General features: G+C 73.6%; 52 protein-coding genes and 5 tRNA genes (2 of these 57 cut by a window edge). 35 read left to right on the forward strand and 22 right to left on the reverse strand.

Annotated features, from left to right (window positions below; translation table 11 throughout):
* Nucleotides 1-834 carry the 5' portion of an adenylosuccinate synthase gene (locus ACIPSC_RS05250; protein WP_400823154.1) on the reverse strand. Its footprint begins 450 nt before the window's first position, so 834 of the gene's 1,284 nt are visible here — the first part of the coding sequence; the start codon lies at nt 832-834; its stop codon lies off the left edge, out of view.
* A gap of 126 nt (nt 835-960) precedes the next feature.
* Between ACIPSC_RS05250 and ACIPSC_RS05255 the strand changes: the two genes are divergently transcribed.
* The 3 genes from ACIPSC_RS05255 to purM all read left to right on the forward strand — a co-directional run bounded on the left by ACIPSC_RS05255 (nt 961) and on the right by purM (nt 4,931).
* Nucleotides 961-1,842 (forward strand): diacylglycerol kinase, encoded by an 882-nt coding sequence (locus ACIPSC_RS05255; protein ID WP_400823156.1) that lies wholly within the window; start codon nt 961-963, stop codon nt 1,840-1,842.
* A gap of 339 nt (nt 1,843-2,181) precedes the next feature.
* On the forward strand, nt 2,182-3,765 hold the full coding sequence (gene purF, locus ACIPSC_RS05260) for an amidophosphoribosyltransferase (protein WP_400823158.1): 1,584 nt from the start codon (nt 2,182-2,184) through the stop codon (nt 3,763-3,765).
* A gap of 80 nt (nt 3,766-3,845) precedes the next feature.
* Nucleotides 3,846-4,931: a phosphoribosylformylglycinamidine cyclo-ligase gene (gene purM, locus ACIPSC_RS05265; RefSeq protein WP_400823160.1), complete on the forward strand. Its 1,086-nt coding sequence runs from the start codon at nt 3,846-3,848 to the stop codon at nt 4,929-4,931.
* Nucleotides 4,932-5,200: 269 nt separating this feature from the next.
* On the opposite strand, the gene ACIPSC_RS05270 is transcribed toward purM, so the two are convergent.
* Together ACIPSC_RS05270 and ACIPSC_RS05275 are read right to left on the reverse strand one after the other, a co-directional pair.
* Complete coding sequence (locus ACIPSC_RS05270; protein ID WP_400823162.1) at nt 5,201-5,458, reverse strand: DUF3073 domain-containing protein; 258 nt, start codon at nt 5,456-5,458, stop codon at nt 5,201-5,203.
* 374 nt (nt 5,459-5,832) lie between these two features.
* The gene (locus ACIPSC_RS05275) at nt 5,833-6,990 is read right to left on the reverse strand and encodes a Glu/Leu/Phe/Val dehydrogenase dimerization domain-containing protein (RefSeq protein WP_400823163.1); all 1,158 of its coding nucleotides are present in this window, start codon (nt 6,988-6,990) and stop codon (nt 5,833-5,835) included.
* 198 nt (nt 6,991-7,188) lie between these two features.
* Here ACIPSC_RS05275 and ACIPSC_RS05280 point away from each other — a divergent pair, with 198 nt between their 5' ends.
* Both ACIPSC_RS05280 and bldC read left to right on the forward strand, forming a co-directional pair.
* Nucleotides 7,189-8,139 (forward strand): hypothetical protein, encoded by a 951-nt coding sequence (locus ACIPSC_RS05280; RefSeq protein WP_400823165.1) that lies wholly within the window; start codon nt 7,189-7,191, stop codon nt 8,137-8,139.
* A 554-nt stretch (nt 8,140-8,693) separates the two neighbouring features.
* The gene (gene bldC, locus ACIPSC_RS05285) at nt 8,694-8,900 is read left to right on the forward strand and encodes a developmental transcriptional regulator BldC (protein WP_014137253.1); all 207 of its coding nucleotides are present in this window, start codon (nt 8,694-8,696) and stop codon (nt 8,898-8,900) included.
* A gap of 371 nt (nt 8,901-9,271) precedes the next feature.
* Here bldC and ACIPSC_RS05290 read toward each other — a convergent pair.
* From ACIPSC_RS05290 to ACIPSC_RS05300, 3 genes are all read right to left on the reverse strand, one after another.
* A tRNA-Asp gene (locus ACIPSC_RS05290) sits at nt 9,272-9,345 on the reverse strand.
* Nucleotides 9,346-9,465: 120 nt separating this feature from the next.
* The gene (gene hrpA / locus ACIPSC_RS05295) at nt 9,466-13,485 is read right to left on the reverse strand and encodes an ATP-dependent RNA helicase HrpA (protein WP_400823166.1); all 4,020 of its coding nucleotides are present in this window, start codon (nt 13,483-13,485) and stop codon (nt 9,466-9,468) included.
* Nucleotides 13,486-13,676: 191 nt separating this feature from the next.
* Nucleotides 13,677-14,657 (reverse strand): LysR family transcriptional regulator, encoded by a 981-nt coding sequence (locus tag ACIPSC_RS05300; RefSeq protein ID WP_400823169.1) that lies wholly within the window; start codon nt 14,655-14,657, stop codon nt 13,677-13,679.
* Between the two features lie 164 nt (nt 14,658-14,821).
* On the opposite strand from ACIPSC_RS05300, the gene ACIPSC_RS05305 reads away from it, so the two are divergent.
* Both ACIPSC_RS05305 and ACIPSC_RS05310 read left to right on the forward strand, forming a co-directional pair.
* On the forward strand, nt 14,822-15,742 hold the full coding sequence (locus ACIPSC_RS05305) for a zinc-binding dehydrogenase (protein WP_400823172.1): 921 nt from the start codon (nt 14,822-14,824) through the stop codon (nt 15,740-15,742).
* Nucleotides 15,743-15,826: 84 nt separating this feature from the next.
* On the forward strand, nt 15,827-16,948 hold the full coding sequence (locus ACIPSC_RS05310) for an alpha/beta hydrolase family protein (protein ID WP_400823175.1): 1,122 nt from the start codon (nt 15,827-15,829) through the stop codon (nt 16,946-16,948).
* A 16-nt stretch (nt 16,949-16,964) separates the two neighbouring features.
* Here ACIPSC_RS05310 and ACIPSC_RS05315 read toward each other — a convergent pair whose 3' ends face one another.
* From ACIPSC_RS05315 to ACIPSC_RS05335, 5 genes are all read right to left on the reverse strand, one after another.
* Nucleotides 16,965-17,510, reverse strand: coding sequence for a Uma2 family endonuclease (locus tag ACIPSC_RS05315; protein WP_400823177.1), 546 nt, complete (start codon nt 17,508-17,510; stop codon nt 16,965-16,967).
* Nucleotides 17,511-17,609: 99 nt separating this feature from the next.
* Nucleotides 17,610-17,683 (reverse strand) — tRNA-Phe (locus tag ACIPSC_RS05320).
* A gap of 27 nt (nt 17,684-17,710) precedes the next feature.
* Nucleotides 17,711-17,784: transfer RNA gene (locus ACIPSC_RS05325), tRNA-Asp, on the reverse strand.
* Between the two features lie 64 nt (nt 17,785-17,848).
* Nucleotides 17,849-17,921: transfer RNA gene (locus tag ACIPSC_RS05330), tRNA-Glu, on the reverse strand.
* Between the two features lie 114 nt (nt 17,922-18,035).
* Nucleotides 18,036-18,377 (reverse strand): metallopeptidase family protein, encoded by a 342-nt coding sequence (locus tag ACIPSC_RS05335; RefSeq protein WP_400823353.1) that lies wholly within the window; start codon nt 18,375-18,377, stop codon nt 18,036-18,038.
* A 70-nt stretch (nt 18,378-18,447) separates the two neighbouring features.
* Between ACIPSC_RS05335 and crcB (ACIPSC_RS05340) the strand changes: the two genes are divergently transcribed.
* The 6 genes from crcB (ACIPSC_RS05340) to ACIPSC_RS05365 all read left to right on the forward strand — a co-directional run bounded on the left by crcB (ACIPSC_RS05340) (nt 18,448) and on the right by ACIPSC_RS05365 (nt 24,415).
* On the forward strand, nt 18,448-18,948 hold the full coding sequence (crcB, locus tag ACIPSC_RS05340; RefSeq protein WP_400823179.1) for a fluoride efflux transporter CrcB: 501 nt from the start codon (nt 18,448-18,450) through the stop codon (nt 18,946-18,948).
* Nucleotides 18,945-19,394 (forward strand): DUF190 domain-containing protein, encoded by a 450-nt coding sequence (locus ACIPSC_RS05345; RefSeq protein ID WP_400823182.1) that lies wholly within the window; start codon nt 18,945-18,947, stop codon nt 19,392-19,394. The genes crcB (ACIPSC_RS05340) and ACIPSC_RS05345 overlap by 4 nt, the downstream gene beginning before the upstream one ends.
* Nucleotides 19,391-19,765 (forward strand): fluoride efflux transporter CrcB, encoded by a 375-nt coding sequence (crcB, locus tag ACIPSC_RS05350; protein WP_400823184.1) that lies wholly within the window; start codon nt 19,391-19,393, stop codon nt 19,763-19,765. Before ACIPSC_RS05345 ends, crcB (ACIPSC_RS05350) begins: the two co-directional genes overlap by 4 nt.
* 278 nt (nt 19,766-20,043) lie before the next feature.
* Nucleotides 20,044-20,880, forward strand: a complete 837-nt coding sequence (locus ACIPSC_RS05355) for a hypothetical protein (RefSeq protein ID WP_400823187.1) — start codon at nt 20,044-20,046, stop codon at nt 20,878-20,880.
* A gap of 195 nt (nt 20,881-21,075) precedes the next feature.
* Nucleotides 21,076-23,370: a DEAD/DEAH box helicase gene (locus ACIPSC_RS05360; protein WP_400823189.1), complete on the forward strand. Its 2,295-nt coding sequence runs from the start codon at nt 21,076-21,078 to the stop codon at nt 23,368-23,370.
* 208 nt (nt 23,371-23,578) lie between these two features.
* Nucleotides 23,579-24,415 carry a TIGR02452 family protein gene (locus ACIPSC_RS05365; RefSeq protein ID WP_400823191.1) on the forward strand — a complete coding sequence of 279 codons (837 nt, stop codon included), beginning with the start codon at nt 23,579-23,581 and terminating at the stop codon, nt 24,413-24,415.
* Nucleotides 24,416-24,514: 99 nt separating this feature from the next.
* Here ACIPSC_RS05365 and ACIPSC_RS05370 read toward each other — a convergent pair whose 3' ends face one another.
* Both ACIPSC_RS05370 and ACIPSC_RS05375 read right to left on the reverse strand, forming a co-directional pair.
* Nucleotides 24,515-24,850, reverse strand: coding sequence for a hypothetical protein (locus ACIPSC_RS05370; RefSeq protein ID WP_395294936.1), 336 nt, complete (start codon nt 24,848-24,850; stop codon nt 24,515-24,517).
* Nucleotides 24,851-25,014: 164 nt separating this feature from the next.
* Nucleotides 25,015-26,136 carry a hypothetical protein gene (locus tag ACIPSC_RS05375; RefSeq protein WP_400823194.1) on the reverse strand — a complete coding sequence of 374 codons (1,122 nt, stop codon included), beginning with the start codon at nt 26,134-26,136 and terminating at the stop codon, nt 25,015-25,017.
* Between the two features lie 110 nt (nt 26,137-26,246).
* Here ACIPSC_RS05375 and ACIPSC_RS05380 point away from each other — a divergent pair, with 110 nt between their 5' ends.
* On the forward strand, nt 26,247-27,410 hold the full coding sequence (locus tag ACIPSC_RS05380; RefSeq protein ID WP_400823195.1) for a low temperature requirement protein A: 1,164 nt from the start codon (nt 26,247-26,249) through the stop codon (nt 27,408-27,410).
* 158 nt (nt 27,411-27,568) lie between these two features.
* Here the strand turns inward: ACIPSC_RS05380 and ACIPSC_RS05385 are convergent, their stop codons facing one another.
* The 3 genes from ACIPSC_RS05385 to ACIPSC_RS05395 form a co-directional block, all read right to left on the reverse strand.
* Nucleotides 27,569-28,297, reverse strand: coding sequence for a tyrosine-protein phosphatase (locus ACIPSC_RS05385; RefSeq protein ID WP_400823197.1), 729 nt, complete (start codon nt 28,295-28,297; stop codon nt 27,569-27,571).
* A gap of 90 nt (nt 28,298-28,387) precedes the next feature.
* Nucleotides 28,388-29,158 (reverse strand): SDR family oxidoreductase, encoded by a 771-nt coding sequence (locus ACIPSC_RS05390; protein ID WP_238860990.1) that lies wholly within the window; start codon nt 29,156-29,158, stop codon nt 28,388-28,390.
* Between the two features lie 79 nt (nt 29,159-29,237).
* Nucleotides 29,238-30,539, reverse strand: a complete 1,302-nt coding sequence (locus ACIPSC_RS05395; RefSeq protein ID WP_400823199.1) for a DNA glycosylase AlkZ-like family protein — start codon at nt 30,537-30,539, stop codon at nt 29,238-29,240.
* Nucleotides 30,540-30,691: 152 nt separating this feature from the next.
* On the opposite strand from ACIPSC_RS05395, the gene ACIPSC_RS05400 reads away from it, so the two are divergent.
* The 10 genes from ACIPSC_RS05400 (at nt 30,692) to ACIPSC_RS05445 (ending at nt 41,407) form a co-directional block, all read left to right on the forward strand.
* Entirely contained in the window at nt 30,692-31,429 is a 738-nt protein-coding gene (locus tag ACIPSC_RS05400; protein ID WP_400823201.1) for a DNA polymerase beta superfamily protein, read from the forward strand.
* A gap of 87 nt (nt 31,430-31,516) precedes the next feature.
* Nucleotides 31,517-31,589 (forward strand) — tRNA-Lys (locus tag ACIPSC_RS05405).
* 352 nt (nt 31,590-31,941) lie between these two features.
* Entirely contained in the window at nt 31,942-33,744 is a 1,803-nt protein-coding gene (locus ACIPSC_RS05410; RefSeq protein ID WP_400823203.1) for an LCP family protein, read from the forward strand.
* Between the two features lie 111 nt (nt 33,745-33,855).
* Complete coding sequence (locus ACIPSC_RS05415) at nt 33,856-34,305, forward strand: SRPBCC domain-containing protein (protein WP_400823206.1); 450 nt, start codon at nt 33,856-33,858, stop codon at nt 34,303-34,305.
* A 191-nt stretch (nt 34,306-34,496) separates the two neighbouring features.
* Complete coding sequence (locus ACIPSC_RS05420) at nt 34,497-35,294, forward strand: VOC family protein (protein WP_400823209.1); 798 nt, start codon at nt 34,497-34,499, stop codon at nt 35,292-35,294.
* A gap of 119 nt (nt 35,295-35,413) precedes the next feature.
* Nucleotides 35,414-36,163: an HAD family hydrolase gene (locus ACIPSC_RS05425; RefSeq protein ID WP_400823211.1), complete on the forward strand. Its 750-nt coding sequence runs from the start codon at nt 35,414-35,416 to the stop codon at nt 36,161-36,163.
* Nucleotides 36,160-38,568, forward strand: coding sequence for a glycoside hydrolase family 65 protein (locus tag ACIPSC_RS05430; protein ID WP_400823213.1), 2,409 nt, complete (start codon nt 36,160-36,162; stop codon nt 38,566-38,568). The genes ACIPSC_RS05425 and ACIPSC_RS05430 overlap by 4 nt, the downstream gene beginning before the upstream one ends.
* Nucleotides 38,569-38,631: 63 nt before the next feature.
* The gene (locus ACIPSC_RS05435; RefSeq protein ID WP_400823215.1) at nt 38,632-40,365 is read left to right on the forward strand and encodes a pyruvate dehydrogenase; all 1,734 of its coding nucleotides are present in this window, start codon (nt 38,632-38,634) and stop codon (nt 40,363-40,365) included.
* A 127-nt stretch (nt 40,366-40,492) separates the two neighbouring features.
* Nucleotides 40,493-41,155 (forward strand): helix-turn-helix domain-containing protein, encoded by a 663-nt coding sequence (locus ACIPSC_RS05440; protein ID WP_400823221.1) that lies wholly within the window; start codon nt 40,493-40,495, stop codon nt 41,153-41,155.
* A 33-nt stretch (nt 41,156-41,188) separates the two neighbouring features.
* Complete coding sequence (locus tag ACIPSC_RS05445; RefSeq protein ID WP_400823224.1) at nt 41,189-41,407, forward strand: DUF6126 family protein; 219 nt, start codon at nt 41,189-41,191, stop codon at nt 41,405-41,407.
* 45 nt (nt 41,408-41,452) lie between these two features.
* Here the strand turns inward: ACIPSC_RS05445 and ACIPSC_RS05450 are convergent, their stop codons facing one another.
* On the reverse strand, nt 41,453-42,979 hold the full coding sequence (locus tag ACIPSC_RS05450) for a PLP-dependent aminotransferase family protein (protein WP_400823227.1): 1,527 nt from the start codon (nt 42,977-42,979) through the stop codon (nt 41,453-41,455).
* A 306-nt stretch (nt 42,980-43,285) separates the two neighbouring features.
* Here ACIPSC_RS05450 and ACIPSC_RS05455 point away from each other — a divergent pair, with 306 nt between their 5' ends.
* The 4 genes from ACIPSC_RS05455 (at nt 43,286) to ACIPSC_RS05470 (ending at nt 46,835) form a co-directional block, all read left to right on the forward strand.
* Nucleotides 43,286-44,182 carry a sigma-70 family RNA polymerase sigma factor gene (locus ACIPSC_RS05455; RefSeq protein WP_400823229.1) on the forward strand — a complete coding sequence of 299 codons (897 nt, stop codon included), beginning with the start codon at nt 43,286-43,288 and terminating at the stop codon, nt 44,180-44,182.
* A gap of 261 nt (nt 44,183-44,443) precedes the next feature.
* Nucleotides 44,444-44,806, forward strand: a complete 363-nt coding sequence (locus ACIPSC_RS05460) for a YciI family protein (protein WP_400823231.1) — start codon at nt 44,444-44,446, stop codon at nt 44,804-44,806.
* 5 nt (nt 44,807-44,811) lie between these two features.
* Nucleotides 44,812-46,050, forward strand: a complete 1,239-nt coding sequence (locus ACIPSC_RS05465) for an RNA polymerase sigma factor (RefSeq protein WP_400823355.1) — start codon at nt 44,812-44,814, stop codon at nt 46,048-46,050.
* Nucleotides 46,047-46,835, forward strand: coding sequence for an alpha/beta fold hydrolase (locus ACIPSC_RS05470; RefSeq protein ID WP_400823234.1), 789 nt, complete (start codon nt 46,047-46,049; stop codon nt 46,833-46,835). The genes ACIPSC_RS05465 and ACIPSC_RS05470 overlap by 4 nt, the downstream gene beginning before the upstream one ends.
* A gap of 5 nt (nt 46,836-46,840) precedes the next feature.
* On the opposite strand, the gene ACIPSC_RS05475 is transcribed toward ACIPSC_RS05470, so the two are convergent.
* Together ACIPSC_RS05475 and ACIPSC_RS05480 are read right to left on the reverse strand one after the other, a co-directional pair.
* Nucleotides 46,841-47,038, reverse strand: coding sequence for a DUF397 domain-containing protein (locus tag ACIPSC_RS05475; protein WP_400823236.1), 198 nt, complete (start codon nt 47,036-47,038; stop codon nt 46,841-46,843).
* Entirely contained in the window at nt 47,025-47,867 is an 843-nt protein-coding gene (locus ACIPSC_RS05480) for a Scr1 family TA system antitoxin-like transcriptional regulator (RefSeq protein WP_400823239.1), read from the reverse strand. Before ACIPSC_RS05480 ends, ACIPSC_RS05475 begins: the two co-directional genes overlap by 14 nt.
* A 115-nt stretch (nt 47,868-47,982) precedes the next feature.
* Between ACIPSC_RS05480 and ACIPSC_RS05485 the strand changes: the two genes are divergently transcribed.
* Genes ACIPSC_RS05485 through ACIPSC_RS05500 form a run of 4 tightly spaced genes read left to right on the forward strand, consistent with a single transcriptional unit; the run spans nt 47,983 to nt 49,310 of the window.
* Entirely contained in the window at nt 47,983-48,354 is a 372-nt protein-coding gene (locus tag ACIPSC_RS05485; protein ID WP_400823241.1) for a hypothetical protein, read from the forward strand.
* Between the two features lie 33 nt (nt 48,355-48,387).
* Nucleotides 48,388-48,591, forward strand: coding sequence for a hypothetical protein (locus ACIPSC_RS05490; protein WP_400823243.1), 204 nt, complete (start codon nt 48,388-48,390; stop codon nt 48,589-48,591).
* Entirely contained in the window at nt 48,588-48,872 is a 285-nt protein-coding gene (locus ACIPSC_RS05495) for a hypothetical protein (RefSeq protein WP_400823245.1), read from the forward strand. The genes ACIPSC_RS05490 and ACIPSC_RS05495 overlap by 4 nt, the downstream gene beginning before the upstream one ends.
* 30 nt (nt 48,873-48,902) lie before the next feature.
* The gene (locus ACIPSC_RS05500; protein ID WP_400823247.1) at nt 48,903-49,310 is read left to right on the forward strand and encodes a VOC family protein; all 408 of its coding nucleotides are present in this window, start codon (nt 48,903-48,905) and stop codon (nt 49,308-49,310) included.
* Nucleotides 49,311-49,420: 110 nt separating this feature from the next.
* On the opposite strand, the gene ACIPSC_RS05505 is transcribed toward ACIPSC_RS05500, so the two are convergent.
* Nucleotides 49,421-50,050, reverse strand: a complete 630-nt coding sequence (locus ACIPSC_RS05505; RefSeq protein ID WP_400823249.1) for a dihydrofolate reductase family protein — start codon at nt 50,048-50,050, stop codon at nt 49,421-49,423.
* Between the two features lie 149 nt (nt 50,051-50,199).
* On the opposite strand from ACIPSC_RS05505, the gene ACIPSC_RS05510 reads away from it, so the two are divergent.
* Nucleotides 50,200-50,847 (forward strand): class I SAM-dependent methyltransferase, encoded by a 648-nt coding sequence (locus tag ACIPSC_RS05510; protein ID WP_400823251.1) that lies wholly within the window; start codon nt 50,200-50,202, stop codon nt 50,845-50,847.
* A gap of 62 nt (nt 50,848-50,909) precedes the next feature.
* Here ACIPSC_RS05510 and ACIPSC_RS05515 read toward each other — a convergent pair whose 3' ends face one another.
* Both ACIPSC_RS05515 and ACIPSC_RS05520 read right to left on the reverse strand, forming a co-directional pair.
* Nucleotides 50,910-51,695 (reverse strand): alpha/beta fold hydrolase, encoded by a 786-nt coding sequence (locus ACIPSC_RS05515; RefSeq protein WP_400823253.1) that lies wholly within the window; start codon nt 51,693-51,695, stop codon nt 50,910-50,912.
* A gap of 69 nt (nt 51,696-51,764) precedes the next feature.
* Nucleotides 51,765-52,565 carry an NRDE family protein gene (locus ACIPSC_RS05520; RefSeq protein WP_400823255.1) on the reverse strand — a complete coding sequence of 267 codons (801 nt, stop codon included), beginning with the start codon at nt 52,563-52,565 and terminating at the stop codon, nt 51,765-51,767.
* Between the two features lie 443 nt (nt 52,566-53,008).
* Here ACIPSC_RS05520 and ACIPSC_RS05525 point away from each other — a divergent pair, with 443 nt between their 5' ends.
* Nucleotides 53,009-53,917, forward strand: a complete 909-nt coding sequence (locus tag ACIPSC_RS05525) for a GNAT family N-acetyltransferase (RefSeq protein ID WP_400823257.1) — start codon at nt 53,009-53,011, stop codon at nt 53,915-53,917.
* Nucleotides 53,918-54,111: 194 nt separating this feature from the next.
* Nucleotides 54,112-54,233 carry the 5' portion of a carboxymuconolactone decarboxylase family protein gene (locus ACIPSC_RS05530; RefSeq protein ID WP_400823260.1) on the forward strand. 355 nt of this gene lie beyond the right edge of the window, so only the first 122 of its 477 coding nucleotides appear in the window; it begins with the start codon at nt 54,112-54,114; the stop codon falls past the right edge of the window.

Raw genomic sequence — 54,233 nt, forward strand, 5'->3', positions numbered from 1 at the left:
CGGGAACGGGCCCGAGCCGACGCGGGTGGTGTACGCCTTCAGGATGCCGATGACGCGGTCGATCTTGGTCGGGCCGATGCCGGCGCCGGTGCAGGCGCCGCCCGCGGTCGGGTTGCTGGAGGTCACGAAGGGGTACGTGCCGTGGTCGACGTCCAGCAGGGTGCCCTGGCCGCCCTCCAGCAGGACGACCTTGTTCGCCTTCAGCGCCTCGTCCAGCACCAGCGTGGTGTCGGCCAGGAACGGCTTGATCTTGTCCGCGTAGCCGAGGTACTCCTCCAGCACCAGCTCGGCCGGGATGGCGCGGCGGTTGTAGAGCTTGACCAGCAGCTGGTTCTTGTCGTGGAGCGCGGCCTCGATCTTCTGCTGCAGGATCGACTCGTCGAAGAGGTCCTGCACGCGGATGCCGACGCGGTTGATCTTGTCCGCGTAGGTCGGGCCGATGCCGCGGCCGGTGGTGCCGATCCGGCGCTTGCCGAGGAAGCGCTCGGTGACCTTGTCCAGGGTGCGGTGGTACGGCGTGATCAGGTGGGCGTTGCCCGAGATCAGCAGCTTGGAGGTGTCGATGCCGCGCTCGTTGAGACCGTTGAGCTCGGAGAGCAGCACGCCTGGGTCGATGACGACGCCGTTGCCGATCACCGGCGTCACATTCGGGCTGAGGATGCCGGAAGGCAGCAGGTGCAGTGCATACTTCTGGTCGCCGATGACCACCGTGTGACCGGCGTTGTTGCCACCCTGGTAGCGGACGACGTAGTCGACGGAGCCACCGAGGAGGTCGGTCGCCTTCCCCTTGCCCTCGTCCCCCCACTGAGCGCCAACGAGCACGAGTGCCGGCACAGGCGTACACCCCTTCCGGTTGGGGCATCCTGCGTAGGCCGCAGTCTGCCCCGAGATAGACGAAGCCCCTGGCGCAATAGCGCAAGGGGCTCTTGCACCGAGAGATTACCTGAGGAAGGACCGGTCGTGTCGTCCCTGTCCACGCCTGCAACCGGCGGCCCCGAGCCGCTCCTGCTGCTCCTCGACCCGGCGGCCCGGCAGACCGACGGCGAGTCGGTGCGGATCGCGAAGGACGTCCTCTGCGGAGGGGCGGACGTCAAGGTGGCCTATCCGGAGACCCCGTCCGAGCTCGACCGGGTCCTTTCGCACCGGGGTCGGCGGCGACCGGTCGTGATCGGTTCCGATCTCGCACTTCAGCGGGTGCTCCAAGCCCTGTACCGGCAGCGTGAGCTGGGCGCGGATCCGGTGGGCATGGTTCCGGTAGGCCGGGCGGGCGAGCTGACGGCGGCCCGCGCGCTGGGCGTGCCGGGCGCGCCGGTGGCGGCGGCGCGGGCGGTGCTCTCCGGCGTGCCGCGCAAGTTGGACCTGCTGGTGGACGACGGGGGCGGGGTGGCGCTCGGCGGCGTGCGGATCGCGGGCGGCGGAGTGCGCCGGATGGTGGGCCGCACGAGTGGCTGGCGTTCGCTATGGGCGAAACTGGCTGCGGCCGAGCAGGGGACCTCACTCACTTCCGCGGCCCGGGACGGGGAGGACCAGGACCTCGCCGGCGGGCGGGTCGACCACAGTGCCCGGCTCCGGGTCGAGGCGGACGGCAAGCTGCTCGCCGACGTCCACCGCCCGGTGCGGGTGGTCCAGGTGACCCTGCCGTCCGGCGACGGGGCCGGCGCCGGCGTGATGGAGATCGTCGTCAGGGCGCCGGGCGCCCTGGTGCGTGCCCGGGCGGCGACCGTCTCGGTGGCCGGGCGCGGGTTCGGCTACGAGGTGGACGGCCACCCGGTGGGGCCGGTGCGGGCGCGCACCTGGACGGTCCACCCGGGCGCCTGGGGTCTGCTGCTCCCGGCCGCGTAGCCGGCCGGCGGCGGGGCCTCCGGCCGACCCGGCCCCCGGCTCCGGCCGACCCGGCCCGCGGCTCCGGCCGACCCGGCCCCCGACCGAGCCCGCCCCCGCCCCGGGTGAGCAGGCTCACGTTGGCCGAACGCCCGGCGAACGCCGGGCGAAGCGTCGTCCGCACACGGAACTCCCCAACACGCGCGAACCACAAGGCCAAGCGCCCCTCCGCCGAATTCCGGTGTCCCGAAACCCGGCCGCGGTAAGGGGTTTTGTCTACGCGCGTTGCCGAGCGATCGCCCAACAAACCCGGCCGCCCGGGTTCCGGAAGCCTGTGCCAACTGCCCTAGACTCGAAGGCGTGCCACGTGGTGACGGAAGACTCAACCACGATCTTCTTCCCGGTGAGAAAGGCCCCCAGGACGCTTGCGGCGTCTTCGGTGTCTGGGCTCCCGGCGAGGAGGTCGCCAAGCTCACGTTCTTCGGCCTTTACGCCCTGCAGCACCGCGGTCAGGAATCCGCGGGCATCGCAGTGAGCAACGGCTCCCAGATTCTCGTCTTCAAGGACATGGGACTCGTCTCCCAGGTCTTCGACGAGGCCTCGCTGGGGTCGTTGCACGGGCATATCGCCGTCGGACACGCCCGCTACTCGACCACCGGTTCCTCGGTCTGGGAGAACGCCCAGCCGACCTTCCGGGCGACCGTCAACGGTTCGCTGGCCCTCGGCCACAACGGAAACCTGGTGAACACCGCCGAACTGGCGGCCATGGTCGCCGAACTCCCCGGCGAGGAGCACGTCTCCCGCTCGGGCCGGACGGCCGCGACCAACGACACCGACCTGGTGACCGCCCTGCTCGCAGGCCACCCGGACCTCTCCATCGAGGAGACGGCCAAGGTGGTCCTGCCCAAGGTCAAGGGCGCGTTCTCGCTGGTCTTCATGGACGAGCACACGCTCTACGCCGCCCGCGACCCGCAGGGCATCCGCCCGCTGGTGCTGGGCCGGCTGGAGCGCGGCTGGGTGGTCGCCTCCGAGACGGCGGCGCTGGACATCTGCGGCGCCTCGTTCATCCGTGAGGTCGAGCCCGGCGAGCTCATCGCCATCGACGAGAACGGCATGCGCACCTCCCGGTTCGCCGAGGCCAAGCCCAAGGGCTGCGTCTTCGAGTACGTCTACCTGGCCCGCCCCGACACCTCGATCGCCGGCCGCAACGTGCACCTCTCCCGCGTGGAGATGGGCCGTCGCCTGGCGAAGGAGGCCCCGGTCGAGGCCGACCTGGTGATAGCGACGCCCGAGTCCGGCACCCCCGCCGCGATCGGCTACGCCGAGGCCAGCGGCATCCCGTACGGCTCCGGCCTGGTGAAGAACGCCTACGTGGGCCGCACCTTCATCCAGCCCAGCCAGACCATCCGCCAGCTGGGCATCCGGCTCAAGCTCAACCCGCTGCGCGAGGTCATCCAGGGCAAGCGCCTGGTGGTCGTGGACGACTCGATCGTCCGCGGCAACACCCAGCGCGCGCTGGTGAAGATGCTGCGCGAGGCCGGCGCCGCCGAGGTCCACATCCGGATCTCCTCGCCGCCGGTGAAGTGGCCCTGCTTCTTCGGCATCGACTTCGCCACCCGCGCGGAGCTGATCGCCAACGGCATGACCATCGAGGAGATCGGCCGCACCCTCGGTGCGGACTCCCTCTCCTACATCTCGATCGACGGCATGATCGAGGCCACCAAGCAGCCGAAGGACCGGCTCTGCCGGGCCTGCTTCGACGGTGAGTACCCGATGGAGCTGCCGGACCCGGCGCTGCTCGGCAAGCTCCTGCTGGAGGCCGAGATCAAGGGCGGCCAGCAGCCGCCGGCGGTCCGCGGCAAGCCGACCAGCGGCAGTGACCTGGACGGCGTCCAGTCGCTGCTCGGCGGAGCGGGCGCGGCCGACGCCCTGCGCCGCCCGTAGTACCTCTCGGTGGGGTCCCGGAACCCGGGGCCCCACCGCCGTTCCAACCCCCCACCCCGACCCGAAAGGGCCGCACCGCAGTGACCACGAACCAGAACGGCGCCACCTACGCCGCCGCCGGCGTCGACATCGAGGCGGGCGACCGCGCCGTCGAGCTCATGAAGCAGTGGGTGAAGAAGGCCAACCGCCCCGAGGTGGTCGGCGGCCTCGGCGGCTTCGCCGGGCTCTTCGACGCGTCCGCCTTCAAGCGCTACGAGCGGCCGCTGCTGGCCTCGGCCACCGACGGTGTGGGGACCAAGGTCGCCATCGCCGCCGCCATGGACAAGCACGACACGATCGGCCACGACCTGGTCGGCATGGTCGTCGACGACCTGGTGGTCTGCGGTGCCGAGCCGCTGTTCATGACCGACTACATCTGCGTCGGCAAGGTCGTCCCGGAGCGGGTCGCCTCGATCGTCAAGGGCATCGCCGAGGGCTGCGCCCTGGCCGGCTGCGCCCTGGTCGGCGGCGAGACCGCCGAGCACCCGGGCCTGCTCGGGCCGGACGAGTACGACGTCGCGGGCGCCGGCACCGGCGTGGTCGAGGCGGACGCCCTGCTCGGGGCGGACCGCGTCCGCGCCGGCGACGTGGTGATCGCGATGGCCGCCTCCGGCCTGCACTCCAACGGCTACTCGCTGGTCCGCCACGTGCTGCTGAACGAGGCCGGCTGGAAGCTGGACCGCAAGGTCGAGGAGTTCGGCCGCACGCTCGGCGAGGAGCTGCTGGAGCCGACCCGGATCTACTCGCTGGACTGCCTGGCGCTGACCCGCGCCACCGAGGTCCACGCCTTCTCGCACGTCACCGGCGGCGGCCTGGCGGCCAACCTGGCCCGGGTCGTTCCGGACGGCCTGCACGCCCGCCTGGACCGCGGCACCTGGACCCCGCTGCCGGTCTTCCAGACCGTGGCCGAGGTCGGCAAGGTCGCCACCCTGGAGATCGAGAAGACGCTGAACATGGGCGTCGGCATGGTCGCGGTCGTCCCGCCGCACTCGGTGGACGCCGTGCTGTCGATCCTGGAGGACCGCGGCGTCGAGGCGTGGCTGCTGGGCGACATCGTCGAGCGCACGGACGAGCACGACGGCGGTGCGGCGCTGTACAACGCCTACGAGGGCTTCACCGCCGGCTGAGCCGACCCGACGGCCCGACCCGGCCGACCCGGCGGACTCTGCCGGGACCCGGCGGACCCCTGCCGGCCGACCCGGCCGGAGCGACGACGAAGGGCCTCCCCGCAGCCGCGGGGAGGCCCTTCCGTGTGTGCGGCGCCGTCCGCCGCGGGCCCGGGTGCTCGGCCTCCGGGCACGCCACGGAGCGTCACATCCGGGGCCCACCGCGCGCGGGAACGCCGAAAACCGGCCCGGCGCCCAAGGCGCCCGGACCGGTCAGGCCAGACTGGTGACTACGCGCGACGGCGAGCCTGGGAGGGCCCGGTGTCCGAATCCGCGTCGTCGTCCTCGTCGACGTCGGCGTAGCGAGCCGCGTACTCCGCGTAGGGGTCGTCGTCCTCGTCCTCCTCGATCGGCTCCGGCTCGATCGAGGCGGTGGAGGGCGATACGCCCAGCTCGCTGGAGAGACGATTGGCGTCGAACCCGCCGCTGTTGTACTTCAGCTCGCGGGCGACCTTCGTCTGCTTGGCCTTGGCCCGGCCGCGCCCCATGGGTCGACCCCCTCAACGATGGGGCTCACGGCCCCGAGTCTGACACGTGTTTATGATCAAGAGCGGCCTGCCCGAATGGGGAGAACCGTCCCTTGGAGCATTAACGGTACCTGTTTCCGCCGCCGGACGGTACGTCGTCGGTGTGACGTGGCGCGCACCGACAGCACCCGCGACCGGGTCTTCCCAGGTCAGGGGAGGTTTTGCGGCAGTTTGCACGCTGTCCGGAGGTATCTGAGGTCCGTCGTTCCCGGATCGATTATCCCCCCAAGGGGGACCTCGGATCACCCGATCGGGCGCAGAAGTGAGAATCCGGTTCCACATTGTGATGCGCGGGGGACGAGGGTCCCCCGCGCATCACGGCCGGGTCGGCCGGATCAGGCGCGGCGGGCGCCCGGCAGCAGCACCGAGCGGAGCGCGCTGATCTCGCGCATCCGCTTCTCGGCCAGGCGGTCGGCGGCGACGGCCGGCGGGACGCCGTCGGTGGCGGCCCGGGTGAAGATCTCCAGGGTGGTGTCGAAGATCTTCGTGGCCTTGTTCTTGGCCCGCTCGAAGTTGAAGCCCTCGATCTCGTCGGCGACCTGGATCACGCCGCCGGAGTTCACCAGGTAGTCCGGCGCGTAGAGGATGCCGCGGTCGGCGAGGTCCTTCTCGACGCCCGGGTGGGCCAGCTGGTTGTTGGCCGCACCGCAGACCACGGAGGTGCCGAACTCGCCGAGCGCGGCCACCGAGGCGTCGGTGAGGGCGCCGCCGAGGGCGCAGGGGGCGTAGACGTCCAGCTTGGCCTGGAGCAGGGCGGCGGTGTCGGCGACGACCTCCACCTCCGGGTGGGCGGCGCGCACGCGGTTGACGGCAGCCTCCGAGACGTCGGTGATGACGACGGTGGCGCCGTCCGCGACCAGGTGGCCGACCAGGTAGTGGCCGACCTTGCCGACGCCGGCCACGCCGACCCGCTTGCCGCGCAGGGTGGGCTGGCCCCAGCGGGCCTGGGCGCTGGCGCGCATGCCCTGGAAGACGCCGAAGGCGGTCAGGATGGAGGAGTCGCCGGCGCCGCCGTGCTCGGGGGAGCGGCCCGTCACGAACTGGGTCTCGCGCGCGACCACGTCCATGTCTTGGACGTAGGTGCCGACGTCGCAGGCGGTGATGTAGCGGCCGCGCAGCGACTCGACGAAGCGCCCGTAGGCGCGCAGCATCGCCTCGTTCTTGTCCTTGTTGGGGTCGCCGATGATGACGGCCTTGCCGCCGCCGAGGTCGAGCCCGGCCAGCGCGTTCTTGTAGGACATGCCGCGCGACAGGTTCAGCGCGTCCTCCAGCGCCGCCTCCTCGGAGGCGTACGGGAAGAAGCGGGTGCCGCCGAGGGCGGGGCCCAGCGCGGTGGAGTGGATGGCGATGATCGCCTTGAGCCCGGAGCTGCGGTCGTGGCAGAGCACGACCTGCTCGTGGCCGTCGCCGGGGACGCCGTCCTGCTCGGTGCGGAAGATCCTGCTGAGCACGCCGGGTGCGGGGTGCGTCGCGGAGGTCTGTACGTCGGTCACTGTGGTGACTCCAGTATTCGAGGCCCGCTGCTGTGGTGCGGGCGCCTAAGGCGAAGAGTAGTCGCGGGGGCGCCCGCGATCTGCCCCCTTGTCCGAGCTCGGGCCACTTGTCCGAGTGGTGAGACCGGGGCGTGCGGAGTGCGTCCGCGAACGGCTCGGGGCCGGAGCCCTCCCGGCGGGCGGCCGGTGCGTGCGACGATGCAGCACGTGACCGTCGTACGCACCTCCGTGCAGCCGCCCTACGCCGCCCACCTGCGGGTCTACGAGCCGCTGGCCGCGTACCCGGAGGCCGAGCGGGCGCGCTGGCAGGCCTACGCGGCCGAGCACGGCCCGGACGCGACGGAGGCCGGGCGTCCGGTCGCCGCGGCGGCGCTGGAGGAGCAGCGCACGGCGCTGGCGGAGCTGGTGGGCCGCACGCCCCGGCCGCTGCCGGAGCGGGAGAGCGAGCGGGCCTTCGTCCGGGCGGTGGACGGCGTGCTGTACGTCTGCCCGTGGGCGACCAGGCTGCGCAGCTGGCAGGCGCTGGAGGAGCTGGAGGGGGCCGCCCCGGTGGCGCTGGTGGACACGGCGCTGCCGCCGGCCTCCCGGGCGGCCGCGGAGGCGGACCGGGACCGCTGGCGGGCGGAGCACCCGGACGCGCGGCCGTGGATCCTGACCAGCCGGTGGGAGGTGCCGGTCCGCTGGTTCCTGCCGTTCGGGGAGGAGGACCGCTGCTTCGTGCCGGCCGGGGAGTCGGCCGGGGAGCCGGGCGGCGGGGAGCCGGGCGGGGCCGCGGGGTCTCCCGCAGGAGGGGAGAAGGGGGAGGGCCCGGCCCTCTTCTACCTGACGCCGATGGCGCAGGCCCGCCGGCGGGTGGCCCGGGCGTACCGGGCGCTGCGTGAGGCGGTGCCGGAGGGGGAGCTGGTGCGCGGGGCGGAGCAGGTCGGGCGGTGGCTGGAGGAGTTCCACCCGCGCTCGCTGGTGGAGCTGGACTACGGGGGGCTGGTGCACCTGCTGGGGCCGGAGCGGCTGCTGGCGGACCGTTCGGCGGGGGAGCTGGAGGACGGGCTGCGCGCGCTGCGGGCGGGGGACGCGGCAGAGGCGATGCGGGCGTACGAGGAGCTGACGGTCCGCTGGCGGCGGGTGCTGGCCCTGCGGTACGCGAACTGAGCGGCGTCCCGGGGCCCGCGGAGCGGCCTGGCAGCGGCCCTGAGCGGGCGTCACCGCGGGGCCGGTGACCTGTCGGTGGTACTTGTAAGACTGATCGGGTCCTACGGCCTGAGTGGTATGACCAAGGTCCTGGTTCGGGTCAATAGCTGTCGAACGTGACACTACTCACCGTTGACGCGAACTTACCCCTATGTGCAAAAATGGGACAACCAGCCCAACTTCACGTGAGCGTGCCCACTTTTGGGTGGTTCTGGAATCGATGCGTGCTTTGCGGGGAAACGGCGGGTCTGGTCCCCTCGTAACTAGATGTCACTATAAGGTGACTGCCCGTTATGGGGTGGTCCATCGCCATCCGTCGGCCTTGAACCCGTGAGGGGTCAATTTTGGCGGTTTGGTCGATAGGGCTGGACGGATGGTGTAGTTGTAGACACCAGGACAAGCCGTTCGTCCTATAACCGACTCGGCCCGTCTATGCCATTTCGGGCATCGCGGGCCAAGGTGCAGAATTTGAAGGATAGAACCGCCCTGGTTCGGTTCTCCCGAGGAGGCCGCTCATGACCGCTCGTACCCCTGATGCTGAGCCCCTGCTGACGCCGGCAGAGGTAGCCACCATGTTCCGCGTGGACCCGAAGACGGTTACCCGCTGGGCCAAGGCGGGCAAGCTCACGTCCATTCGCACCCTCGGCGGCCACCGCCGGTACCGCGAGGCGGAGGTGCGCGCTCTGCTGGCCGGTATTCCCGCCCAGCGCACCGAGGCCTGACGGCCGAAGGCTCTTTCAAAGGGGCCGCTTACCGGACTCCGCCGGGTCCGGTAAGCGGCCCCTTTGCATGCCCCGGCGCGATCGCCGGAGAGCCGCCGGAGAGCATCCCGGGCGGCCGGAATGTTGAACTCCGCATAACGATTTGAGGGGCGTGGGACGGGGGGGATTTACTGTGAATAGCAGTGCAATTTTACATATTAAATTAGTGGCCGCGCAGAGGGGGTGAAGACTGTGTGTTCGCTGGGAAAGATAAGTGACGACCGTCACGCGGACAGTCACTTGTGGTCTAGACCTAGTCCGGGGTATGGGGCGGCCGCCGGTGAAACGACGAGAGGCCCGGAACCAAACGGTTCCGGGCCTCTCGGCTACGGCGATCCCGACGGGACTTGAACCCGCGACCTCCACCTTGACAGGGTGGCGAGCTAACCAACTGCTCCACGGGACCAGAGATTTCTGATCCGTTCGCTTTGCTTGCCGCGCTGCGAACAAGACAGATCGTAGCCCATGTGGGGCCCCCAGGTCGAACTGGCTCCTGAGGGCCCCCGGCCCGCTGAGCTGGGCGGCCTCACAGCGTCGCCCGGGCCGCCTCCATCGCCTTCGTGATCCGCTTCTCGGAGACGGGAGTCGGCGTACCGAGCGACTGGGCGAAGAAGCTGACCCGCAGCTCCTCGATCATCCAGCGGATCGCCAGCACCTCCGGCGAGGGCTGCCGGCCCGCCGGCACCGCCGCCAGCAGCTCCCCGTACTCCTGCTGCACCTGCTGGACCTTCAGCAGCTGCAGGGCGTCCCGCTGCGGGTGGTTGGGCAGCGCCTCCAGCCGGCGGTCCACCGCCAGCAGGTAGCGCTTGAGGTCCGGCAGCCGCTGCCAGCCCGTCCCGGTGACGAAGCCCGGGTGCACCAGCGAGGCCAGGTGCAGCCGGATGTCGTTGACCGCCGACAGCAGCACCGGGCTGCTCACCGACTTCAGCCGGGTCGACGCCTTGTGGAAGGCGATCAGCGCGGAGGCGGTCTTCAGCGTGGTGTCCGCCGAGAGGTCGTAGAGGTCCGCCCGCACCTTGTCGTGCAGCTTGCCGAAGGCGGCCTCGTCCCAGGCCGGGCCGCCGGCCAGGGCCATCAGCCGGTCGGCGGCGCAGGCCACCACGTCCTCGAAGAGCGCCGGGACCGAGCCGTGCGGGTTGTACGACAGGGCGAGCTTCGCCTGGTTGCCCAGCCGCCCCTGGATCGACTTCGCCGGGGAGGTGGTGGTGAGCATCAGCAGTCGCCGGGTGCCCGCCCACATCGCCGCGGCCTGCGCCTCGGGGGTGTCGAACAGCTTGATGCCGACCGCGTCCTGCTCGTCCACCAGCGCCGGGTAGGCGCGCAGCGAGTGGCCGCGCGAGCGCTGCTCGAAGGTCCGCTGCAGGACGGGCAGCGAGGCCGGCCAGGCGGTCAGCCCGGACTGCTCGATGCCGCGCCCGGAGGCGGCCGAGGAGAGCGTCTCCTTGAGCTTGGGCTTGAGCTTCTGCCGAAGCTCCTCCAGGTCCTTGGACTCGGCGAGGTTCCGGCGGCCGTCGACCACCCGGAAGGTCACCTTGAGGTGGTCCGGCACCCGCTCCTCGTCCCAGGCCTCCGGCGGGACGGTGACCGCCGTCAGCCGCTTGAGGACGAGCTCCAGGGTGGGCAGCAGCGGCTCGGCGGACCCGAAGGCGCCGGCGGCCTGGCGCTCCCTCACCTGGCGCAGCGCCGCCTTGGCGAAGTCCGGGGCCGGGACGAAGTTGCGCCGGACCGCCTTGGGGAGCGACTTGATCCAGGCGGTGACCAGCTCCTCGCGCAGACCGGGGATCTGCCAGTCGAAGCCCTCCGCGGTCACCTGGTTGAGCACCGGGAGCGGGATGTGGACGGTCACGCCGTCCGCGTCGCTGCCCGGCTCGAACTGGTAGGTCAGCTTGAAGCGGAGCTTGCCCTGCTGCCAGTGGTCCGGGTAGTCGGCCTCGGTGACGCCGTCGGCGGCGTCGTTGATCAGCATCGACTTCTCGAAGCTGAGCAGGTCCGGCTGGTCGTGCCGGGCCTTCTTCCACCAGGAGTCGAAGTGCCGGGTGGAGACGACGTCGTCCGGCAGCCGGCTGTCGTAGAAGTCGAACAGGGTCTGGTCGTCGACCAGGATGTCCCGGCGGCGGGCCCGGTTCTCCAGCTCCTCGACCTCGCCGAGCAGCTTGCGGTTCTCGGCGAAGAAGCGGTGGTGGGTCTCCCAGTCGCCCTCGACCAGCGCGTTGCGGATGAACAGCTCCCGGCAGAGCTCCGGGTCGATCCGGCCGTAGTTGACCTTGCGCTGGGCGACGATCGGCATCCCGTACAGGGTGACCTTCTCGTAGGCCATCACCGCGCCGGCCTTCTTCTCCCAGTGCGGCTCGCTGTGGCTGCGCTTGATCAGGTGGCCGGCCAGCGGCTCCACCCACTCGGGCTCGATCTTGGCGTTGATCCGGGCCCAGAGCCGGGACGTCTCGACCAGCTCGGCCGACATCACCCAGCGCGGCGGCTTCTTGAACAGGCCGGAGCCCGGGAAGACCGCGAACCGCGCCCCGCGGGCGCCGCCGTACTCGCGCTTCTCCACGTCGAACAGGCCGATGTGGGAGAGCAGGCCGGCCAGCAGCGACTGGTGGATCCGGTCGGCGTCCGGCTCGGCGTCCGGGTGGGGCTCCTCGATGGTGACGCCGAGCTGCTTGGCGACCGTGCGCAGCTGGGAGTAGATGTCCTGCCACTCCCGTATCCGCAGGTAGTTGAGGAACTCGGCCTTGCACATCCGGCGGAAGGCGGAGGAGGAGAGCTCCTTCTGCTGCTCCCGGACGTAGCGCCACATGGCCAGGTAGGAGAGGAAGTCGGAGGTCTCCGACTGGAAGCGGCGGTGCCGGTCGTCGGCCGCCTGGCGCTTCTCGGTGGGGCGCTCGCGCGGGTCCTGGATGGAGAGCGCGGCGGCGATCACCATGACGTCGCGGACGCAGCCGTTGCGGTCGGCCTCCAGGACCATCCGGGCCATCCGCGGGTCCACCGGGAGCTGGGCCAGCTTGCGGCCGAGCGGGGTGAGGCGCTTGCGGGCGTCCTTCTCGTCCGGGTTCAGCGCGCCGAGCTCGTGCAGCAGGTTGACGCCGTCCTTGATGTTGCGGGAGTCCGGCGGGTCCAGGAACGGGAAGGCCGCGATGTCGCCGAGGCCGGCGGCGGTCATCTGGAGGATGACCGAGGCCAGGTTGGTGCGCAGGATCTCGGCGTCGGTGAACTCGGGGCGGGAGAGGAAGTCCTCCTCCGAGTAGAGCCGGATGCAGATGCCGTCCGAGGTGCGGCCGCAGCGGCCCTTGCGCTGGTTGGCGCTGGCCTGGCTGACCGCCTCGATCGGGAGCCGCTGCACCTTGGTGCGGTGGCTGTAGCGGGAGATCCGGGCGGTGCCCGGGTCGATCACGTACTTGATGCCGGGGACGGTGAGCGAGGTCTCGGCGACGTTGGTCGCCAGCACGATCCGGCGGCTGCTGGAGCGCTGGAAGACCTTGTGCTGCTCGGCCGAGCTCAGCCGGGCGTAGAGCGGGAGGACCTCGGTGGACTTGAGCTTCATCCGGTTGAGCGCGTCGGCGGTGTCGCGGATCTCGCGCTCGCCGGAGAGGAAGACCAGGATGTCGCCGGGGCCCTCCGCCTGCAGTTCCTCGGCGGCGTCGCAGATCGCCTGGATCTGGTCGCGGTCGCGGTCGGCGTCGGTGGAGTCGTCCTCGGCGTCCTCGTCGAGGATCGGGCGGTAGCGGACCTCGACCGGGTACGTCCGGCCGGACACCTCGACGATCGGGGCGTCGCCGAAGTGGCGGGCGAAGCGCTCGGGGTCGATGGTCGCCGAGGTGATGACGACCTTGAGGTCCGGGCGGCGGGGCAGCAACTGCTTGACGTAGCCCAGGATGAAGTCGATGTTGAGGCTGCGCTCGTGCGCCTCGTCGATGATCAGCGTGTCGTACTGGCGCAGCTCGCGGTCGGTCTGGATCTCCGCGAGCAGGATGCCGTCCGTCATCAGCTTGACCAGGGTGTCCTGGCCGACCTGGTCGGTGAACCGGACCTTCCAGCCGACCGCCTCGCCGAGCGGCGTGCGCAGCTCCTCGGCGACCCGGTCCGCCACCGTGCGGGCGGCGATCCGGCGGGGCTGGGTGTGGCCGACCAGACCGCGGATGCCGCGGCCCAGCTCCAGGCAGATCTTCGGGATCTGGGTGGTCTTGCCGGAGCCGGTCTCGCCCGCGACGATCACCACCTGGTGGTCGCGGATGGCCGCCAGGATCTCGTCCTTCTTCTGGCTGACCGGGAGCTCGGCGGGATAGGTGATGGCCGGGACGGCGGCGCGGCGCTGCTCGACCAGCAGCTCGGCGCGCTCGATGTCGCCGGCGATCTCGGCGGCGATCTGCGCGCGCGCCTCGGGCTTGCGGACCCGGCGGGCGCCCTCCAGACGGCGCCCGATCCGCACCTCGTCGCGGAGGGTCAGCGCGGGGAGACGGGCGGCCAGCTCGCCGATGCCCGGGCCCGTGTCGGGCGCCTGGGCGGATGCGTCGGCGGACTGGACTGCGGGAGAACTCACTGCGGGCATCCCTCTAGGTTCGCAAGGAGGCGGGGTGGTGTGCACCCCGGTTTTCGAGCCCCTCCAGTGTCACAGCCGCCGGTGCGGACGCGCGAACCCCGGGCGGTCGGTCGTTCGAACGGCGGGCAGGGCCGGGCGGGCGCGGGCGGACGGGGGCCTGCGCGGGCGCGGGCGGGCCGCGCGCCCGGGCCGCGCGGGGCTCAGCGGCCCAGGGCGTCCTCGTCCGGGCCGGGCAGCCAGTCCCGCGCCGGGTCGTACTCCAGCCAGCGGCTGCGCCGCGCCTCCTCGCCGAACGCCCCCAGCAGCGGTTCCAGTTGCGGGTGCGGCTGGGCGTCGTCCTCGCGCCAGACCAGCGACCAGGCGTAGAGCGGGGTGGGGTCGACCAGCGGGACGGTCCGCACACCGGGCCGACCGCCGCCGCCCGCGGCCGGAAGGTCGGGCAGCGGGCAGTCGGCGGGGAGGAGGGAGAAGCAGGCCGGGTCGGTGCGGACCCGCTCGACGAAGTGCTCCAGGCCCAGATTGGTCGAGCCGGTCCGCCCCCCGACGCCGAACCGGTCGGCGAACCGGGTCAGGAAGTCCAGCCGGTCCACCGCGGCCGGGTAGCGCAGCACGCTGTCGCGCAGGTCGGCCGGGCGGAGCGCGTCCCGCCCGGCCAGCGGGTGGTCGGTGCTCAGCAGCGCGTCCACCGGCTCCAGCCGGACCAGCCGGTGCGCCAGCCCCGCGTCCCGGCCGTCCGGCAGCGGGTGCACCCGGCCGAACCCGGCGTCGGACTCGCCCCGCAGCACGGCGGCCGCCACCGAGGGCAGGTCCCGCCCCGGCACCGGCTCCACCTCCAGCCCCGGCACCCCCTCGACGGCCCGTGCCACCGTCCGCATCGGTGCGTACAGGTGCCCCCACACGTCGATCCGAAGCGGCCGCCGGGGGCAGGCCACCGCCGCCACCGCCCGGTCGCCGTGGACGAGCAGCCGGCGGGCCGGCTCCAGGAACCGCCGGCCGGCCGGGGTCAGTCCGACCCCGTGCGCGTCGCGGTCGAGCAGCCGGGCACCGAGCGCGGCCTCCAGCCGGGCGACCCGCTTGGACAGCGCCTGCTGACTGATCGCCAACCGTGCGGCCGCGCGCCCGAAGTGCAGCTCCTCGGCCGCCGCCGTGAAGGCGCGGACCTGGGCGAGATCGAGATCCATGGCCGCCCAGCCTAGGGCGTGTCTGACAACGATCGGTTGTCCTCCCGCCCGAGCGGTTGTTGGACCGGCCCCGGACGGCCGGGGTCTGCTGGGAACCGCCCCAGGGGAGCCGCCGCCGCGGCCGCCGGACCGCCCGGCGCGGGGCCGAGGAAGGGAGCAGGACCATGAAGGCGCTGACACCGACCGGACGGGCCGACGCCACGGTCGGGTTCGCCGAGGTCGAGCAGCCGCGGCCGGGACCGGGCGAGGCCCTGGTCAAGGTCGAGGCCTTCTCGGTCAACCGCGGCGAGACCTTCCAGCTGGAGGCTCCCGGGCCGGGCTGGCGCCCCGGCAAGGACATCGCCGGACTGGTCGTGCAGGCCGCCGCCGACGGGTCCGGCCCGGGCGTCTGCCGCCGCGTGGTCGGCCACCCGCCCGCCGGCGGCTGGGCCGAGTACGTCTGCGTCCCCACCACGTCGCTGGCCGAGATCCCGGACGAGCTGGACAGCGTCCGGGCCGCCGCCCTGCCGCTGGCCGGCCTGACCGCCCTCCGGCTGCTGCGCACCGCCGGGGCCCTGGCCGGCCGCCGGGTGCTGCTGACCGGCGCCTCCGGGGGCGTCGGCCACTACGTCACCGAGCTGGCAGCGGCCGCCGGCGCCGAGCTGACCGCCGTCACCGCCTCGCCGGAGCGCGGCCGGCGCCTGGCCGAGCTCGGCGCGGCGGAGGTGGTGCACGAGCTCGCCGCGGCGCGCGGGCCGTACGACCTCGTGCTGGAGTCGACCGGCGGCCCGAACCTGCCGCTGGCGCTCGCCAGGCTGGCCCGGCGCGGCACGCTGATCTGGTTCGGCCAGGCCTCCCGGACGCCCGCGACGCTCGACTTCTTCGGCTTCTTCGCCGGGCCGGAGTCGGCCACCCTGCGGCACTTCCACTACGCCGACTCCGACGTGCCCGACGGTGCGGACCTCGCCACCCTGGTCCGCCTGGTGGGGGAGGGGCGGCTGACCCCGGAGATCGGCCGGGTCGCACCCTGGGCGGAGACCGCCGCCGTCCTCACCGACCTGCGGGAGCGCCGGATCCGCGGCAAGGCCGTGCTCACCCTGGCCTGACCCGGCGCGCCGGCCGTGCGCCCGAACGGCCCACCATCCGCCTTTGCACCAGCAGCCACAGCACCAGAGGAGCGAACCGCACCCATGACCGGCACCCCGGCCCCGTCCCTGCCCGACCCTTCCCTGCCCGACCTCTCCCTGCCCGACCTCTCCTTCCTCGACCACCCGGCGCTGCTCCCGGCCTTCGTAGAGGAGAACCGCCCCCGCGCCACCGGCGCCGGGCTGGACCCGCACGAGTACACCCGGGTCACCGCCCCGCTGCGCTCGATGCACGAGTGGCCCGGGGCCTGCCGCGCGGCCGGCCGCCGCCACCTGGCCGCCGCCGACCGCGCTGCCGCCGAGGGGCGTACGGTGTCGGCCGGCGAGGCCTACCGGACGGCCGCCCGCTGGTTCCACGCCGCCGGGCTACTGCCGCACCCCGACCGCGCGGCCGCCGCGGAGGCCGCCGGCGAGGCGGACGAGGCGATGCGCCGGGCGCTGGCCCGGCTCGACCCGGCGGCCGAGCGGATCGAGGGCAGCTCCTTCGCCGGCTGGCTCCGCCGCCCGGCCGGGGCGGCTCACCCGCCGGTGGTGCTGGTCGTCCCGGGGATGGACTCCGGCAAGGAGGAGTTCCACGCCGTCGCCGAGGCCCTGCTGGCCCGCGGCACCGCGGTCCTCGCGATGGACGGGCCGGGGCAGGGCGTGCTCGCCGCGACCAGCGCCCCCGAGCCGGACTACCACCGCGTGGTCGGCCGGGCGATCGACGCCCTGAGCGCGCACGGCGGCGTGGACACCGGCCGGGTCGGCGTGATCGGCCTCAGCCTCGGCGGCTACTACGCGGTGACCGCCGCCGCCCACGAGCCCCGGATCCGCGCCACCGCCGTCGTCAGCGGCCCGTACCGGCTGGACTGGGACGCCCTGGTCCCCTTCGTCACCGCGACCCTGACCCAGCGCTGCGGCACCCCGGAGGCGGCCCGCGCCTTCGCGGCCCGCGTCGACCTGACCGGCCTCGCCCCGGCCGTCACCGGCCCCCTCCTCGTCGTCGAGGGCGGCGAGGACCGCATCCCCGGCGTCACCAACGCCGGCCTCCTCGCCGACCGGGCCCCGCACGCCGAGCTCCTGCTCGTCCCGCACGGCAACCACCTGCTGGGCAACGCCCTCGCGGACTGGCTCCCCGCCACCGCCGACTGGCTCACCACCCACCTCGGCACCCCGTCAGCCCGGTGACCGAGCCGCCAGGTCCTCAGTAGGCGAGCAGCCCGTCGGTCACCAGCTCGAAGTCGAACGGTTCGGGGACGTGCAGTGTCTCGCCGAACTCGATGTCCTCGCGGCGGTGGTACTTGGTGCCGTCGGGGCGGCTGAACAGGGTGACCGTCTTCTGCCGGGCATCGACCAGCAGGTAGAGCGGGATCCCCATCAGCGGGTAGTCGCGCACCTTGCCGACCCAGTCGTTCTCCGGGTTGGAGGGGGAGACGAGTTCGACGGCGATGGCGGCGAACTCGGCCGGGACCTGGTTCTCGGTGGTCTCCAGGGCCGCCATGGGCAGGTAGGTCAGATCGGGGTTGCGGCTCTTGCCGACGTTCGGTGACACGAGGTCCGTGTTCTCGCTCGGCAGCAGCTCGGCCGGCACATGGGCGTCGAACTGGCGGCGCACCACCAACAGGTTCCGCTGGTGGATGCCCGAAGGGCTGACCATCATCACGATGGTGTCGCCCGAGATCTCGACCTTGAACCCGTCGGGCAGGCTCCTGCGGGCTTCGTCGAGGAGGGCGAAGTGCTCCGGGTTCATGCGCGGCGTCTCCTGACGGTGGACCGGCGGCACCTCAGCGTAGCTCCGGGGGACGCGAAAGGCCCCGGAGAGTGAACTCTCCGGGGCCTTTCCCACTTGTGGCCAGGGCCGGGGTCGAACCGGCGACCTTCCGCTTTTCAGGCGGACGCTCGTACCAACTGAGCTACCTGGCCGTACTGCACCGTCTCTTGCGAGACGAGCGATCCCGACGGGACTTGAACCCGCGACCTCCACCTTGACAGGGTGGCGAGCTAACCAACTGCTCCACGGGACCTTGTGTGGTGTTTCTCCACTAGGTCTTGCGGCACTGCACTTTACTACGGTACTGCGGTACTGCGTGCCCCCAACGGGATTCGAACCCGTGCTACCGCCTTGAAAGGGCGGCGTCCTGGGCCACTAGACGATGAGGGCTTGCGGCCTGTCCCGCTGTTTCCAGCGTTCGGGGACGTCGAGAAGCATATGGGATGTCGAGCCGAACGCCAAAACGGGTTTCGGCCGGGTGGTGGGGCGGGTGGGACGGGCCGGTCAGGACCAGCCGAGCTCGTCGAGCTCGTGGTCGTCGAAGCCGAAGTGGTGGGCGACCTCGTGGATCACCGTGGTGCGGACCTCCTCGACCACCTGTTCGCGCGAGTCGCAGTGCCGGAGGGTCGGGCCCAGGTAGATGATGATCCGGTCGGGCAGGACGCCCGCGTACCACTCGCCGCGCTCGGTGAGCGGGGTGCCCTCGTAGAGGCCGAGGAGCTCCGGGTCGGCGGCGTCGGGTTCGTCCTCGACGAAGACCGCGACGTTGTCCATCATGGCCGCGAGCTGCGGGGGAATCTGGTCGAGGGCGTCGCCGACCAGCGTCTCGAACTCTTCCCGGGTCATCTCCACCGGATCATTGTCGGGTCTGGGGTGACGGTGTGCCAGGCGGTCGGCGCCGGTGTTTCATGGGCCTATGACGACCTCGGGCGGCGCGGTGGAGCGTGCGGAGCGGCAGGGGCCGGCGCCGGTCCGGCCCGCGCGGCCGCCGGTGCTGCGCGGGCAGGGGCGCCCGGTGGCCGCGGTGGCGCTGGGCGGGGCGATCGGCGCCGCGGCCCGGTACGGGGCCGCGCTGCTCTGGCCGGCCGGTCCGGCGGCGTTCCCGTGGACCACGCTGGTGGTGAACGTGGCGGGCTGCGCGGTGATCGGGGTGTTCCTGGTGGCCGTCACCGAGGGGCGGCCCGCACACCCGCTGCTGCGGCCGTTCTTCGGGACCGGGGTGCTGGGCGGGTTCACCACCTTCTCCACCTACGAGGTGGACGTCCGGCGGCTGCTGGCCGAGGGGCGCCCGGGGGCCGGGGCGGTCTACCTGGGGCTGACGCTGGTGGCGGCGATGGCCGCGGTCTGGGCGGCGGCCGGGCTGACCCGCGGCCTGATCCGCCGTCTGGCCCGGCGCGGCGAAGGGGTGTCGGGATGACCGGGCGGTCGCACGGGCCGGCGTCGGACGGCGCGGCGTCGGACCGGAGCACGTCGGACCGGGGCACGTCGGACCGGCCGGCGCTGAGCGGGCCGGCGCTGCGGCTCACCGTGCTGGTGGGCGAGAGCGACCGGTGGCACCACCGCCCGCTGTACAGCGAGATCGTGCACCGGGCGCGGGCCGCCGGGCTGGCCGGGGCGAGCGTCTTCCGGGGGATCGAGGGGTTCGGGGCGTCCTCGCTGGTGCACACCGCACGGCTGCTCTCGCTCAGCGAGGACCTGCCGGTGGCGGTGGTGGTCGTGGACACCGAGGAGCGGGTGCGGGCCTTCCTGCCCCGGCTGGACGGGCTGGTGGCGGACGGCCTGGTGGTGCTCGACCCGTGCGAGGTGGTCCGGCCGGCGGGCCGCGGCCGGGGCGCGGAGCAGGAGCGGGGGGCGGGGGAGTGAACTGGCTGCTCGTGGTGGTGGGCGCGGTGGTCGGCGCGCCGCTGCGGTACCTGACCGACCGTGCCGTGCAGTCCCGGCACGACTCGGTGTTCCCCTGGGGCACCTTCGCCGTGAACGCGGCCGGCTGTCTGGTCCTCGGGCTGCTGACCGGTGCGGCGGCGGCCGGCGCGGCCTCCTCCGACGTCCAACTCCTCATCGGGACGGGGTTCTGCGGCGCGCTGACCACGTACTCGACCTTTTCGTACGAGACGCTGCGGCTGGCCGAGAGCGGCGCCGGGCGGTACGCGCTGGCCAATGTGCTGGGGAGCATCGCGGTGGGGCTGGCGGCCGTCTACGCGGGGGCGGGGCTGGCCTCGGCGCTCTGGGGCTGAGCGGTTCCCGGGCGCCCCCGGAACCCTGCGTACAGCGGCTGCCGGGCGGAGCCACCCCGGAGCCACCCCGGAGCCACCCCGGAGCCACCCCGGGGCCGGCCCGAGGCCGGGCCGGTCGGGAGGTTTGAACCGCCGCCGTTGCGCCGGGCGGCTGGTGACCGGGGCTTCCTGCCGGGCCGGCCGTGTCCCGCCGGGCCGGGCGCGCGTTGGTCACCACAAGTGGGCCGTGTGCATGGGCGGCCGGGTGGGGCTGTGCGAAGAGGGGCTCGGTGGCGGCGATGCGTTCGGTGCGTGCGGTGCGTTCGGTGCGCGAGGTGGGCGCCCGGGAGGGCCGTCCGGCGGTGGTGCGGGCGTTGGCGGTCCGGCGGGCCGAGCCGCGGGCGGCGGCGGTGCGCAGTGGCGTGGTGCGGGCGGCCGCGGTGCTGGCGGTGGCCGGGCTGGGCCTGACGGGGTGCATGTCGGTGGGCCCGGGTGCGGCGGACGAGAAGCACGGCACGGTGCCGGTCGGGCAGGCCGGGACGCCGGGCCGGGCGGGCGGTGCCGGCGGCACGGCCGCGCCGGGCGGCGGCCACCAGGGCGGCCCGTCCGGGAAGTCGGAGCGCCCCGGGAGCGGGTCGGCCGACGGCGCGCGGACGGCGGGTCTGACCCCGGCGCCGGGCGCGGCCTCCCCGGGCGTCGGCGGCGCGGACGGCGCGAACGGCACGGGCGGTCCGAGCGACGTGAACGGGACGACCGAGGGCGCGGGAGTCGCCACGGGCGCCGTGACGGGCGAGCCCGCGCCCGGAGCGAGCGGATCCGCCGGGGGCGTGAGCGCCGGCACCGCACCCCGACCGGGCACCGGCTCGTCCAGCGGTGGCGCGGCCGGCGGCACGACCGGGACGGGCGGCGCCACCGGCCCGGGAGGCCCGGGAGGCACCGGCGGCACCACGGGTACCGGCGAGGGGCGGTCCGGCGGCGGCTCCGCCACCACCCCGGCGGCGAGCCCGACCACGCGGCCGTCGAGCACCCCGGAGCCCGGTCACACCAGCTCCGCCCCGCCCGCGCCGAGCACCCCGGAGCCCTCCGCCGGAAGCTCTGGATCTTCGGCCCCGACCGCCGGCCCGGGTGGGCATTAGCAATCTGGCCAGGGCATTTGCCTCCGATCCCGAGGTTCCTCTATGGTGGTAGATCGTTCGTTTGATCCATTTGTCTGGCGCCCTACTCCCATCTGGCGCCCTTGGCGCGTTCCGGCGATCCGTGGCTGACCGCATAGAGGCGGTTGTGAAACAGAACCCCGGACTTTGGCGCGTGCCACTTCCGGAAGGTTTTAGATGTCTCTCATTGACGACGCCCGCTTCGCCATGCCCGCGAACGAGTCCGCCGCCGATGCCACCACTCCCGAGACCGACGCCCGGCCGACCGAGGCCGACGCCGCCGAGGTCGTCGCCGAGGCCGCCGAGATCACCGAGGTCGCCGCCGACGAGGCCGCCGACGCGGAGGCCGCCGAGCCCACCATCACCTTCGGCGACCTGGGCCTGCCGGACGACGTCGTCCGGGCCCTCGCCAAGCGCGGCGTGACCACCCCGTTCCCGATCCAGGCCGCGACCATCCCGGACGCGCTGGCCGGCAAGGACGTCCTGGGCCGCGGCCGTACCGGCTCCGGCAAGACCCTCAGCTTCGGCCTGCCGCTGCTGACCCGCCTCGCCGACGGCGAGCGCACCCGCGCCAAGCACCCGCGCGGCCTGATCCTGGTCCCGACCCGCGAGCTGGCGATGCAGGTCGCCGACGCCCTGGAGCCGTTCGGCTCGGTGCTCGGCCTGCGCCTCAAGGTCGTCTGCGGCGGCACCTCGATGTCCAACCAGATCTACGCGCTGGAGCGCGGTGTCGACGTCCTGGTCGCCACCCCCGGCCGCCTGCGCGACCTGATCAACCGCGGCTCCGCCAAGCTCGACGACGTCCAGGTCGCCGTCCTCGACGAGGCCGACCAGATGGCCGACATGGGCTTCCTGCCCGAGGTCACCGAGATCCTCGACCAGGTGCCGGCCGGCGGCCAGCGCCTGCTGTTCTCCGCCACGCTGGAGAACGAGATCGACACCCTGGTCAAGCGCTACCTGAACAGCCCGGTCACCCACGAGGTCGACCCGTCGGCCGGTGCGGTCACCACCATGACCCACCACATCCTCGTGGTGAAGCCCAAGGACAAGGCGCCGATCACCAACGCGATCGCCGCCCGCAAGGGCCGCACGATCATCTTCGTCCGCACCCAGATGGGCGCCGACCGCGTCGCCGAGCAGCTGATCGAGGCCGGTGTGAAGGCCGACGCGCTGCACGGCGGCATGACCCAGGGCGCCCGCACCCGCGTCCTCGGCGACTTCAAGGACGGCTACGTCAACGTCGTCGTCGCCACCGACGTCGCCGCCCGCGGCATCCACGTCGACGGCATCGACCTGGTCCTCAACGTGGACCCGGCCGGCGACCACAAGGACTACCTGCACCGCTCCGGCCGCACCGCGCGTGCCGGCCGCTCCGGCACCGTCGTCACCCTGGTGCTGCCGCACCAGCGCCGCGGCGTCTTCCGCCTGATGGAGGACGCGGGCGTCGACGCCTCGCGCCACATCCTCGACCACGCCTTCGACGCCGAGGTCGCCCGGATCACCGGCGCCCGTTCGCTGATCGAGGTCCAGGCCGAGAGCGCGGCCGGCATCGCCGGTGCCGCCGAGCGCGAGCTGGCCGACATGACCCGCCAGCTGGAGCGCGCGCAGCGCCGCGCCACCGAGCTGCGCGAGGAGGCCGACCGCCTGGCCGCGCGGGCCGCGCGCGAGCGGGCCGAGCTGGGTATCGAGGACGACGCGCCGGCCGCCGACGCCGAGGCGGGCGAGACCGCCGAGGCCGCGCAGGCCCCGGCCGAGACCGCCGCCCCGGCGGCCGAGGAGCGCACCCCCTCCTACCGCGAGGCCCGCACCGAGCGCCCGGCGTTCACCCGCGACCGCGACCGCGACGACCGGGGTGGCCGTTCCGGCGGCTTCGGCCGTGACCGTGACCGTGACCGCGGTGGCTTCGGCCGTGACCGTGACGACCGTGGTGGCCGTTCCGGTGGCTTCGGTGACCGTGACCGCGGCGGTTTCAACCGTGACCGTGACGACCGTGGTGGCCGTTCCGGTGGCTTCGGTGACCGTGACCGCGGTGGCTTCAACCGTGACCGTGACGACCGCGGCGGCCGCTCCGGTGGCTTCGGCGACCGTCCGGCCCGCTCCTTCGGCGACCGTGACCGTGACCGCGGTGGCTTCGGCCGTGACCGTGACGACCGTGGTGGCCGTTCCGGTGGCTTCGGTGACCGTGACCGCGGTGGCTTCAACCGTGACCGTGACGACCGCGGCGGCCGATCCGGTGGCTTCGGTGACCGTCCGGCCCGCTCCTTCGGCGACCGCCCGTCCTTCGGCCGCGACCGCGACGAGCGCGGCGGCAGCAGCCGTCCGTTCTCCCGCCGCGACGACCACCGCTCCGGTGGCCGCCCGCAGGCCTCCGGTGGCTTCAACCGTGACCGCGACGACCGCGGCGGCCGCTCCGGTGGCTTCAACTCCGGTGGCTTCAACCGCGACGACCGCAAGCCGCGCTGGAAGAACTGACCCGGTCGGCACCGGCTCCACGGGCCCGCTCCACTTCGGTGGGGCGGGCCCGTCCGCGTTCCCGCACTCGTCCGCCCGCGTCGCCCGGGCCGCCCGGGGTCGCTCGTGGCCGCTCTCGGGTCGCTCTCAGATGGCTCGGCCGGGTGTTGTTCTGTTGGTGAGAATAACCTGTGGCGCGAGGGCGGCCGCGTCCCCTACGGTCGCGGTCATGAGCAGCAGACTGCATCACGTGGCAGCGGTGAACGAGGAGATCGCCGCGCGGGGGAGCTACCGGGTGACCGGGGGCGAGCTCGTGCAGGTGGGGGAGCGACTGGCCGCGGCCAGGGAGGGGACGGTGTCGTACACCCCGGAGGCGCTGGACGCGCTGGTCCGGGCGGGCGGGCCGGGCCCGCTGACGGCCGCGGCCGGGGCCGTCGAGGTGACCGCCGAGGGCAGCATCGAGGCGGCCCGGCGGCTGGTCGGGGCCGGCCCCGGCCGGGTGGGGGTGCTCAACTTCGCCTCCGCGCGGAACCCGGGCGGCGGCTACCTGCGCGGCGCCCGCGCCCAGGAGGAGGACCTCTGCCGCAGCGCCCTGCTGTACACCTGCCTGGTGGAGGCGCCGGACTACTACGAGGCGCACCGCGCCTCCACCGACCTGCGGTACAGCCACCGGGTGATCGTCTCGCCGGACGTGCCGGTGATCCGGGACGGCAGGGGCGAGCTGCTGGCGCGGCCCTACCCGGTGACGTTCCTCACCTCGCCCGCGCCCAACGCGGGCCAGCTGGAACGGCGTTCGGCCGGGACGGACGTCCGGGGCGTGCTCGCCGAGCGGGCCGTCCGGGTGCTCGCGGCGGCCGCCCGGCACGAGATCCGGACGCTGGTGCTGGGGGCGTGGGGCTGCGGGGTGTTCGGCAACGACCCGGCGCAGGTGGCCGAGGCGTTCGAGGGGGCGCTGGCGCAGTACGGCGCGGCCTTCGAGCGGGTGGTGTTCGCGGTCTGGGACCGCACGCCCGTCTCGGCCAACCGCGCTGCCTTCGAGGCGCGGTTCGGCCGGGCCACCGGCTGACGGCCGGGTCACCCGCTGACGGCCGGGCGCCCCGCTGGCGGCCCGGCCACCCGTGGGCGGCCCGGCGCCCCGTCGACGAGGGCCCGGCGGCCGGCCGGGTCAGCCCTTGCGGGCGGTGATCGCGGTGGCGGCGGTCGAGGCGGCCGCGACCACCCCGGTGACCGCGAAGACGGACGGCCAGGCGCCGATCTTCTTCGCCAGCGGGTGCGAGCCGCCGAACGCCGCCACGTACAGCCCGGTCAGCGCGGCCGCGGTGGCCGCGCCCGAGCGGCGGTGCCACTGCACGGCGGCCCCGGCCCCGGCCGCGGCCAGGACGGCGCCGCCCAGCTCGCGCCGGCCGCTCCAGCGGGCGACGCCGTAGCCGCCGACCAGACCGCTCGCCGCGGTGAGCGCGGCGGGCGCCGCGGCCGAGAGCACGTCGGGGATCCTCGCCATGGTCGACTCCACTCCTGTGGGTTGGGGCCTGTCCTGTGGATCAGGCCGGGCCGCCGGCCGCTCCGGCTCCACCGACCATAACCCGCCCGCGGGGCCGGCCGATCCGCCCACCCGGGCCGGGGCCGGGCCGGTCCGGCCCCGGCCGACCCGCCGGGCACCGGGGCTCAGCGGTAGGCCTGCTCGAAGGGGTGCGCGGGCGCCGCCGCGGAGAGCTTGGCCGCGGCCTCGGCGGGCGCCAGCACCCGCTCCAGCCGCAGGTCCCCCGGGACCTGCTGGATGAACCGCCCGGCCGACCAGCTCCGCTCGTACGGCTGCGGGTCCAGCACCAGGGTGCGGACGCCGTCCACCACCGGGATGTCGGCGGGCGTGCCCTCGTTCCAGATCCACGAGCCGTCCGGGGCGAGCAGGTTGAACGCGCCCAGCGCGGTCACCCGGCGCCGGCCGTCGACCTCCGCGGTCCGGCTGAGCGCCACCACCTCCGGGTCCGGGCGGGTGCCCGGCAGGTGGCCGCCGCCGATCAGCAGTTCGGCGAGCAGCGTGTGCAGCTGGAAGTTGTCGGCCAGTCCGTCCATCCGGACCAGGTAGCCGGTGCCGCTCGGGCGGTCGAGCACCAGCAGCGGCTCGTCGTCCAGCGTCTTCATCAGGTAGAGCAGGCCCTTGAGGTCGTGGTGGCCGTCGCCGTACCGCTCGATCAGCTCGGCCAGCACGTCCGTCACACCGGAGGCCCGGGCCGAGGTGCGGACGGCGGCGTGCGTGCAGACCGCGAACGAGGCCATCTGCCACAGGTGCAGCGTCCACCAGCCGATCACCGCCCGGTGGGCCGGCCAGGCGTCCGGGTCGTCCGGGTCGGCGATCCGGGCGTGCGCGTGACCCGGGTTGTCGGCGTCCGGGTCGGGCAGCTCCCCGCCGCCGGTCTCCTTCCAGCGTTCGACCAGCAGCAGCGCGCCGGTGAGCGCCTCGCGCAGGCCGGCCAGCACCTGGTCGGCGCAGGCCACCGGATCGGCGCCGCGCTCGACGCAGGCGCCCACCATCATCGCCAGGTGGGCCCGCTCGAAGGGCGGGGAGTCCGCCAGCTGGGCGGCCAGTCGCGGGCCGACGGCCGCCGACTCGCGCTCTCCGGCCGGTCCGAGCAGTCCGCCCACCAGCCGGAACGCGGCCTCGAAGCGTTCCATGTCGGCGACCGCGTTCGCGGCCTCCAGAGCGGTGATCGCGCTGTCGAGGGTCGGCTGCTGACGGTCGGACGGATCCGCGGACCCGTCGGGCGAGGGAATTCGGTCGGACACCATTCGCCGCAGCATAGGCGCCCACCCTGACGGGCCGTCCGGCCGGGGTCGACCGTACGTCCGACTGTCGAAAACGCCCGCGGGGCGCGGTCGCTGTGCCGCATACTCGCGCGGTGACCGTGCCCCGTGCCCTGCCGGCCCCCTTCGCGGCCGAGGCGGAGCCCGCCCTGCGGGTGGCCCCGCTCGAACTCTTCCTCGACCTCGTCTTCGTCTTCACCATCACCCAGCTCACCGGGAGCCTGGTCCACCACCTCACCCCCGGTGGTCTGGCCCAGGTGGTGGTGATGCTGGCGGTGATCTGGTGGATGTACGACGCGTTCATCTGGCTCACCAACGCGATGCCGCCGACCAGCCACGGCCGCCGAGGCCTGTTGCTGCTGGCGATGGCCGGCTTCCTGGTGATCTCGCTGGCCGTCCCGCACGCCTTCGAGGGCAGCGGCGTCGCCTTCGGCTGGGCGTACCTGCTGGTGGTCGCCGTGCACACCGGGATGTTCGCGGCCTCCGGCGTGGCGCTCGGGCCGGTGCTGCGGATGGGCGGGCTCAACCTGGTCAACACCGGCCTGGTGGTGGCCGGCGGCTACCTCACCGGCACCGCCCAGCTCGGCCTCTGGGCCGCCGCCTTCGCCCTGCAGTTCGCGATACCCCGGCTGGTCGACCTGCCGAGCTTCCAGCTCCGCGCCGACCACTTCGTCGAGCGCCACGGCCTCGTCGTGATCATCGCGTTCGGTGAGTCGGTGATCGCGATCGGCGTCGGTGCGGGCACCGCCGAGCTCAGCGCCGCGCTGATCGCCGTCGCCGTGCTCAGCCTGGCCGTCTGCGTGGGCCTCTGGTGGGCGTACTTCGGCCACGACGACGACAGCCGCGCCGAGCACCACATGGCGGCGCTGCCCTCGGACCGCCGCAACCTGCTCGCGGTGAGCGTCTACAACCTGGGCCACTACGGGCTGCTGCTCGGCGTGCTGCTCTTCGCGACCGGGGTGAAGTCCGCGGTCGCCCACCCGGGCTCGCCGATCGGCCTCGCACAGGCCGCCGCCCTGGCCGGCGGCGTCGCGCTCTTCCTCGTGGTGAACACCGCGATCCGCCGCAGCTTCGCGCTGACCCCCAACCTGCCCCGGCTGCTCGCCGCGGGCCTGCTGGTGGCCGCCGTCCCGCTGGGTACGCGGGTGTCGGCGCTGGCGGAGGCGGCCGCCGCGGCCGCGGTGCTCGGCGGGGCCTTCGGCTACGAGGCCGCACGGCTCCGGGGCCGGTCGGCGCTCGGCGGCAGGCTCGCACCGTGACGGACCACGCGCTCGGGGACGGCCTCCACCGGGTGCGGAACGTCGGCGGCGGCCTGCTGCCGGAGGTCGTCGGCGGGGGGGGTAGGGCCGCCCCCCGCCCCGGTCCCGGACCGGGGCGGGTCTCGGACTTCGGGACTTCGGGTCTCGGGCTGCAGGCCTCAGGCGGAGAGGTTGCCGTGGAGGGCGGCGAGGTCCTCGTCGGTGGTGCCGTGGGCCCGGAGGTAGTCGGCGATGGAGCCGTGGTTGGCCCGGATCCAGGTCAGCGAGGAGGCCAGCAGCGGCGCGGAGATGGGGCGGGAGATCCGCTCGGTGCCGGTCTCGTCGAGGTACGGGATCGGGCCGTTGATCAGGCCGAGGCCGGCGTTGGAGCGCAGGAAGTCGGCCATGATGTCGGCGTCGGAGGCCCCGAGGAGGGACTGCACGACGGCGATGGTCAGACCGGTGCGGTCCTTGCCGACGGCGCAGTGGACGACCGCCGGGACGCCGCCGGGGGCGCCGAGCCGGCGGACGGCGGCGACCAGGGACGGGCCGGCCGTCTGCGCCATGAACGGGTAGAGCTCGGCCTGGTCCTCGGGCCAGGGGCGGTCGGTATCCTCCCGGTTGGCCGGGAGGGTGGGGAGGTTGACCGCCTCGTGGTCGAGGCCGTGCCGCAGGTCCGGCCAGACCTCCAGCTCGAACGGGCTGCGGAGGTCGATCACCAGGCGCAGGCCCAGTGCCTTGAGTCGCTGGGCGCCCTCCGGGGCGAGGGTGTGGAAGGACCCGGAGCGGTAGAGCACCCCCTTGCGCAGGGTGCCGACGCCGCCGGCGTCACGGAAGTTGCGGACACCGGGGATGTCGATGAAGGCGGACGGCAGGTCGGGTTCACGGTCCGGCAAGGCGTCGGTCATGCGCTCCACCGTACGGGCGGGAGCGGCGCCGCGGGAAGGAAACGGAACACGAGGTCTCGGTGTCCGGGTCCCCGCACCCGCAACCCGGCCTCAGCGGCCGCCCGCGACGTCCAGGAAGCCGCCGGTCATGTACGAGGAGGCCGGGGAGAGCAGGAAGAGGATGGCCTCGGCGACCTCCTCCGGCTGCCCGCCGCGCCGCATCGGCAGGTCGGGGGCGACCCGGTCCACCCGGCCGGGCTCCCCGCCCAGGGCGTGGATGTCGGTGTGGATCAGGCCCGGCCGGACGGCGTTGACCCGGATGCCCTCGGCGGCGACCTCCAGGGCCAGCCCGCGGGTCATCGAGTCGACGGCGCCCTTGGCGGCCGCGTAGTCCACGTACTCGTTCGGCGAGCCGAGCCGGGCGGCGGCGGAGGAGACGTTGACGATCACGCCGCCGGCCCCGCCGTACCGGGTGGACATCCGGCGGACGGCCTGCGCGGCGCAGAGGAAGGGGGCGGTGATGTTGGCGGCCCAGATCCGGTTCAGCCGGTCCTCGTCGACCTCCTCCAGCCGGCACTGCTTCTCCAGCGTTCCGGCGTTGTTCACCAGGGCGGTGAGCGGGCCGAGTTCGGTGTCGACGGCGGCGAACAGCCGCTCGACCCCGGCGGTGCGGGTGACGTCCGCCCGGACGGCCACGGCGGTGCCGCCCTCGGCCCGGATCGCCTCGACCACCGAGGCCGCCGAGGCCTCGTCGCTGCGGTAGTTGACGCAGACCCGGTAGCCGCGGCGTCCGGCGAGCCGTGCGGTGGCGGCGCCGATCCCGCGTCCGCCGCCGGTGACGAGGAGGACTTCGGTACGGGCCGGGGCCGTCGAGTCGGTCATGCCCTGCACGGTACTCCGTCCGCTCCGGCCCGGGCCCGTGTCACGGCCCGGACGGCGTCACGGTCCCGCGGCCCCGGCATCACTCCCCGGACGCGGCGGCCGCCGCCCGCAGGGCCGCGATCTTCGGCGCCCGGCTCCGCGGCGAGTCCAGGCTGAACCCGCGCGCGTCCCCCAACTGGTCGCGGACGAAGGCCTCGGTCCGGGCCACCGCCGCCCGCAGTGCGGCGTCGAGCGGTACGAAGGACTGGTGGACGATCTCGGCCCGCTCGACGTCGTACTCCCAGAAGCCGACGATCCGGCCCCGGTCGAGCACGATGTGGGTCTGCGGATCGGCCTCGCCGCCGAAGCTGCGACCGGCCTTCCCGCCCCGGCCGGAGGGCAGCTGCCGGGCCGCGTCGGCGGGGTCGACCAGCCGGGGCAGGTCGCGGTGGAGCAGGTGGATGCCGTCGATGCCGGCCAGCAGTGTGTAGTGCGGCTCCGCCGGGACGGTGAACTCGGCGAACTCCTCGACGAGTTCGGGGAGCATCAGCAGCCCGTCGCCGGCCGGCCCGCCCGGCAGCGGGACGATCCCGGCCTCGGCGACGGCCCGCCGGGCGGTCGCCGCGGTGAAGCCGGAGAACCAGCGGAAGTGCCCGAGGTTCGCCGGACCGGCCCAGGCGAAGTAGCGCCGGGCGAGGTCGACCGCGCCGCCGGTGACCGGCTGGTCCCACCCGAGGTAGCCGTAACGCTGCTGGTCCAGGCGGCCGTTGACCGGCACCCGGCGGATCTGGCCGCGCGACTGCATCAGCCCGAGGGCCAGCGGCAGGGTGGTGGAGAGGCCGCGCTTCTTCCCGGCGTCGCCCAGCGACCGGACCGCGCCGCCGACCGCCACCCGGAGCGCGGCCGGGTCCTGCGGTGTGTCCGGTGCGGCGGCGAGCGCGCGGCCGATGGCCAGGCAGAGCTTCTCCACCTCGTCCCGGCCGACCCCGAGGTGCTTCTCGGCGGAGGCCAACTCGCCCGCGGGGGCGGCCGCTCCGGCCGCCAGGGCGAGCGCGAAGTCGGTGGCCGGCACCACGTAGGTGCAGCCGCGCGCGGCGGGCAGCTCGTGCACCGTCAGCCCGGCGATCGCCGCGTCCACCGCCTGCCGGTCCAGCCCGGCCCGGGCGAACAGCCCGAGGTAGGGCGCCGCACCGCCCACCGAGCGGGCCCAGCCGGTGGCGGCCAGGACCTCGGCCGCGGACGCGCCGCGGTGGGCGCCGTCCAGCCACTGCCGGTGCGCCCACCAGGCCCGCAGCTTCTCGGGGGTGACGTCGGGCGCCGCGCCGGGTGCGGTGGGGGCGACGCCGGGCGGGGCCGTGGAGACGGCCTCGGGGTGCCGTGGGGTGCCGTTCGCCTTCGCCATGCGGCCAGTATCCGGCCCGGGCCGCCACCGGGCGGGAATTCGCTCGCCCGGCGCGGCCCTCCCGCGGCACACTCCTCTGACCGCACCGCGGGACGACCGTCCCACGCGATCCCGCCCCGGCCGGCCGGACCGCCCCGACCGGAGGAGACCCCATGCCCACCGCACCCGGCACCGCTCGGCTCCCCGCCGCCACCGGGCTCCCCGGCGCCGTCCTGCTCTCCGGCATCGTCGGCTCGACCGCGTACGGCTTCGCCCACGCCGGCTCCGACACCGACCGGCTCGGCCTCTTCGCCGCCCCCACCGAGGAGTTCCACGGTCTGCACCGCCCGGCCGAGTCGCGCGTCACCACCGAGCCCGACCTCACGCTGCACGAGGCCGCCAAGTGGTGCCGCCTCGCGCTCACCTGCAACCCGACCGCCTCCGAACTGGCCTGGCTTCCCGACGACCTGTACGAGGTGCGGACCCCGCTCGGTGACGAGCTGATCGCGATCCGCACCTCCTTCCTGAGCGCGAAGGCCGTCCGCAACTCCTACCTCGGCTACGCCGACCAGCAGTTCCGCAAGCTGCTGACCCGGGACCCCGCCGACCCGGTCGCCCGCCGCCGGGCGGCCAAGCACGCCCGGCACCTGGTCCGGCTGGTGGAGCAGGGCGTGGGGCTGCACGAGACCGGCGAGAACGTCGTACGCCTCCCCGAGCCCGAGCGCGTCCGCGCGCTCGGCGAGCGCATCGCGGACCACCCCGCCCTCGCCGAACCGCTGCTCGCGGACGCCGCCGAGCGCCTCTCCCGGCCCGGTGCGCTGCCGGCGGAGCCCGACCCGCGCCCGGCCGAGGCCTGGCTGCGCCGGGTGCGCGCCGCGCACTGGACGCCGCCCGTCCCGCCGGCCCGCTGAGCCCGGCGCGCCCCGCAATCCACTGGCGGAGCCCTGGGCCCCACCGGGTAGGATCGCCGTGGCCCGCCCCGCACGGGAACGGGCCACGGGCCGCTAGCTCAATTGGCAGAGCTGCGGACTTTTAATCCGTAGGTTCAGGGTTCGAGCCCCTGGCGGCCCACGGTTGCGGAGCCGGACCGGACGAGAGTCCCGGTCCGGCTCCGCTGCGTTGTGGGGGCAGGTGGACTGGCGTTGACGGAGAGTCACCCGTGCGTGCGGGCAGGGCCCGAGGGCCGGTGGGGCGCGGGTGGGTGACCGAGAGCACGGCCGGATAAATATGACCGGCTTGTATGCTCCGAGAGGGCCTGTTGTGGCTGCAGGGGGCCTGTAGGGGGGATTGCGGGGACGATCACGGGGGCGTTCGTAGGTCATTACGACCTTCGTATGTGCAACCCGGCGGTGGTTCCAGCCGTCTCTCTGTGTGCAGTGCGCCCGGAGTACGGGTGCCGCGTCCGCCGGTGAAAGGTACACGGATGTCTGGTCAGTGGGGCGAGGGCCCGGCTCGTGGTGACGACGCGCCCGGTGCGCTCACGACCGAGGCGGCCGACGGCGGTGCGGTGCCGCAGCCGCGGGCCGGTGGACGGGCCGAGGCCCGGCGGGCCGCACAGGGCAAGGGCCCGCAGACCAGGGGTCCGCAGGGCAAGGGAGGACCGGAGAGCGGCGGGCCGGCCGGCCCCGCCCCCGGTGGGCGGGCCGCGGCCCGGAACAGCCGCAAGCCGCCCAAGAAGAACGTGAAGAAGATCGTCGCCTGGTCGGCGGCCGGGGTGCTGGTGCTGATAGCCGGCGCGGGCGGGGCGATCTACCTCAAGCTCAACGCCAACATCAAGTCCTTCGACGCGGACGCCATCGCCACCGACCGGCCCCCCGAGGCGCAGGCGGACGCGGACGGCAACAAACCGGTGAACGTCCTGCTCATCGGCTCGGACAGCCGCGGCAAGAACAACTCCGACCTGGGCGGCGGGGACGAGGACGGCGGCGCCCGCTCGGACACCACGATCCTGTTGCACGTCTACGCCGACCACAAGCACGCCGTCGGCATCTCGATCCCGCGCAACGCCAAGGTCAACCTGCCGGCCTGCAAGCTGCCGAGCGGCAAGTGGACCAAGGAGAGGTCGGGCGCGCTGTTCAACGAGGCGTTCGCCACCGGCAGCACGGACGACGGCAACCCGGCGTGCACCCAGAACACCGTGGAGAAGCTCACCGGTATCCGGGTCGACCACACCATCGTGGTCGACTTCCAGGGCTTCTCGGCGATGACCAAGGCGGTCAACGGCGTGGACGTCTGCCTGCCGAAGCCGATCTACGAGGGCGACATCAACCCCAAGCTCCAGAGGAAGGGGAACCTCGTCCTGCCGCAGGGCCCGCAGAAGGTCGAGGGCCAGAAGGCGCTCGACTACGTCCGGCTTCGGCACGGCATCGGCGACGGCTCCGACATCGGCCGGATGAAGCGCCAGCAGGCATTCCTCAGCTCGCTGGCCAAGAACATCAAGGGCCAGGGGCTCAACCCGACCACCCTGCTGCCGCTCGCCGACGCCGCCACCAAGTCGCTGGTCGTCGACCCCGGGCTGAACTCGGCCGACAAGCTGCTCTCCTTCAGCCTCTCGCTGAAGAACATCGACCTGCACGACCTCAAGTTCGTCACGGTGCCCTGGCGCTACCGCACCCAGGACGCCGACCTCGACATCATCCCGCAGGACGCCGCCAAGCTCTGGGAGACGCTCAAGGCCGACCGGACCATCGACGGCCAGAACGCCACCGGCCAGCAGCCGGACGCGCCCGCCTCGCCCTCCGCCACGACCGGACCGGGCGCCCCCGCCACCACCACCTCCACCCCGGCGGCGGCCTCCGACGCGGGCAACGCGGCGATCAAGGTGGCGGTCTACAACGGCACCACCACCCGGGGCATGGCGGACAAGGCGAGCGAGCTGCTCAAGGGCGCCAAGTTCACCGTCACCAAGGCGGGTACGGCGGCCAGTACGAAGTACACGACCACGATGATCGAGTACGGCTCCGGCCAGAAGGCCAACGCCGAGAAGGTCGCCGCGCTGTTCCCGGGGGCGAGCGTCGAGGCCGGCAGCTCGCCGGGCGTCACCGTGATCGTGGGCAAGGACTTCGCGGCGGCCAACGGCGGCGCGGCCGCTGCCGGCGGTTCCGGCAGTGCCACTCCCTCGGCCGCCCCGACCACGCCGGGCCCGCTGCCCACCAGCGTCACCAACCAGACCCGCTCGGCGGACGACGACATCTGCGCGGACACCAGCTACGGCAGCGGCGGGTAGCGGCCCGCGACGCACGGCGACGGCGCCGGGCCCGGGGTGTGCGCACCGCGGGCCCGTGCCATGGTGGCCGAGGAGGCACTCCGGGGGGCCGCAGGACCGAAAGGCGGACCCATGGCCGAGATCGCCATGCAGTTCGACATCGCCGCACCCCGCGACGTCGTGCTCGCCGCGCTCAACACCCACGACGGCCTCACCGGCTGGTGGACCACCGAGGTCGACCGGGACGAGGGCGACGTGCTGCTCTTCGACTTCCCGGGCGTCCCCGAGCCGTTCCGGCTGCGCCGCGAGCGCGCCGACCGGGACCGGGTGGTGTGGACGAACGTCGGCACCTTCCCGCCGCACTGGGCCGGCACCTGGATCAGCTGGGAGCTCGCGGACCAGCCCGGCGACCCCGGCCGCACCCGGCTGCTGTTCCGGCACGGCGGCTGGCAGCCCGGCACCGAGGAGGGCGTCCCGATGGTGGCCGGCACCTGGGCGGAGCTGATCGTGCGGCTCAAGGACTACGCGCAGAGCGGCAAGGTGCAGCCGTACTTCGTGAAGGCCCCGGAGCACACTGCGTGACGGTGCGGCGGGGGTGTCCCCCGCCGGGCGCCGTCCGGTGGCGCGATCGCGGTGGCGCGGCGAAGGTGGGCGGTGTACCGCCGTCCGGTCGTCCGCCCGGCGCGGGAGCGCCGCGCCGGCCCCGACGGCTCCCGCCCGGAGTGCCGGACCGGCGGGCCCGGCGGAGGACCATCGCTCTTGGAGGCCCAGCAATGCCCGTAGTCACCGCTCCGTACAAGCCCGGCACCCCGTGCTGGGTCGACCTGATGGCGAGCGACCAGCAGGCCGCGCTCGACTTCTACCGCGACCTGTTCGGCTGGCAGGGCGAGGTCGGCCCGCCCGAGTTCGGCGGCTACGCCGTGTGCTCGCTGAACGGCAAGCCGGTCGCCGGGATCATGGCGCAGATGGCCCCCGAGGGCCAGCCCGTCCCGCCGGTCGCCTGGACGACGTACCTGGCCTCGGACGACGCCGACGCCACCGGCCGGGCCATCGCCGACAGCGGCGGCACCATCCTCTACCCGGTGATGGACGTCGGCACGGTCGGCCGGATGCTGGTCGCCGCCGACCCGACCGGCGCGGTGTTCGGCGTCTGGCAGAAGGTGGACTTCTTCGGCGCGGGCGTGGTCAACGAGCCCGGCGCGCTGGTCTGGAACGAGCTCAACACCACCGACACCGACGCGGCCGGGCGCTTCTACCACCAGGCGTTCGGCCTGCGCCCGGCGACCATCCAGGGCATGGAGGGCTACTACTCGCTCAACGTCGGCGAGCGCACGGTGGGCGGGATGCAGCCGGTCGCCGGGTACCTGGCGGAGGGCACGCCCCCGCACTGGATGACGTACTTCTCGGTGGACGACACCGACTCCACGGTGGACGCCCTGGTGAAGGCGGGCGGCTCGGTGATCCAGCCCCCGTTCGACATGCAGTCCGGCCGGATGGCCGTCGTGCGGGACCCGCAGGGCGCGGTCTTCGCGGTGACGGCGGCGCCCGAGTCCCAGATGCCCGACTCCTGAGCGCCGCCGGAGGTCCCGAGAGCCGTCGGGAGTCCCGAGAGCCACCGGAAGCCGCCCCTTCCCGCGACGCGCCGCCGGGAATGGGCGGCTTCCCCGCGTTCGCGGGTAAGACTGCACCCATGCTGGGGCTTCCGGACGACATCCGCGCTTTCCTCTTCGACCTCGACGGGGTGCTCACCCAGACCGCCAAGGTGCACGCCGCGGCCTGGAAGGACACCTTCGACGCCTTCCTGCGCGCCGAAGCGGCCCGCACCGGTGGGCAGTTCGTCCCCTTCGACGCGGTCGTCGACTACGACACGTACGTCGACGGCCGCCCGCGACTCGACGGCACCCGCGGCTTCCTGGAGAGCCGCGGCATCGTGCTCCCCGAGGGCACCGACGCCGACCCGCCCGGCACCCGCACCGTGCACGGCATCAGCCTGGCCAAGAACGACACCGTGCTGCGGATGATCCGCGAGCAGGGCGTCCAGCCCTACGAGGGCTCCGTCGCCTACGTGCGCCGGCTGCGGGAGCTCGGGCTGCCCAGCGCGGTGGTCTCGTCCAGCGCGAACTGCCGGGACGTGCTGCGGGCCGCCGGGATCGAGGACCTGTTCGACGTGATCGTGGACGGCCTGGTCGCCAAGCGCGAGGGGCTGCCCGGCAAGCCGGCCCCGGACACCTACCTGGCCGCCGCCCGGGCCCTGGGCGTCGAGCCGGCGCACGCCGCCGTCTTCGAGGACGCGCTCGCCGGCGTCGCCTCCGGCCGGGCCGGCGGCTTCGGCGCGGTGGTCGGGGTGGACCGCACCGGCCAGGCCGCCGAGCTGCGCCGGGACGGCGCCACCGTGGTCGTCACCGACCTTGCCGAACTGCTCGAAGGAGGCGCGGCATGACCGGCCTGGACAACTTCTCGGTCGACCCGTGGCAGATCGTCGAGCCGGGCCTGGACCTGGCCTCGATGGCCCGCGCCGAGTCGCTCTTCGCCCTCTCCAACGGCCACATCGGCCTGCGCGGCAACCTGGACGAGGGCGAGCCGCACGGCCTGCCCGGCACCTACCTGAACGGCGTCTTCGAGCTGCGCCCGCTGCCGTACGGCGAGGGCGGCTACGGCTACCCGGAGTCCAGCCAGAGCGTCATCAACATCACCAACGGCAAGATCATCCGCCTGCTGGTGGACGACGAGCCCTTCGACCTGCGCTACGGCGAACTGATCAGCCACCGGCGGTGGTTGGACTTCCGCGAGGGGCTGCTGCGGCGCGAGGCGGAGTGGGCCTCCCCGGCCGGCCGGACGATCCGGGTGAACTCCACCCGGCTGGTCTCGCTCACCCAGCGCGCCGTCGCCGCCGTCGAGTACACCGTCGAGGCGGTGGACGGGCCGGTGCGGATCGTCCTCCAGTCCGAGCTGGTCGCCAACGAGCAGCTGCCCGGCGGCCCCGAGGGGGACCCGCGCGCGGCCGCCGTGCTGGAGGCGCCGCTGCTCGCCGAGGCCAGCCACGCCGGCGGCACCAAGGCCGTCCTGGTGCACCGCACCCGCTACAGCGGCATCCGGGTCGCCGCCGGGATGGACCACGTCATCGAGGGCCCGGAGCGGCTGGACACCGTCGCCGAGTCCGAGGCCGACCACTGCCGGATCAGCGTGACCACCGTGCTCGAACCGGGCCAGAAGCTGCGCCTGGTGAAGTTCATGTCCTACGGCTGGTCCGCGACCCGCTCGCTGCCCGCCGTCCGGGACCAGGTGGAGGCCGCGCTGACCGCCGCCCGGTACACCGGCTGGGACGGCCTGGTGGCCGAACAGGCCACCTTCCTCAGCGAGTTCTGGGAGACCAGCGACGTCGAGATCGAGGGCGACGTCGAGCTCCAGCAGGCCGTCCGGTTCGCCGTCTTCCACGTGCTGCAGGCGGGCGCCCGGAGCGAGGAGCGGGCCATCCCCGCCAAGGGGCTGACGGGCCCCGGCTACGACGGCCACAGCTTCTGGGACACCGAGACCTTCGTCCTGCCGGTGCTCACCTACTGCCTGCCGGGCGCCGTCAACCAGGCGCTGCGCTGGCGGCACACGACGCTGCCGATGGCCCGCGAACGGGCCGTCCAACTCGGCCTCTCCGGCGCGGTGTTCCCGTGGCGGACGATCCGCGGCGAGGAGTGCTCCGGGTACTGGCCGGCCGGCACCGCGGCCTTCCACATCGGCGCCGACATCGCCGTCTCCGCCGCCCGGTACGTCCGGGCCACCGGGGACGTCGAGTTCGAGCGCGAGTACGGGCTGGAGCTGCTGGTCGAGACGGCCCGGATGTGGCGCTCGCTCGGCCACCACGACGCCGTCGGCAAGTTCCGCATCGAGGGCGTCACCGGGCCGGACGAGTACAGCGCGGTCGCCGACAACAACGTCTTCACCAACCTGATGGCGCAGACCAACCTGCGCGTCGCCGCCGAGGCCGCCGCCCGGCACCCGCGGGAGGCCGCCGCGCTCGGCGTGGACACCGAGGAGACCGCCGCCTGGCGGGACGCCGCCGCGGCGATGTTCATCCCGTACGACGAGAACCTCGGCGTCCACCCGCAGGCCGACGGCTTCACCGACCACCAGGTCTGGGACTTCGAGCACACCCCGCCGGAGAACTACCCGCTGCTGCTCCACTACCCGTACTTCGACCTGTACCGGAAGCAGGTGGTCAAGCAGGCCGACCTGGTGCTCGCCATGCAGGTGCGCGGCGACGCCTTCACCGACGAGCAGAAGGCCCGCAACTTCGCCTACTACGAGCGGCTGACCGTCCGCGACTCCTCGCTCTCGGCCTGCACCCAGGCGGTGATCGCCGCCGAGGTCGGCCAGATGGACCTCGCGTACGACTACACCGCCGAGGCCGCCCTGATGGACCTGCACGACCTCGGCGGCAACACCCGCGACGGCCTGCACATGGCCTCGCTCGCCGGGGCCTGCATCGCCCTGGTGGCCGGGTTCGGCGGCCTGCGGGACCACAGCGAGGTGCTGTCCTTCCGGCCCCGGCTGCCGAACGGGCTGATGAAGCTGAGCTTCTCGCTGCTGGTGCGCGGCCAGCTGCTCGGGGTGCGGATCACCCACGAGGGGACGACGTACACGCTGCGCCGGGGCGAGGTGATCCACCTGCGGCACGACGGCGAGGGGGTGCAGGTGAAGGCGGGCACGCCGGTCACCCTGCCCACCACGGTGCCGCCCGTCCAGGAGCGCTGTGCCCAGCCGCCGGGCCGCGAGCCGTCCCGTCGCCAGCCGCAGGCCGGGGTGGCCGCCGGAACGCTCGGCCCGGGGCCGGACCACCTGGCGGCGGAGTAGGGGAGGACCGGCCCCCGCGGGGCGAGCGGGGGGTGACGACCGACCGGCGAGAGGAGACCCCCCGTGGTGAGCGTGGCCGAGCAGATGGTGGAGGTGCTCCGGCAGGCCGGGGTGGAGCGCGTCTACGGGGTGGTCGGCGACAGCCTCAACCCGGTGGTGGACGCGATCCGCCGGGCCGAGGGCATCGGCTGGGTGGCCGTCCGCAACGAGGAGGCCGGCGCGTTCGCGGCCGCCGCCGAGGCCGAGCTGAGCGGCCGCCTGGCGGTCTGCGCCGGCTCCTGCGGCCCCGGCAACACCCACCTGATCCAGGGCCTCTACGACGCCCAGCGCAGCGGCCTGCCGGTACTGGCGCTCGCCTCGCACATCCCGTCCGGCCAGATCGGCACCGGCTTCTTCCAGGAGACCCACCCCGAGCGGGTGTTCACCGACTGCAGCAGCTGGTGCGAGACGGTCTCCACGCCGGCGCAGCTGCCGCGCCTGCTGCGGATCGCCGTCCAGCACGCGCTGGGCGCCCCCGGAGTCGCCGTCCTGGCGTTCCCCGGGGACGTCGCCGCGCTGCCGGCCGCCGGGCCGACGGGCGGCAGCCACTTCCTCACCGAGCAGGCGGTGGCCGCGCCGCCCTGGTCCCAGGTGCAGGCGCTGGCCCGGGCGCTCAACGGGGCCCGGAAGGTCACGCTGTTCTGCGGTGCGGGTGTGCGCGGGGCGCACGGCGAGGTGATGGAGGTCGCGCAGGCGCTGAGCGCGCCGGTCGGGCACTCCCTGCGCGGCAAGGAGTGGATCCAGTTCGACAACCCGTACGACGTCGGCATGAGCGGTCTGCTCGGCTACGGCGCCTGCCACGAGGCGCTGCACACGGCCGACCTGGTGCTGCTGCTCGGCACCGACTTCCCCTACGACTCCTTCCTCCCGCAGGCCCGGACGATCCAGGTGGACCACGACGCCACCCGGCTCGGCCGCCGCACCCCCCTGGAGCTGGCCGTCCACGGCGACGTCTCGGCCACCCTGCGCGCCGTCCTGCCGCTGCTGGAACCGAAGGCCGACCGGGCCTTCCTGGACGAGATGCTGCGCAAGCACTGCCGGGCCCTGGAGGACGTGGTCGGCGCCTACACCCGGGACATCGACAAGCACCTGCCGATCCACCCGGAGTACGTGGCCTCGGTGCTGGACGAGGTGGCCGCCGACGACGCGGTGTTCACCGTGGACACCGGCATGAACAACGTCTGGGCCGCCCGCTACCTGCAGCCCAACGGCCGTCGCCGGGTGATCGGATCGTTCCTGCACGGCTCGATGGCCAACGCCCTGCCGCACGCGATCGGCGCCCAGCTGGCCTGCCCCGGGCGGCAGGTGGTCGCGATGGCCGGCGACGGGGGGCTGTCGATGCTGCTCGGCGAGCTGCTCACGGTGGCCCGGCACCGGCTGCCGGTGAAGACGGTGGTCTTCAACAACGGCGCGCTCGGCATGATCAAGCTGGAGATGCTGGTCTCCGGCTACCCCGACGCGGAGACCGACAACGGGGACGTGGACTACGCGGGGATCGCCCGGGCGATGGGCATCCCGGCCAAGCGGGTCACCGAGCCCGTGCGGGTGCGGGAGGTGCTGGCGGAGGCCCTGGAACGGCCGGGCCCGGCGCTGGTGGACGTGGTCACCGACCCGAATGCGCTCGCCGTCCCGCCGCACATCACCGCGGCCCAGCTGAAGGGCTTTGCGCTGGCGGCCGGGCGGACGGTGCTCTCCGGCGGGGTCGGGCGCATGATCGACCTGGCCCGCAGCAACCTGCGGAACATCCCCCGGCCGTAGTCGGGCCGGGCGCCGCGGAGGGCGTGGACCGGCGTTCGTCGGGGTGGCCGATCGGCGCGAGGTTACGGTGATTTGCCTCTGAGGCAAATTTCTTGCCCGTGGGGCACGCCGGGTGTCCACTGGTCACATGAGCACCAGCCCATCCGGCCCCACCACCGCCGGTCCCGCCGGTTCCACCGGCACCACCGGTGACCAGCTCGACGACCAGGAGGTCGCCGGCCTCGCCGCGCGACTGCGCGAGCACCGGCTCGGCAGCCGTCTCACCCTGGAGGTCGCCGCCGCTCGGGTCGGCCTCTCCCCAGCCTATCTGTCCCGGCTGGAAACCGGCCGCCGACAGCCTTCGCTGCCCGTCCTGCTGGGCCTCGCCCGCGCCTACGGCACGTCCGTCTCCGGCCTCCTCGGCGAGGCCATGGTCGAGCCGGACCCAGTGGTGCGCGGCGGTGCGATCGAGCCCGGCCGCGCGGGCGGCTGGGGCTACCGGCGGGCCGGTGCACCCGGCCGGGCGATGCAGGCACTGCGCGTGCACGTCCCGCTGGGCGTCCAGGACGCCGTCGTCCGGGTCCACCCGGGCGAGGAGTGGCTCTACGTCCTCCAGGGCCGGCTGAAGCTGACCCTCGGCGACCGCGTCCACCAGCTCGACCAGGGCGACTCCGCGCACTTCGACTCGCTCACCCCGCACTGCATCGCCGCGGAGTCGTCCGGCGGGGTCGAGCTGCTCTTCGTCCACACCCTGCTGCAGAGCCCCGGCGGCGAACTCTGCCTCGGCGGCGGCCCTGCCGCTCCCCACTGACCCACCCGTCAGACCTCCCGGAGGAGATCTCCCATGGCTGATCCCACCACCATCACCGCCACCGCCGCTGCCACCGCCGGCACCGCCGCGGTTCCCCCCGCCGCGCCGGCCGCCCCCGCCGCGAAGACCGTCGACGCCGGCAAGTGGGCCAACCGCCGTGTCGGCATCCGACTGGTGATCTACACCGTCGCGACGCACGCCTTCGCGGGCTTCATCCTCCTGCTCTTCGAGCTGGGCAACCGGAACAAGTAGCAACCGGAACAAGTCAGCGGACAGGCCCCGGGCACGCCCGACCCCTCACACCCCGCGCAGGAGCTCGCAGAGCGCGTCCACTGCGGCCGGGAAGAGCCGGTCGGGCGGCGTCGCGTAGCCGACCACCAGGGCGGGCGCGGCGTCCGGGCTCGCCGGGGGCGTGGTGTCCGGGCCCGGCGGGGGCGCGGCGAGGTGCCGGCCGAGCACGCCGAACACCAGGCCCGCGGCCTCGGCCCGGGCCAGCAGCTCGGCCTCCGACGGTGCGCCGGGCGGCAGTTGCAGCACGGCGTGCAGACCGGCGGCGATGCCGGTCACCCGGACGTGCGGGGCCCGCTCGGCCAGCGCCGCGACCAGGTGGTCGCGGCGGCGCCGGTAGTGCAGCCGGGAACGGCGCACATGACGGTCGTAGGTGCCGGAGGTGATCAGCTCGGCGAGGGTGAGCTGGTCGATCACCGGGGACATCCCGTCCGCCTGCTGCTTGAGCCGGGCCACCGGCTCCACCAGCGCGTCGGGCAGCGCCAGCCAGCCCAGCCGCAGACCGGGGGCGAGACTCTTGGCGGCCGTGCCCGCGTACACCACCCGCTCGGGGTCGAGCGCCTGCATCGCGCCGAGCGGCTGCCGGTCGTAGCGGAACTCGCCGTCGTAGTCGTCCTCGATCACGTACCCGTCGTGCGCGCGGGCCCAGGCCACGGCGGCGGCCCGGCGCTCGGCGGAGAGCGCGGCGCCGGTCGGGAACTGGTGGGCGGGGGTGAGCAGGACCGCCGCGTCCCGCCGCCCGGCCAGCAGCTCGGTGCGCGCCCCGGAGCAGTCCAGCGGCAGCGGTGCCGTGCTGAGCCCGGCGGCCCGGACGACGTCGTGCTGTGGCGGCAGCCCGTACTCCTCGACGGCCAGCGAGCGGGCCCGCCGGCCGCGCAGGGCGGCGCAGAGCAGGCCGAGCCCCTGGGTGAAGCCGGCGCAGACCAGCAGGTGGTCGGGGTCGGTCCGGACGCCGCGGACCCGGGCCAGGTAGTCGGTGAGCGCCTGTCGCAGCTCGATCCGCCCGAGCGGGCTGCCGTAGTCGAAGGCCTCGTGCGGGGCGGTGGCCAGCGCCCGCCGGGTGGCGGAGAGCCAGGCGGTGCGCGGGAAGAGCGAGACGTCCGGCCGCCCCGGCGCCAGGTCGTACCGGGCGGTGCGGCGGTCCAGTGGCGGGTGGGCGGCCCGCCGGGCCGGGCGGGGGGTGGTCCGCTCGGCCACCGTGGTGCCCGAGCCCTGCCGGGAGCTGAGCCAGCCCTCGGCGGTGAGCTGCCCGTACGCCTCCACCACGGTGTTCCGGGCGATCCCGAGGTCCTCGCCGAGCGCCCGGGAGGACGGCAGCCGGGTGCCGGGCGCCAGCCGGCCGTCCTGGACCGCCTCGCGCAGCGCGTCCTCCAGGGCGGCCCGGACCCCGGTGCCGGCGGCCCGCCGCCCGGTGAGGTCGAGGTGCAGATCGCCGCCGAACGCGGTCCAGGAGGCGGCCCCGGCGGCGGCGCGGGAGCTCGGGGAGCTCCGGGATGCGGGTCGGGAGGCGGCTCGGGAGGTCCGGGAGCTGGTCATGGGCCGTTCCCTGCGGGCGTGGACGGATCGGTACGGGGGATTATCGCCCCATCTGCCGCCGGGCGGCCCGGCCGGTGCGCGCGGGCGCGGTCCCGCGGGCGGGCGCGGCGCGGGCCCGCGGAGCCGGCCGAAAGCATGACGCATCGTCACGGCGGCTTCCCGGGACGGCAGTCCGGGGTGCCCGCTGCGGCCGGCGCGAACGGCCGGCGGGCTTCCGCAGGTCAGCGCGGATGCCGCGGCGCGGGCCCGTTCCGTCGGTTAGCGTCCGTCAGTGGACCGACGGATCCCGACGCGAGGATGTGACCGATGAACGGGGAAGAACTGCTGGCCCGGCGCTTCGAGGAGGAGCGCCCTCAGCTGCGGGCGGTCGCCTACCGGATGCTCGGATCACTGGCCGAGGCCGAGGACGCCGTCCAGGAAGCCTGGTTCAAGCTGCACCGCAGCGATGTGAGCGAGGTGCGCAACCTCGCTGCCTGGCTGACCACCGTGGTCGGCCGGACCTGTCTGGACATGCTGCGCTCGCGCACCGCCCGCCGGGAGGACGCGATGCCGGAGCAGGAGGACCGGCTCCGGCTGCCCGACCCGGTGGTCAGCCGCGCCCAGGCGCTCGACCCCGAGCAGGAGATCCTCGTCGCGGACTCGGTCGGCATCGCGCTGATGATCGTCCTGGAGACGCTCTCCCCGGCGGAGCGGCTCGCTTTCGTCCTCCACGACATGTTCGACGTGCCCTTCGACGAGATCGCCCCGATCCTCGGCCGCACCTCCGCCTCCACCCGCCAGCTCGCCAGCCGCGCCCGCCGCCGGGTCCAGGACGCCGCCCCGGCCCCCGACGCGGACCTGGCCCGGCAGCGCCAGGTCGTGGACGCGTTCCTCGCCGCCGCGCGCGGGGGCGAGTTCGACGCCCTGCTCTCGGTGCTCGACCCCGATGTGGTGGCGCGCTCCGACGGCGGCGCCCTGCGGCCGAGCGTGCTGCGCCGCGGCGCAGCCGAGGTGGCCTCGCAGGCGATCACCTTCGCCCGGTTCGCGGCGCGGGCCCGCCACGTGCTGGTCAACGGCGGGCCGGCGGTGCTCTCGTTCGCGGACGGCAAGCCGCTGTCGCTGATGGCCTTCACCATCCGGGGCGGCCGGATCGCCGCCATGGACATCCTCACCGACCCGGAGCGCCTGGCCGGCCTGCTCGCGGGCCTCGACCTGGCGGACTGACCGCTCCGTCCTCCCGGTCGCCGCGTCGTCCGGCCCCTTTGCGGGGCCGGGCGGCGGGTCCGGCGTGCCCGGCACGAGCGCTGCCGACGGCGGGGGCGATCCCGTATGTTGATCATGCCGGGGGGCGCCTTCCGGGCGGGTTGGCGGAGCCGCGAAAGAAGTTCGGAAAATGTCGTCGGGTGATGTCGAGGACTCCGGACCCGCTCCGACTGGAGGGTGAGAGCGCGCCGGAGGGGCGCGCACGACGGGAGGACACCCGAGATGAAGTACGTCGCGATGATCTACGGCAACCAGGCCAAGTGGGACGCGTTCCCGGCCGAGGCCTGGCCCGAGGCGATCGCCAAGCAGGACGCGTTCAACAGGAAGTACCGCGAGAGTGGCGAGCTGATCGGCGCCTACGGCCTGGCCGACGCGGCCGCCGCCCAGCTGGTGCGCCGCCGGGAAGGCCTCCCGGTGGTCACCGACGGCCCGTACCTGGAGACCAAGGAGTACCTCGCCAGCTTCTACCTGCTGGACTGCGAGAGCCTGGAGCGGGCCCAGGAGATCGCCGCCGACATGCCGTTCGCCGACGTCGAGCCGGTCGAGCTCTGGCCGGTCCTGCACGACGCAGCGGCGGACGTGTGACCGCCCTGCCCCACGCGATCGAGGACCTGCTGCGCGAGCTGGCGCCGCAGGTCCTCGGCGCGCTCGTCCGCCGCTACGGCGCCTTCGACGCCTGCGAGGACGCGGTGCAGGAAGCTCTGATCGCGGCCGCCGGGCAGTGGCCCGGGACCGGCACGCCGGAGAACCCGCGAGGCTGGCTGCTCACCGTCGCCTCGCGCCGCCTGGTCGACCAGGTGCGCAGCGAGACCGCCCGGCGCCGCCGCGAGGACGCCCTCGCCCTGGCCACCCCGCAGTCGGCGCTGATCGGCCACGCGGCGGACGGCACGCCGGAGAGCGACCGGGACGACTCGCTGGCACTGCTCTTCCTCTGCTGTCACCCGGCGCTCTCCGCACCCAGCCGGATCGCGCTGACCCTGCGCGCGGTCGGCGGCCTGACCACGGCGCAGATCGCCGCCGCCTTCCTGGTGCCCGAGGCGACGATGGCCCAGCGGATCAGCCGGGCCAAGCAGACCGTGAAGGGCGTCGGTCTGACCGTGCCCGAGGGGGCGGAGCACGCCGAGCGCCTGGCGGACGTCCGGCAGGTGCTCTACCTGGTCTTCAACGAGGGCTACACCGCCAGCGACGGCGCCGAGCTGACCGTGCCGGCGCTGGCTGTCGAGGCGATCCGGCTCACCCGGCTGCTGCACGGGCTGGTGCCCGAGGACGCCGAGACGGCCGGCCTGCTCGCCCTGATGCTGCTCACCGAGGCCCGCCGTCCGGCCCGCACCGGCGCCGGCGGGGAGCTGGTGCCGCTCGCCGAGCAGGACCGCGGCCGCTGGGACGGGCAGCTGGTCGCGGAGGGCGTCGCGCTGCTGGAGCGGTTCCTGCCGCGTGGGCAGGCCGGTCCGTACCAGCTGCAGGCCGCCGTTGCGGCGGTGCACGACGAGGCCGGATCGGCGGCGGCCACGGACTGGCCGCAGATCCTCGCCCTGTACGAGCTGCTGGAGCGGTTCGGGCCGAACCCGGTGGTCACGCTCAACCGCGCGGTCGCGGTGGCCATGGTGCACGGCCCGGCGGCCGGACTGGAGCTACTGGCCACGCTGGAGGGGGAGAAGGGCCTGGCCCGGAGCCACCGGCTGCCCGCGACCCGGGCCCACCTGCTGGACCTGCTCGGCGACCGGGCCGGCGCGGTGGAGTCCTACCGGGAGGCGGCCCGCCGCACCACCAGCGCGCCCGAGCGGCGCCATCTGACGGAACGCGCACGACGGTTGGAGAGGGCGGTATGACCGCGGTGAGGTTTGTGGAGAGGGGTGGGGTCCGCCTCGCGTGCCGCGACTCGGGCGGTCCGGGAACAGCCGTCGTGTTGCTGCACGGGCTGGCGGGGCACGCGGGGGAGTGGGACGCCGTGGTGGCGGCGCTGGGCGGCCGGTTCCGGGTGGTGGCCGTGGACCAGCGCGGCAGTGGCGCGAGTGAGCGGCGGCCGCAGGACGTCTCGCGGGCCGCGTACGTGGCGGACGTGCTCGCGGTGGTCGAGCAGCTCGGGCTGGAGCGCCCGGTGTTGGTCGGCCAGTCCTACGGCGGGCATGCTGCGATGCTCACCGCGGCGGCGCACCCGGAGTCGGTGAGCGGGTTGGTCGTGGTCGAGGCGGGGCCGGCGGGTTCGGACCAGGAGACGCTGGAGGGGATCGCGGGTTGGTTCGACTCCTGGCCGGTGCCGTTCCCGACCCGCGCGGAGGCGGTCGAGTACTTCGGCGGCGGCCCGGTGGGTGAGGGCTGGGCGGCGGGGCTGGAGGAACGTGGGGGCGGTTGGTGGCCGCGGTTCGACAGCGGGGTGATGGTCGAGTCCCTGACGGAGAACGCCCACCGGTCGTGGTGGGAGGAGTGGGCGCGGGTCGGGTGCCCGGTCCTGGCCGTGCTCGGGCAGTCCGGGATCATCGACGCGGACCAGTTCGACCGGATGCTGGGCACGCGACCGGAGACCGTGGCGGTCAGCGTGCCCGGCACCGGCCACGACCTGCACCTGGAGCAGCCGGTGGAGTTGGCCCGGCTGATCGGCGAGTTCGTGGCGTAGGAGGATCAGCCGAACTCGCCCACGCGGACAGCGGTGACGAAGGCCTGCCAGGCGGCAGGGGAGAAGGTGAGGTCGGGCCCGTCAGGGTCCTTGGAGTCCCGGACGCGGCCGGGGGAGGAGTCGTCCACCTCGACGCAGTTGCCACCCTCGGCATTGCTGTAGCTGCTGGACCGCCACCGGGCGGACTGTTCAATCTGGCGCATTCGCGTATTCCTCTGCCACCGACTGGATTAGAGCCAGGGACGCCCTGCGTGACAACGCGGCGGCCCGCACCAGATCGTAGGCCCGACGGCACTTGGCCACCATCTGTGGCTCGTCCAAGAGTTGGCCTGCAAAAGGGCCTTCGCTGTAGGCGAGTGGTGGCGCGGCTGCGAAAGTCATCAGACTGAGAAGGCCCGAGAGAAGTGGATGGGCCCCGGCCGTGAAGGTGACCACCTGAACGATCATGCGTCGCTGCTTGGCCAAGTTGATGATGTGGCTCAGCTGTTCTGCCATGACCTGATTGCTTCCCACGGTGCGACGGAGCACGGCCTCGTCAAGGATGTACCAAAGCTCAGGTCCAGTAGGGCTTGTGATGAGACGTCCGCGCTCAATCCTGGCGGCAACCAGTTCGGCAATCACGTCATCCGTGCGGAGCGAAGCGGCATCGAGGAAGATCGCGCGCGCATAGTCGGGTGTCTGGAGCGCACCCGGAACAAGGTGGCCAGCGTATTCGCTGATGGTCAGTGCCTGGGCTTCATGCTCCGCAGCGTGCTTGAAGAAGTCCGGGAACCGCGAGAATTCCAGCAGCTCGTGCAGCCTCTCCAGCACTCCACCTGTAGCGAGTGCCTTGTCGATCCGGACCGAGAGATCGAGCTGCGGCACCCGTACCGCCTGCTCCAACTGACCGATGTAGCCCCCGGATACGAACGTCAGCTGGCCCAGCTTCTCCTGGGACATCCGGGGGCACGCGGCCTCGCGCAGTCGGCGCAGCTCCGAGCCGTAGTACTCGCGAGGTGTCTTGCCGCTGGGGAGGTTCCTGGGATTGGGCATGGCGGACCCCGATCTCCTACATGCAACTCGCTGTGATCGTTCGGCTTCACACCGTATATGTGAGGCGTGATCCTTGGAGGCGGAATTCCGGAACTGACCGAAGGGGCCGACCGCCATGTCCTCCATCCTCCGCAGAATCACCGCCGACGACCGCCGTGAAGCCGCTTCCGTCCTGGACGACTTCAAGGTCACCCTCGCCGCCGCCGGTACCGAACTCCCCTCCACCGGCATCGACTGGAACTGCGCCTCCGTGACCGGGGTCGTCCTCATCGACCTCGGCGCCGCCCCCGTCTCCGTCGTCACCAAGCTCACCGACGTCATCCGCGACGGCGTCCGCGCCCGCCGCGAGCTGCATCAAGGGGAGGACTGGTACCCCAGGGCCGGCCAGGCCGTCACCCTCAACACCGCCGAGGGCGCCCCACTCGCCGCCGAAGTGGTGGTCGCCACCCAGCGGTTGGTGACGATCCGCCTCGACGGACGCCGCTGACCCCCGACCTGCCGCTCCCTGAAGGACCACCCCGTGAACCACCGTCCTCCCCACCCCCCGCTCACCCCCGGCGAACTCCTCCACGACCGCCGGACCCGCCGCACCGGCGTCTACATGGACACCATCGGCGGCCGCGTCTATCTCCGCCCCGTCGGGGGCGGCATCGAGTGGACCGCGCGGCCCGAGCACGTCACCGCGCCCCCGTCGCAGCCCACTCAGGCGCGGTCGCTGTCGTGAGCCGCCCGCCCCGCGCCCTGCTCCTCGCCGCCTCGGCCGCCTCCGTGGCGGCCGGCGCCGCGCTCGCGGTGCTCGCCGTCTGCCCGGTCCGGCACGCAGCCCCGCGTGCCGCCGGTTTCCTCTTCGTCACGGTGCTCTGCGTCGGCACCGTCCTGGTGAACCTGCTGCTCGGCGCCGCTCTCCAGCGCCGGGCCGGCCGACGCGGCGACCGTGGCAGTGCCTCGTCAGAAGCTCTCCGTCCCTCCGTCACATTCCCTTGTCGGGATCCGTCGGGGAGGTGAGACGGATCAACGGAGGAAAGGGAGCACCCCATGCTGACCAACGTCATGTACGTGACGCTCTACGTCACCGACCAGGACCGCGCGCTGAGGTTCTACACGGAGCAGCTCGGCCTGGAGAAGCGCATCGACTTTCCGGGCCCCGACGGGCGCTTCCTCACGGTGGGCGTGCCCGGCGCCCCGGTCGAGATCATCCTGTGGGCGCACCCCGCGGCGGCGGGGCAGCCGGCCGAACCGGTGCCGGGCGCCACGCCCGGACCGGTCATCCTCGAATCCGACGACCTGCGGGCCGACTTCAAGGTGTTCCGCGACCGCGGGGTGACCTTCGACCGGCCGGAACCGGAGGACTACGGGTTCGGCGTCCGCATCGAGACGGCCGACCCGGACGGCAACCGCATCTCGCTGCGCGAGCGCAGCCGCGTCGCCCGCTCCAACGGCTGACCGCTCGTGGACCTGGTGCGGACGGCGCCGGCCGCACCAGGTCCGAACGAGGACGTGTACGTATACGTCGGCCCCTGAGCCACGTCGCCGCGCAGGTCGCCCGGCTCCGCTCATGACTGCCCGGAGGCCGGGGCCTGCTCCGGCCCGGTGTCCTTCGCCGCTGCCGGCTTGGCGTACGTGAGGAGCACGCTGCCCTGGTCGAAGGTCCGGCTCTCGACGAGCTCGAAGTTGCGAGCCTCGAAGTCGGCCGAGAACAGCGGAATGCCGGAGCCGGCCACGATCGGGTAGAGCTTGACGATCAGTTCGTCGATCTCGGGCAGCAACTGCCCGGCCAGCGAGGCGCCTCCGCAGAGCCAGATGTCGAGCCCGTCCGCCTGCTTCAGGCGGCGGACCACCGACAGCGGGTCCTCGGTGGTGACCTCGACGGCCGGGTCCGGGCTCTCGGCGAGGGAGTTGGAGAAGACGATCTGCCGCAGGTGGGCGTAGGGGCTGGTGGCGCCGACGGCCAGCCCCGGCTCGTAGGTGTTGCGGCCCATCAGCACGGTGTCGTAGTGCTTGTTGGGCGCGTCGTCGATGCCGGCGGCGACGCGGGCCGGGCTGAAGACGGTGTCCGGGTACTCGGCGGTCAGGTAGGAGGCGTACTCGCCTGTGACGTACGGGAAGAAGAACTCGAAGCCGCCGTCCGGCGTGGCGATGAAGCCGTCGATGGTGCTGCCGATGAAGTAGCTGAGCTTGCGCATCCGTGTCCTTGGTGTCGTGGTGCTGGGTTTCGGTCCGTCACTCGAACCACTCCATTTATAGTACTTCGACTGTAGTGGTTGCAAGGGTCTTCTGAGGGAAAGTCAGGACCGGCCCGGGTTCGGCACGCGTCGGCCGTACGCTCGGTGCCATGACCGAGCCCGCTCACCTGGCCGCCGTCCGCGCGTCCTACGACACCGTTGCCGAGGACTACGTCCGGCGGGTGGTCCCGCCGGAGGGCATGGACCCGGTGTCCCGCGGGATGCTCGGCGCCTTCGTCGAGTCGGTGCGGGCGGACGCGCTCGGCCCCGTCGCGGACGTGGGCTGCGGGCCGGGCCGGGTGACTGCGTACCTGGTCGGGCTGGGCGTGACCGCCTCCGGCATCGACCTGTCGCCGCGGATGATCGAGCTGGCCCGTCGGGCGTACCCCGGACTGGACTTCACGGTCGGCTCGATGACCGGCCTGCCGCTCCCCGACGCCGGGCTGGGCGGCCTGCTGGCCTGGTACTCGACCCATCACACGCCACCCGAGCAACTGCCCCTCGTGTTCGCGGAGTTCCGCCGCGTCCTCGCTCCCGGTGGCCGCCTGCTGCTGGGCGGCCACACGGGCGAGGCCGCCCACCTGCGGCCCACCCGGGGTTACGGCCGCCCGGTGACGTACACGTCGTACATCGTCCCCGCCGACCGGCAGGCCGAACTGCTGGCCCGGGCCGGGTTCGCCGTGACCGCGCGGCTGGAGCAGCCGGCCGAGGGCCGGCTTGAGCGCTCGTACCTCTGCCTACTGGCACAGGCCGTCTGACCAGAGCCCTGCACAGGAAGTCGGCCGAGCCGACTTCTCGGGCAGGAGTCCCGTCCGCGAGCTCACCTCACCGCGGCGTACAGCTCCTCGACCAGCCCGGCGACGGCCTCCGGCTCGCGCAGCATGGGGTAGTGGTCGGACCCGGCGAGCCGGACGAGTCGGCAGCCGGGGATCCGGGCCGCCATCTCCTCGTTCAAGCGCACGATGCCCGGCCGGTCCAGCTCGCCCAGTGCCAGGACGGTGGGCGTCGCGATCTCCCCGAGCCGGTCGAAGGCCGGTGCGCCGGCCTGCTGGTAGCCGACGTTGCCGAACCATGCGGGCAGCACCGTCCTGAACTGCGCGGCCGCGACCGGATCGGCCTCGGGCGTACCGCCGCCCGCCAGCCCCCAGAGGCTCAGCCCGTACCGGACGATGCCCTCCATGTCACCGGCCTCGGCCAGCCGCTGTACCTCGCGGTAGAGCTCGGACTCGTCGAGCCCGTCGTACCCGGCGACCTGGGGGACGAACAGCGCCAGGCCCGCCAACCGCTCCGGGGAGTCCAGGGCCAGGCTGATCGATGCGGCGCCGCCCATGCTGGAGGCGACCAGCACCGCCCGGTCCAGCCCGAAGTGGTCGAGCACCGCGGCGAGGTCGTCGGCCGGGGTGTACGGGACGGTGGGGGCGGGCGAGCGGCCGTAGCCGCGGGCGTCGTAGCGGACCACCCGGTGCCGTCCGTCGAGCGCCGCGAGCACCGGATCCCAGATGGTCGAGTCGCCGACGCCCGGGTGGACCAGGACCATCGGCAGTCCGTCCCCGCCCGAGTCCTCGGCCCAGACTTCACCACCGCCGACGGGCACCATGGTCTCCATGGCTCCCAGTCTGGGCGGGCGCCGTCGGCACCCGCCAGTGGGCCTGCTCCATCGGGCCTTGCGGCCGGCTCAGACGATCCGGCGCCACCGGTCGTCGGGCGGGCCGGTCACCGGGGCGCGGCCGAAGTCGTAGCGCAGCCCGTCGGGCCCGAAGGCCAGCAGGGATATCGACGACGAGCCCCAGATCCGGCCGTCACCGAACTCCCGGCGCTGGATCAGCGCCTCGGGGGCGTCCAGGGGCAGGCCGTCGCCGGCGACGATCGGCAGCCAGGCGCCCCAGGCCTCCTCCGCCGGCTCTTCCGTCGGCCCGGCCGCCGGCTCGGGCCGGACGGCGGCCTCGAAGCGGGCCCGGAAGTGCGCGGCTCGGGCGGCCATCAGCGTGCGGACCAGCTCCGAGGTGGTCCGGGTGGCAGCCAGGCCCTCCAGTCCGTCGTTCAGCACCACGCTCAGGCCGGTCGGCAGTTCGCGCTCCTCGGGGCTGCCGCCGCCCCAGCTCAGCACCCGGGCGCCGTCCGGCCGGACGACGACCAGGTGGAAGGGGTCGTAGCGCTCCAGGTCGAGGTGGCCGATGCCGCCGTCGCGGACGGCGGTCAGCGGCAGCTCGCCGCGCGAGAGCCGCGCCTGCGCCGGGGCCATCGCGCCGAAGCCGTTCAGCAGACAGGCCGCGACCGGCTCGGCCCCCGGGCCGCCCGGCTCGACCGCCAGCCACGTCCCGCCCGCGGCGAGGTCGAGCCCGCCGAGGACCGAGGGCTGCGCGGGCCAGTGGTGGTCCGGCGGCAGCCACTGCCGCCCCGCGTACTCGTCCCGCACCGACAGCAGCAGTACCGGCACCGCCGACGACGGCTCGATGCTGACGAACGCGGTACACACGCGGCCGGCCCCCTGGTCTTTCGCGGCGGGGCGGCCGGACACCGCCCCGCCGCCGATCCTCGCACGCACGTTCGCCGATCGGAACAGCCGCAGGACCACCGGCGAACAGCCGGAACGGACGGAGCCCCGGCCGCCCCGCCACCGCCGTGGCAGACTCGGTCCCGGAGTCCTGGACCGGACGCCAGGGCGCAAGCAACCCGCCGGTGGCTTTCGGGACTTCGAGGCCGTGGTCTCCCGCGAACCCCTCCTTCACGGGGGCACGGAAATCCGTGGACGGACCCGTGGAAGATCACGTACCGTGTGGCTCGACGCCCCGAGACGGACGGAAGGAGGCGAGTGCCGTGCAGTTCACATCTTTCCAGCGCTCCCTTTTCCGTTGTCCCGGCGTGGTTCGTCCGTTCTGACCGGGAGCGCTCCAAGCAGCCTGTATCCCGGAGGAATCCATGACCGATCCGGTCATCCGCGCGCTCTCCGCGAGCGACGCTCATCTCTTCGACGCACTCCCCGACCCCCTGGGCGCCCGTGAAGCCCATCGTCGTAGCCGGTTCCGCCCCGACTGGAAGCGTGTCGCCCTGCGCGACGGCGAGGTCGTCGCACGCGGCGCCTGGTGGGGCGGCCCCGACGACCCGGAGCCCGTCAACATCAACTGGTTCGACGTGGCCGAGGGCGAGGAGGAGGCCGGGGCCGCACTCCTGCGTTCGGCTCCCTGGAAGGTCGAACTGGAGATCAACCTGCCCGGTGCCTGGCGGGAGGAGACCGACCTGCGCGCCGGCGCCGAGGCCCGCTTCGCCGCCGCACGAGCCGCAGGGTACGAACTCCTGGTGGAACGCTTCCTGTATCGCTGGACCCCGGAGCGAGGTCTGCCCGAGCGGCCCGGACGCCTGCGCTTCAGCGCGGAACCCGACGACGGCGTGTTCTTCGACGCGTTGCGCCGCATCCACTCCGCCACCCTGGACGCCCACGCGCTCAGGGCCGTCGAGGAGGGCGGCCTCGACCAGGCGGCCCAGGAGGAACTCGACTTCTTCCACTGGTGCCCCTCCCCACGGGAGTGGTGGCAGGTCGCGCACACGCCGGAGGGCGACCTGGCCGGCATCCACATCCCGGCCCACAACCCCTCCGGGCCGACCATCGGCTTCATCGGGGTCGTCCCGGAACAGCGCGGTCGCGGTTACGCCTACGACCTCCTCGCGGAGTGCACCCACTTCCTCGTCGAGCAGGGCGCGGAGTTCATCACCGGAGCGACGGACCGGACCAACCTCCCCATGGCCGCGAACTTCGCCAAGGCGGGCTTCCCCGTCATCCGTGAACGCATCCACTTCCTCCCGGGGGCCGAGCGGCCTGGCGAGGAGTAGCACCTGGCGAGCGGTCCGGTCCGAGGACAGGCCCGGACCGCTTGCCGGTGCCCGTGGGCCAGGACCGCGGGGCCGCCCGGCCCGGCCGCGCGCCACCGGCGCCCGGCGCCCGCCGCGGCGCCCCGAAGTGGCCCATGATCCCCGGCCGCGATTGTGCCAAGGAGGCAGTCCACTCCCCGCCTAGGCTGGCCGGTATGACGACGACGAACGAGACCGCCACCGTGTCCGCCCCCGAGCAGCGGATCTCCCTCCCCGACCTCGCCCCCGAGTTCTACCAGGCCATGATCGCGCTGGACCGGTCCGCCCGGAAGGGCGT

Origin of the sequence: Kitasatospora sp. NPDC090091 (assembly GCF_044747365.1) — a bacterium.
Lineage (GTDB): Bacteria > Actinomycetota > Actinomycetes > Streptomycetales > Streptomycetaceae > Kitasatospora.

What these genes read in the sequence shown, in the direction of transcription:
- ACIPSC_RS05400 (WP_400823201.1), top strand. Translation starts at nt 30,692, where the DNA reads ATGCCCACCGCACCCGGCACCGCTCGGCTCCCCGCCGCCACCGGGCTC.
- ACIPSC_RS05420 (WP_400823209.1), top strand. Translation starts at nt 34,497, where the DNA reads ATGCCCGTAGTCACCGCTCCGTACAAGCCCGGCACCCCGTGCTGGGTC.
- ACIPSC_RS05390 (WP_238860990.1), bottom strand. Translation starts at nt 29,158, where the DNA reads ATGACCGACTCGACGGCCCCGGCCCGTACCGAAGTCCTCCTCGTCACC.
- ACIPSC_RS05370 (WP_395294936.1), bottom strand. Translation starts at nt 24,850, where the DNA reads ATGGCGAGGATCCCCGACGTGCTCTCGGCCGCGGCGCCCGCCGCGCTC.
- ACIPSC_RS05470 (WP_400823234.1), top strand. Translation starts at nt 46,047, where the DNA reads ATGACCGCGGTGAGGTTTGTGGAGAGGGGTGGGGTCCGCCTCGCGTGC.
- ACIPSC_RS05475 (WP_400823236.1), bottom strand. Translation starts at nt 47,038, where the DNA reads ATGCGCCAGATTGAACAGTCCGCCCGGTGGCGGTCCAGCAGCTACAGC.
- ACIPSC_RS05430 (WP_400823213.1), top strand. Translation starts at nt 36,160, where the DNA reads ATGACCGGCCTGGACAACTTCTCGGTCGACCCGTGGCAGATCGTCGAG.
- ACIPSC_RS05450 (WP_400823227.1), bottom strand. Translation starts at nt 42,979, where the DNA reads ATGACCAGCTCCCGGACCTCCCGAGCCGCCTCCCGACCCGCATCCCGG.
- ACIPSC_RS05345 (WP_400823182.1), top strand. Translation starts at nt 18,945, where the DNA reads ATGACCGGGCGGTCGCACGGGCCGGCGTCGGACGGCGCGGCGTCGGAC.
- ACIPSC_RS05365 (WP_400823191.1), top strand. Translation starts at nt 23,579, where the DNA reads ATGAGCAGCAGACTGCATCACGTGGCAGCGGTGAACGAGGAGATCGCC.
- ACIPSC_RS05415 (WP_400823206.1), top strand. Translation starts at nt 33,856, where the DNA reads ATGGCCGAGATCGCCATGCAGTTCGACATCGCCGCACCCCGCGACGTC.
- ACIPSC_RS05460 (WP_400823231.1), top strand. Translation starts at nt 44,444, where the DNA reads ATGAAGTACGTCGCGATGATCTACGGCAACCAGGCCAAGTGGGACGCG.
- ACIPSC_RS05480 (WP_400823239.1), bottom strand. Translation starts at nt 47,867, where the DNA reads ATGCCCAATCCCAGGAACCTCCCCAGCGGCAAGACACCTCGCGAGTAC.
- ACIPSC_RS05385 (WP_400823197.1), bottom strand. Translation starts at nt 28,297, where the DNA reads ATGACCGACGCCTTGCCGGACCGTGAACCCGACCTGCCGTCCGCCTTC.
- hrpA (WP_400823166.1), bottom strand. Translation starts at nt 13,485, where the DNA reads ATGCCCGCAGTGAGTTCTCCCGCAGTCCAGTCCGCCGACGCATCCGCC.
- ACIPSC_RS05440 (WP_400823221.1), top strand. Translation starts at nt 40,493, where the DNA reads ATGAGCACCAGCCCATCCGGCCCCACCACCGCCGGTCCCGCCGGTTCC.
- ACIPSC_RS05500 (WP_400823247.1), top strand. Translation starts at nt 48,903, where the DNA reads ATGCTGACCAACGTCATGTACGTGACGCTCTACGTCACCGACCAGGAC.
- ACIPSC_RS05360 (WP_400823189.1), top strand. Translation starts at nt 21,076, where the DNA reads ATGTCTCTCATTGACGACGCCCGCTTCGCCATGCCCGCGAACGAGTCC.
- bldC (WP_014137253.1), top strand. Translation starts at nt 8,694, where the DNA reads ATGACCGCTCGTACCCCTGATGCTGAGCCCCTGCTGACGCCGGCAGAG.
- ACIPSC_RS05310 (WP_400823175.1), top strand. Translation starts at nt 15,827, where the DNA reads ATGACCGGCACCCCGGCCCCGTCCCTGCCCGACCCTTCCCTGCCCGAC.
- ACIPSC_RS05505 (WP_400823249.1), bottom strand. Translation starts at nt 50,050, where the DNA reads ATGCGCAAGCTCAGCTACTTCATCGGCAGCACCATCGACGGCTTCATC.
- crcB (WP_400823179.1), top strand. Translation starts at nt 18,448, where the DNA reads ATGACGACCTCGGGCGGCGCGGTGGAGCGTGCGGAGCGGCAGGGGCCG.
- ACIPSC_RS05270 (WP_400823162.1), bottom strand. Translation starts at nt 5,458, where the DNA reads ATGGGGCGCGGCCGGGCCAAGGCCAAGCAGACGAAGGTCGCCCGCGAG.
- ACIPSC_RS05485 (WP_400823241.1), top strand. Translation starts at nt 47,983, where the DNA reads ATGTCCTCCATCCTCCGCAGAATCACCGCCGACGACCGCCGTGAAGCC.
- ACIPSC_RS05375 (WP_400823194.1), bottom strand. Translation starts at nt 26,136, where the DNA reads ATGGTGTCCGACCGAATTCCCTCGCCCGACGGGTCCGCGGATCCGTCC.
- ACIPSC_RS05280 (WP_400823165.1), top strand. Translation starts at nt 7,189, where the DNA reads ATGCAGCACGTGACCGTCGTACGCACCTCCGTGCAGCCGCCCTACGCC.
- ACIPSC_RS05510 (WP_400823251.1), top strand. Translation starts at nt 50,200, where the DNA reads ATGACCGAGCCCGCTCACCTGGCCGCCGTCCGCGCGTCCTACGACACC.
- ACIPSC_RS05455 (WP_400823229.1), top strand. Translation starts at nt 43,286, where the DNA reads ATGAACGGGGAAGAACTGCTGGCCCGGCGCTTCGAGGAGGAGCGCCCT.
- ACIPSC_RS05395 (WP_400823199.1), bottom strand. Translation starts at nt 30,539, where the DNA reads ATGGCGAAGGCGAACGGCACCCCACGGCACCCCGAGGCCGTCTCCACG.
- ACIPSC_RS05525 (WP_400823257.1), top strand. Translation starts at nt 53,009, where the DNA reads ATGACCGATCCGGTCATCCGCGCGCTCTCCGCGAGCGACGCTCATCTC.
- ACIPSC_RS05410 (WP_400823203.1), top strand. Translation starts at nt 31,942, where the DNA reads ATGTCTGGTCAGTGGGGCGAGGGCCCGGCTCGTGGTGACGACGCGCCC.
- ACIPSC_RS05300 (WP_400823169.1), bottom strand. Translation starts at nt 14,657, where the DNA reads ATGGATCTCGATCTCGCCCAGGTCCGCGCCTTCACGGCGGCGGCCGAG.
- ACIPSC_RS05445 (WP_400823224.1), top strand. Translation starts at nt 41,189, where the DNA reads ATGGCTGATCCCACCACCATCACCGCCACCGCCGCTGCCACCGCCGGC.
- ACIPSC_RS05425 (WP_400823211.1), top strand. Translation starts at nt 35,414, where the DNA reads ATGCTGGGGCTTCCGGACGACATCCGCGCTTTCCTCTTCGACCTCGAC.
- ACIPSC_RS05315 (WP_400823177.1), bottom strand. Translation starts at nt 17,510, where the DNA reads ATGAACCCGGAGCACTTCGCCCTCCTCGACGAAGCCCGCAGGAGCCTG.
- ACIPSC_RS05515 (WP_400823253.1), bottom strand. Translation starts at nt 51,695, where the DNA reads ATGGAGACCATGGTGCCCGTCGGCGGTGGTGAAGTCTGGGCCGAGGAC.
- ACIPSC_RS05335 (WP_400823353.1), bottom strand. Translation starts at nt 18,377, where the DNA reads ATGACCCGGGAAGAGTTCGAGACGCTGGTCGGCGACGCCCTCGACCAG.
- ACIPSC_RS05305 (WP_400823172.1), top strand. Translation starts at nt 14,822, where the DNA reads ATGAAGGCGCTGACACCGACCGGACGGGCCGACGCCACGGTCGGGTTC.
- ACIPSC_RS05355 (WP_400823187.1), top strand. Translation starts at nt 20,044, where the DNA reads ATGCGTTCGGTGCGTGCGGTGCGTTCGGTGCGCGAGGTGGGCGCCCGG.